The organism is Rhodococcus sp. BUPNP1 (assembly GCF_002215235.1).
Taxonomy (GTDB): domain Bacteria; phylum Actinomycetota; class Actinomycetes; order Mycobacteriales; family Mycobacteriaceae; genus Rhodococcus.
The window spans coordinates 1-57,140 of sequence record NZ_NERM01000022.1; the positions used below are offsets into that span (position 1 = coordinate 1).

Genomic DNA, 57,140 nt, shown 5'->3' on the forward strand with positions numbered 1-57,140 from the left:
GATCGACCCCGCCCCCGATCGACCCCGCGACGGCACCGCCCCATCGGACGGTGCCGTCGCTCGTCGTCGTCCGGCCGTATCGCGTTCCAGTCCCGGTGTCGCCGCGTCTTCGCTTCACGTCCAGGACTCTTCGCATTCGGGGATGGACTCGGCACCACCATTTCTATAACGTGTTCTACATGACGAAGCAGGAGTACGACATCGTTGTCGTCGGCAGCGGTGCCGGCGGAATGACCGCCGCCATCACCGCAGCCCGCAAGGGCGCCGACGTGGTCCTGATCGAGAAGGCGCCGCGCTACGGCGGATCGAGCGCCCGATCGGGCGGCGGTGTGTGGATCCCCAACAACGAGGCACTGAAGGCCGCCGGGGTGGACGACACCCCCGAAGAAGCCCGGAAGTACCTCCACAGCATCATCGGCGACGACGTGCCCGCCGAGAAGATCGACACCTACATCGATCGCGGACCGGAGATGCTCTCCTTCGTCCTGAAGAACAGCGCCCTCGAACTGCAATGGGTGCCGGGCTATTCCGACTACTACCCCGAGGCGCCCGGCGGACGTCCCGGTGGCCGTTCGGTCGAACCGACACCCTTCGACGGCCGCCGTCTCGGTGAGGATCTCGCCCTCCTCGAACCCGATTACGCGCGCGCTCCCAAGAACTTCGTCATCACCCAGGCCGACTACAAGTGGCTGAACCTGCTCATGCGGAACCCGCGCGGGCCGGTTCGCGCCATGCGGGTCGGCGCCCGGTTCGTCTGGGCGAACATCACCAAGAAGCACCTGCTCGTCCGAGGTCAGGCGCTCATGGCCGGGCTGCGGATCGGCCTGCGCGACGCCGGTGTGCCCCTGCTGCTGGAGACGGCGCTCACCGACCTCGTCGTCGAGGACGGCGTCGTGCGCGGCGTCGAGGTGGTCGCGAACGGTGAGAAGCGCGTCATCCGTGCCCGCAAGGGCGTGATCCTCGCGAGCGGCGGTTTCGAGCACAACGCCGAGATGCGGGCGCAGTACCAGCGTCAGCCGATCGGCACCGAGTGGACCGTGGGCGCAAAGGCGAACACCGGCGACGGCATCCGCGCCGGGCAGAAGCTCGGCGCCGCAGTCGATTTCATGGACGACGCCTGGTGGGGCCCGTCCTTCACGCTCACCGGAGGCTCGTGGTTCGCACTGTCGGAGCGCAGCCTCCCCGGGTGCCTCATGGTCAACGCGGCCGGCAAGCGTTTCGTCAACGAGTCGGCGCCCTACGTCGAGGCGACGCACGCGATGTACGGCGGCGAGCACGGACGCGGCGAGGGACCGGGCGAGAACATCCCCAGCTGGCTGATCCTCGACCAGCGTTACCGCGACCGCTACACCTTCGCCGGCATCACCCCCCGCACCCCCTTCCCCCGCCGGTGGCTCGAGGCCGGGGTGCTCGTCAAGGCCGCTTCCGTCGCCGAACTCGCCGAGAAGATCGGGGTACCGGCCGACGCCCTCACCGAGACGGTGCAGCGCTTCAACGGCTTCGCGCGTGCCGGCAAGGACGAGGACTTCGGCCGCGGCGAATCCCACTACGACCACTACTACGGGGATCCGCGCAACAAGCCGAATCCGAGCCTCGGCGTGGTCGACAAGGCCCCGTTCTACGCGTTCAAGGTGGTCCCGGGCGATCTCGGCACCAAGGGCGGGCTCGTCACCGACGTCCACGGCCGAGTGGTGCGCGAGGACGGCAGCGTGATCGACGGCCTGTACGCGGCCGGCAACGCCAGTGCCCCGGTCATGGGACACACCTACGCCGGGCCGGGCGCCACCATCGGGCCGGCGATGACCTTCGGTTATCTCGCGGCCCTCGACATCCTGGACCGCACGCGTGACGAACGCGCCGAGGAGCTGCGAGAATCCGCCGACACCGTGTGACCCGATCGACCCGCGTTCGAGCCGTAGATTCGAGCCGTAGAAAGGAAGCGCCTGTGCCCATCGATCCCTCGGTTGCCGTCGGAGCCGAGCTGCCCGCTCAGGAATTCGAGTGGAGCAGCACCGATGTCCAGCTCTACAACCTCGGCATCGGCGCCGGGTCCCATCCCACCGACGCGGGCGAACTGCGTTACCTGCGGGACAAGGACCCCCAGGTGCTCCCCACCTTCGCGACCGTCGCCGCGACCTTCCACCAGGTCGAGCCGCCGAAGGTCTCGTTCCCCGGGATCGAGATCGATCTCGCCAAGGTCGTCCACGGCAGCCAGGAGGTGACCGTGCACGCGCCCATCCCCGCTTCGGGCAAGGGCCGCACGATCACCCGCATCGCCGAGGTGTGGGACAAGGGCAAGGCCGCGGTCGTCGTGCAGGAATCGGTGACCGAGGATCTCGACGGCAATCCCCTGTGGACCGCACGGTCGTCGATCTTCGCCCGCGGCGAGGGCGGTTTCGGCGGCGAGCGTGGCCCGTCGGAGTCGGTGGAGTATCCCGATCGTGAGCCGGACGCCGAGTTCGATGTGCCGACCCTCCCGCAGCAGGCGCTGCTGTACCGACTGTGCGGCGACCGCAACCCCCTCCACTCCGATCCCGAGTTCGCATCCGCGGCGGGCTTCCCGGCACCGATCCTGCACGGGCTGTGCACCTACGGCATCGTGTGCAAGGCGGTGACCGACGGTCTTCTCGACGCCGACGCATCGCGCGTGAAGGGATTCCGCGCCCGGTTCGCCGGTGTGGTCTTCCCCGGCGAGACCCTCCGGGTGCGTGTGTGGAACGACGACGACCGCAAGCTCGTGACCGCCTCCGTCGTCGAACGCGATCTCGCCCCCGCCCTGGCCGACGTGGTACTCACCGTGGCGTGATCGCCACGCCCTCCCGAAAGAGCGACATTCGAACATGACACTTCGTGATTCGTCGCCGCGCCTGTCGCGGCGCGGCTTCCTCGCGGCCGGCGCCGGTGCGCTGGCGGTCTCCGCCCTCGGTGGATGGACCCCGGTGCACGCCGTCCCCTCCGGGTCCGCGGCCTCGACGCTCCCCACTCCCCCGGCGTTCCCCGGCGGCATCGATCTCTACCAGCAGGCGTACCAGAACTGGTCGAAGGAGATCATGCTGGACGCCATCTGGACCTGCGCGCCTCGCACCCCCGACGACGTGGTGCGCCTGGTGAACTGGGCACACGAGAACGGATACACCATCCGTCCGCGCGGGGCCATGCACGGCTGGACACCGCTGACGATCGTCAACGGTGCACCCGTCGACCGGGTGATCCTCGCCGACACCATGCTCCACCTCAACTGGGTCCAGGTGAACTCCGGCGGCTCCCCCGCGACCGTCACGGCAGGTCCCGGCGCGACGCTCGACGCCATCACCACGGCACTGCAGGACCACGGTCTCGGACTCGCGAATCTTCCTGCGCCCGGCGTCCTGTCGATCGCCGGAGCACTCGCCGTCAACGCGCACGGTGCCGCGCTGCCCGCGAACGGTGAATCCACCCTCCCCGGCCACACCTTCGGGTCGTTGAGCAACCTCGTGACCGAACTGACGGCCGTCGTGTGGGACGGCAGTGCCTACACGCTGCGTACCTTCACCCGCGCCGATCCCGAGATCACCCCGCTGCTCACGCATCTCGGCCGGACGTTCATCACGTCCGTCACGCTGCAGGCCGGACCGAACTACCGCATGCGCTGCCAGTCCTTCACCGATATCACCTGGCAGGAACTGTTCTCGCCCGCCGGCGCGCCGGGACGGACCTTCGAGTCGTTCGTCGATTCGGCGGGGCGGGCCGAGGCGATCTGGTATCCGTTCACGGAACGTCCGTGGATGAAGGTGTGGTCGCTCGCACCGGAGAAGCCGGCCGGCTCACGGGAGGTGACCGGCCCGTACAACTACCCGTTCTCCGACAACGTGCCCGAACCGATCACCGACCTGCTGGGGCAGATCACGGCCGGGAACACATCGATCGCACCGGCTTTCGGACAGACCTACTACGGCGTGACCGTGGCCGGTCTCGCGGCGACGGGAGCGTCCGACATCTGGGGCTGGTCGAAGGACCTGCAGTTCTACATCAAGGCGACCACGCTGCGCCTGACCGAGGGTGGCGGTGCGGTCCTCACGAACCGCGCCAACATCGCCAACGTCATCCACGACTTCGCGCACTGGTTCTCCGAACGCATCGAGCACTACCGCAGCCTGGGACAGTTCCCACTCAACGGTCCGGTCGAAATCCGTTGCTGCGGACTGGATCAGCCAGAGGACGTCCTCGTCCCGTCGGCCGGACCGCCGACGATCGCGTCGACCCGTCCGCGTCCCGACCACCCGGAATGGGACACCGCCATCTGGCTCAACGTTCTCGGTGTCCCGGGAACTCCCGGCATGTTCGCCTTCTACCGGGAGATGGAGCAGTGGATGCGGCAGCGGTACAACGGAAGCGACTCGACCTTCCGGCCGGAATGGTCGAAGGGCTGGGCGTTCGGTCCCGACCTGCCGTACACCGACGAGCAGATCCTGACGCAAGGCCTGCCCGACACCTACCGGGAAGGTGTTCCGTCGGACGAGAACTGGGATTCGGCTCGCGCGGTCTACAACCGTCTCGATCCGCATCGGGTGTTCAGCAACACCTTCATCGACACCCTGCTCCCCTGATCTCCCACGGGCGTCCTCGCTCACCACGGGCACAGCGCAGTCCTTTGCTAGGGTTCGCACCATGCGGAACATGCGAAGGTGGATCGGTGCTGCTGCTGTGCCCGTGCTGGTTCTCGCGGGAGGTGTGACACTCGCGGGAACCGCGGTGGCCCTTCCCGACACGGGTTCGGTCGCCGTGTCGAACGGCACCGACGCCCCGGTGACCTTCGAGGCCGACGGCACCACCTTCCACGGCAGCCTCCGCAACCCGGACGGAGCCGCGGTCGCCGCCGCACTGCTGCTCCCGGGCAGCGGCCCCACCGATCGCAACGGCAACCAGCCCGGCTTCGCGTCCGACACCCTGGTGCGCACCGCGGACGCACTCGCCGCCCACGGCATCGCGAGCCTGCGCTTCGACAAGATCGGGGCCGGTGAGACGGGTCTCGGGTCCTACACGGTCGAGACCATCGGCGAGTACGGCTTCACCGAGCAGGTCGACCACGCCGAGGCGGCGGTGCGTCTGCTCGCCGAACGCACCGGAGTCTCCCCCGAGGAGATCCTCGTCCTCGGACACAGCGAGGGTGCACTGACCGCCCTCGCACTCGCCGATCGCGGTATCGGAAGCGGCTTCGCACTTCTCGCTCCGCTGCCGATGCGCTACCTGGACCTGCTGACCGTCCAGCTGAATGCCGTGGTGGATTCCGGGCAGCTCGGCCCCGACGGCGAGGCGGTCCGGGCCGACCTGTCGCGTGCCGTCGAGTCGCTGCGGACGACCGGGGCCTTCCCCACCGATCTGCACCCGATCCTCGCGCAGTTCGGCATGAACCCCGCGAACGCGAAGTTCCTCTTCGAGTCCGACCAGCTCGACCCGGCCGTGCTTGCCGCGGAGCTGGCAGCCGACACCCCGGTGCTGCTCACCTGCTCCGACAAGGACCTGAACATCAGCTGTGCGCAGGTCGAGCCGCTGCGGGACGCCCTCGCCCACACCGACCTGCAGTTCGAGCACTTCACCACCGCGAACCACAGCTTCGAGGAGGTCGGCCCGTTGCAGCCCGGCCCGGCCGACCAGATGGCGCTGCTGCCCACCTCGTTCGAGTTCTCGGCGGCGATCGACGGCTGGGCGGCCGCACGCGGTCGCTGACTGTCGTGCTGTAGATGACTGTCGTGCTGCAGCTGATTGTCGTGGTGTAACTCGGGTATCCCGGGCGCATGACAGCACTACACGCCGTGGCCCTGAACTGCACGCTCAAGCCGTCCCCCGCCGAGTCCAGCACCGACAAGATGGTGGCGCACGTGTTCGACGCACTGTCGAAGCACGACGTCAGCGTCGAAACCGTCCGAGTCGTCGACTTCGACGTCAAGCCCGGTGTCGAAGCCGACATGGGCGACGGGGATCAGTGGCCGGAGATCGTCGAGCGCATCGTCTCGGCCGACATCCTGCTCGTCGCCACACCGACCTGGGTGGGACACATGTCGAGCGTCGCCCAACGTGTCCTCGAGCGGCTCGATGCCGAACTGTCGAACACCGATGACGAGAACCGTCCACGCATGGTGGGCAAGGTCGGGATCGCCGCAGTCGTCGGCAACGAGGACGGCGCGCACAAGATCGTCGCCGACCTGTTCCAGAGTCTCAACGACATCGGTTTCTCGATCCCCGCGCAGGGCTCGACCTACTGGAACGGCGAGGCGATGTCGGGCACCGACTTCAAGGATCTCGACGAGATCCCCGAAGCGGTGCGCTCGACCACCGAATCCGTCGCCCGCAACGCCGTGCACCTGGCGACACTGTTGCGTCAGCGCCAGTACGCGCCCTACCCGGGATGAACCCGCCCGCCGGCCGGACGCCGACCGTCAGCGGCTGACGGCCTTCTGGTACCTGCGGATCGCGAACGGCACGAACACGATCAGCATCAACGCTGTCCACATCAGCGACGCGAGGACCGGATTCTGCAGGGGCCACACGTCGGGCGGCGGCACCATGGGATTGGTGTTGCCGAACAGTTCGCGGACCGCCTGCGTGACCGCCGAGATGGGATTCCACTCGGCGATGACGCGCAGCACCGTCGGCATCGACGACGGGTCGACGAACGTGTTGGCGATGAACGACAGCGGGAAGATCACCATGAAACTCGCGTTGTTGAAGACCTCCGGTGTGCGGATCCACATGCCGATCACGGCCATCACCCACGACAGAGCGTAGGCGAACAGCAGCAGCAACAGGTAGCCGGCGAGCGCCTCGCCCAGCGAGGTGTTGATCCGCCACCCCACGAGGAGACCGGTCAACGACATCACCACGAGGCTGAGCACGTTGATCAGCACGTCGGTGCTGGTACGGCCGATGAGTACCGCGGACGGGGCCATCGGCAGCGATCGGAACCGGTCGATGATGCCCTTCTGCAGGTCTTCGACCATCCCGAGGCCCGTCCAGGTGGACCCGAAGATGACCGTCTGGGTGAAGATACCTGCGATGAGGAACTCCCGGTACGAGATGCCGGGGACGTCGATCGCACTGCCGAAGACGTAGGCGAACAACAGCACGAACATGATCGGCGACAACGTCGTGAAGACCAACAGATCCGGCACACGCTTGATCTTGATCATGTTGCGCTTGGCGATGGTCAGGCCGTCGGATGCGACCATCTCGAGTGTGTTCACGACACCGCCTCCTCGACCTTCTCGTCCGTCCCGCGACCGGTGAGCGTGAGGAACACGTCGTCGAGGGTCGGTTTCCGCAGAGCAACGTCGGAGACCCGGATGCCCGCGGCCGACAGCTTCCCCAGCGCCGCCACGAGCCCGTCGGTTCCGCCGCCCGAGTCGCCGCTGACCGGCACGGTGATACGACCGGTGCTGCGCTCGACCCTGATCTTCCCAGCCGCCACCGATTCGAGCTCACGGACCGCTCGGTCTCGCTGGTCGGCGTCGGTCACGGCGAGTTCGATACGTTCGCCACCGACGCGGCTCTTGAGCTCGTCGGCCGTGCCGCGGGCGATGACCGCGCCCCGATCGATCACGACGATGTCGTCGGCGAGGCGTTCGGCCTCGTCCATGTACTGCGTCGTCAGCAACAGCGTCGTGCCGCGCTGTACGAGGGTGTCGATGACGTCCCACAACCCGAGGCGCGCCCGCGGATCGAGACCCGTCGTGGGTTCGTCGAGGAACAACACCGGAGGATCGGCGACGAGCGCACCGGCGAGATCGAGGCGGCGTCGCATACCGCCCGAATAACCCTTCACCGGGCGATCACCCGCTTCCTCGAGGTCGAACTGTTCGAGGAGCTCGCGGGCGCGGAGGCGACTCCGTTTGACGCCGAGGTGGTACAGCCGGCCGACCATCTCGAGGTTCTCGAACCCCGTGAGATATTCGTCGACCGCCGCGTACTGCCCCGACGCCCCGATCCGGGAACGAAGCTCCCGCGCCTCGGTGAGGACGTCGTATCCCGCCACTTCGGCGCGACCGGCATCGGGGACGAGCAGTGTCGTCAGCACCCGCACCGTGGTGGTCTTACCGGCGCCGTTGGGACCGAGCAGCGCGGTGACCGTCCCCTCCGGCACCCGCAGATCGACCCCGTCGAGCGCTCTGACCTGCCCGTATGTCTTGATCAGTCCTTCTGCAACTATGGCGTCGGCCATGAGTTTCTCCCTGACTGTGGTGGTGAGCACAGTGTGCACGAAGAGACCGACACGGTTCGACAGGTTTTCTCATCGCTCCGTCAGGCGGATCGCTCAGCCCGTCACCCGGGCGGCGTTGCCGGCATCGATCGGCAACACGGTGCCGGAGATGTGTGCGGACGCCTCGTCGGCGAAGAACAGGACCGCACGGGTGATCTCGGCCGGGTCGAGCCACGGCACCGGTTGTGCGTGCAGGGAGGCGAACACCGGGGCCACATCGTCGGCGGTCGGCTCTTCGAGGTCGGGCCGCAACATCCCGTAGAGCGCGTCGTTGTGGATCATCGGCGTGGAGATGTTGCCCGGGGCGACGGCGTTGACGGTGATGCCGTTCTGCGCGAGGTCCAGGGCCGCGCTCTTCGTCAGGCCGATCACGCCCCATTTCGACGCCGCATATGCGGCCATGTTGGTGTTGCCCGCTCGGCCGAGCATCGACGACACCGTGACGATGCGACCGTAGTCACGCTCGATCATCCCGGGCGCGACCGCGGCGACGGTGTTGAACACCCCGGTGAGATTGGACGAGATCGCTTCGTCCCACATCTGTTGCGGCATCCGGTGCACCGGTGCCGCCACCGACACCCCGGCATTGGCGACCGCGATGTCGATCCGCCCGAGTTCGGCGTGAGCACGGGCAACCAGAGCGTCCATCGCCGGACGGTCGGCGGTGTCGAGTGTCGCCGAGACGACCCGGCGACCGGTCGCCTCGACGAGTCGCACAGTCTCCGCCAGGTCCTCCTCGGTCGCCAGCGGATATCCCACCACCGGTGAGTCGGAGCACCGGTCGCAGACGACCACGTCGGCCCCTGCTTCGGCGAATGCGACGGCGTGCGAGCGTCCTTGGCCTCGCGCCGCTCCCGTCACGAATGCGACCCTGCCCTCGAAACCCATCATGACGTCCTTCCGTCGGCGCGTGATCGCCTCCCTTGTACCGCGCCGGGAGAGAGGACAGGTGAGTAAGTCCCGGACAGCGGACGTGTCCGGGAACCAGACGAAGATCAGAGTCCGGTCCGGGCCTTCACTCGTCCCTGCTCGACGGCCTCGTGCAGCGCCTGCAGGTCGCGTTCGTTGCGGTCGGCGTAGGACACCGCGAACGACGAGAGCGCCTCGTCGAACTCCTCGTCGGTGCCGAGATAGGCAGCCAGCGCGATCCGGTCGCCGGCCCGGGCGTGGGCATAGGCGAGGACCCGGCCGCAGAGTCGGCCGTAGAGTTTCATGCCCTTGGGCACCATCTCCTCGATCACCGCCGAACCCTTGCCGTCGCGGAGTTGGCGTATGTAGAAGTCCCGGTTCACGCCGTCGGCTCCGGCACCCTGCTGCCAGCCGAGGAAGATGTCGCTCGCGGACTGCATCAGCCGCTGACCGTTGACGACGCGTTCGCCCTCGTTCCGGAAGGTCGGACCGTCGACGTAGTACGACAGCACCGACCGCTGGGCCTCCTTCGCCTGGAGGAACAACGGATCGTCGTCGTCCGCACCCCGCAGCAGGAGGATCCACGCCCGCGTGCCGACGCTGCCCACTCCGACGACCTTCCGCGCGGCCTGGACCAGTTCGAACTGTTCGAGGAGGACCCGGCGGTCCCACTGCAGCGTCGCCCGGTACGAGCGGACGCGGTCGTGCAGTTCGTCGTAGATCGCTTCGGCGTCGAGGTCGGCGAAGACCTCTTCGACGGGCACGACGAGCGGCGGGTCGCTGATGATCCGGCGACGGCCGTCGACGACGGTGGTGAGTTTTTCCAGGGCCTGGAGACTGTCGCGCCGTGAGGCCTTCTCGAGCGCTTTGCGGGTGCGCTTCTCCATCCGGCCGCTCAGCTTCTCGCCGAGCTCCGCCATCTCGGCGGTCGGGTCGAGATGCGCATAGCGCACCGCCATGTTCCCGAGTTGTGCCTGCCTGCACATGGTTTCGCGGTACTCCGCCGCACACGCGCGGGTGATCTTCCGGCATTCCTTCGCGGTGAACCCGTTGTCGCGACCGGCGATCTCGAGACTCGCGACCAGACGCTTGACGTCCCATTCGAACGGTCCCGGATAGGTCTCGTCGAAGTCGTTGACGTCGAAGGCCGTTCTGCGTTCGGGGGTCGCGAACAGACCGAAATTGCTCGCGTGGGCGTCGCCGCACAGTTGGGTGTGCAGACCGCTGTTCGGTGTGCGCGACAGATCGTCGGCCATCACCAGCGCGGCGCCGCGGAAGAACGCGAAGGCCGACGTCGCCATGCGGCCGTACCGAACCGGGACGAGCTGCGGAACGCGGGTCTGCGCCTGACTCTCGAGCAGGGCGATCGGATCCCGGGACGACTCCCCGAGCTCGGCCAGCGACTCGACGGGAGAGACCCTCCGAGCGGCGAGACCGTTCTGGACCCGCTGTTCGCGGGTCGGATGCACGACATGTCCGTCCGTGACCGACACGGGCCCTCCCACAGGGATCCCACAGGAATGTGAGCTCTCATCGTAGGCGGGCCCGCGCCGCCGTGGGAGGGAAACGGTGTCAGGACCGCGACAGCACCAGACCCGAGGTCGGAACCCCCGTTCCTGCCGTGACCAGGACGTGGTCGACATCGTCGACCTGGTTGACGGCCGTGCCGCGGATCTGCCGGACACCCTCGGCGATGCCGTTCATGCCGTGGATGTAGGCCTCGCCGAGCTGACCGCCGTGGGTGTTGATCGGCAATCTCCCGCCCACCTGGATGCCGTCGGCGACGAAGTCCTTGGCCTCTCCGCGTCCGCAGAATCCGAGTTCTTCGAGCTGCATGAGCACGTACGGGGTGAAGTGGTCGTAGAGCACGGCCGTGGCGATGTCCTGCGGCCCGATGCCTGCCTGCTCCCACAGTTGGTCGCCGACGATGCCCATCTCCGGCAGGCCTGTGAGCCCGTCCCGGTAGTAGCTGGTCATGATGTACTGGTCAGGTCCGCTCCCCTGCGCGGCGGCCGCGATGACCGCCGGGGTCTGCTTCAGGTCCTTCGCCCGCTCGGCACTGGTGACGACGATCGCGACGCCGCCGTCCGATTCCTGGCAGCAGTCGAGCAGGTGCAGTGGCTCGGCGATCCACCGCGAGTTCTGGTGGTCCTCGAGCGTGATCGGCTTGCCGTGGAAGAACGCCTTCGGGTTGGTCGCGGCGTGGGCCCGATCGGCGACCGCCACGGCGCCGAAGTCGGCGCTCGTCGCACCTGAGACGTGAATGTAACGTTGCGCGACCATCGCGACGAACGAGGCCGGCGTGCTCAGCCCGTGCGGGTAGGAGAACGCATTGTCGGTTCCCGACGAATTCACCTGCGCGGCAAGGGCAGTGTTGACCTGTCCGTACCGCGCGCCGGACCGCTCGTTGAACGCCCGGTACGCGACCACCACGTCGGCCACGCCGGTCGCGACGGCCATCGCCGCCTGCTGCACCGTCGCGCACGCCGCACCGCCGCCGTAGTGGATGCGGGAGAAGAACTTCAGGCGCGGGATGCCCACCGAACGGGCCACGGCCACTTCGGTGTTGGTGTCCATCGTGAACGAGACGAGGCCGTCGACGTCGGCCGGGGTCAGTCCCGCGTCGTCGAGGGCGGCGCGCACCGCTTCGGCCGCGAGGCGGAGTTCGCTGCGGCCGGAGTCCTTCGAGAAGTCGGTCGCGCCGATCCCGACGATCGCCGCTGCACCCGACAGGCCGCTCATGCGGTGCCTCCGATCACGAAAGTGGCTGTGGCCGTGATGTGTTTGCCCAGGCTGTTGGTGCCGGCGATGTCGACGGTGACCAGTCCGTCCTCGACGGACGCAACGGTGCCCGAGAGGGTCAGGGTGTCGTAGGCGTACCAGGGCACACCCAGCCTCAGCGAGATCGACTTCACCACCGCGCGGGGGCCGGCCCAGTCGGTGACGTAGCGCTGCACGAGGCCGGTGTCGGTGAGGATGTTGACGAAGATGTCCTTCGATCCGCGCTGCTGCGCCTTGTCGCGGTCGTGGTGCACGTCCTGGAAGTCGCGTGTGGCCAGGGCCGTCGACACGATGAAGGTGGGATCGGCGTGGATCTCGAGGGAAGGCAGGCTCTCGCCCGTCGTGACGGTCGGGGTGCTCACACGTCCTCCTCGATCGGCTTCCAGGCGTACAGCGTCCACGGCTGCCCGCCGGTCTCGTCGTCGCCGGGGAAATCGAGGAAGGTGACCTCGACCGGCATCCCGATACGTACCTGCCCAGGATCGACGTCGCGGAGTTCACCGAGCATCCGGACACCCTCGTCGAGTTCGACGAGTGCGACGACGAAGGGCACCTGCCGCCCCGGCACCCTGGGCGCGTGGTGGACGACGAAACTGAACACCGTTCCGCGACCGGAGGACACGACGTAGTCGGTGGTCTCCGTCTTGTCGAGCCAGAGCGCCGGGACGGGTGGGTGCTGCAGAGTGCCGTCGGGGCGTCGCTGGATGCGCAGCTCGTGGGCGGCCACGCCGTCCCAGAAGAACTGCGTGTCGTGGGAGACGGACGGGCGCAGCATCCGCGTGGGGTCGAGATCGTCTGGAACCGCGGGTGCGGGCCGGTCCTGCGGTGTCTCCGCGTTCTCGTCCTTCGACGGCGGTGCGAACTTGAGGATGCGGAAGAGCATCTCGGCGACGACCTCGTCGCCGACCTTCCACAGGTTGCGGGTGGTGAAGAACCAGCCTTCCCCGAGTCCGGTCCGCTTCGGGCCGACGACGTCCTCGAGGGTGGACTCGATCGTCACCTGTTCGCCGTGGCGCAGGTAGCGGTGGTAGATCTGGTCGCAGTTGGTGGCGACCACCGAGGTGTAGCCGGCGTCGTCGAGGATCTGCGTCATCCGGCCGAGCGGGTCGTCCTTCTCGCGTTCGGCGCCGAGGCCGCGCATCGTCCACACCTGCGCCATCGCGGGCGGGGCCACGAGACCACCGTGACCGGCGGTGATCGCCGCGGTCTCGTCGGTGTAGATCGGGTTGTCGTCGCCGATCGCCTCGAGCCAGTTGCGGATCATCGGCATGTTCACCGGATCGCGGCCGGGCCGCGGCGCGGACGGGCCGTCGCCGCGGACCTTCTCGGCCGCCTGCAGGATCTCCTCGGGGGTCCTCCCCGGAACGTCTCGTATCACCGAATTCTTCTGTATCACCGAATTCTCCTGTGTCAACGCGGGACCCGCGGCATGCCCAGACCGGCGGTGGCGATCAGTTCGCGCATCACCTCGTTGACGCCACCACCGAAGGTGATGACGACATTGCGTTTGGCCATCATGTCGAGCCAGCGGAGCAGATCGGCGGTGTCGTCGGCGGCCGGATCGCCGAAGGCGCCGACGATCTCCTCGGCGAGGCGACCGACGCGCTGGATCCGTTCGGTGGCGAACACCTTGGTCGCCGAGGCATCTGCGATGTCGACGGCGTCGTTGCTGCTCGCCGCGACCTGCCAGTTGAGCAGTTCGTTGAGCCGCCAGGTCGCGTGGATCTCGCCGAGTGCGCGTCGCACCTCGGGGCGGTCCTGGAGTTCGTGGGCGCGGACCCACTCGACGAGCCGGTCGTAGATGCCGGCGACGCGACCGGCCGGGCCGAGCATGACGCGTTCGTGGTTGAGCTGGGTGGTGATGAGCTTCCAGCCCTTGTTCTCCTCGCCGACGAGCATCTCGACGGGAACGCGCACGTCGCTGTAGTAGGTGGCGTTGACGTGGTGGGCGCCGTCGCACGTGATGATCGGGGTCCAGCTGAAGCCGGGATCCTTGGTGTCGACGATGAGGACGGAGATGCCGCGGTGACGCGAGTCGGCGGGGCCGGTGCGGACGGCGAGCCAGATGTAGTCGGCGTCGTGCCCACCGGTCGTGAAGATCTTCTGCCCGTTGACGATGTAGTGGTCGCCGTCCCGGACCGCGGTGGTGCGCAGGGCCGCGAGGTCGGTACCGGCCTCGGGTTCGGAGTAGCCGATCGCGAAGTGCACCTCGCCGGCGAGGATGGCGGGCAGGAACTTCCGCTTCTGCTCGTCGGTGCCGTAGACCTGCAGGGTCGGGCCGACGGTCTGCAGGGTGACGCTCGGCAGCGGGACGTCGGCGCGGACGGCCTCGTTCGCGAAGATCTGCTGCTCCACGTCGCCGAAGCCGCGGCCGCCGAACTCGACGGGCCAGCCGACGCCGAGCCAGCCGTCCTTGCCCATGCGACGCACGACCTCGCGGTAGGTGGGGCCGTGCCGCTCCGTGCGCATGATCGCGGCCTCCTCGGGTGAGACGAGGCTGCTGAAGTAGCGCCGCAGTTCGGCCTGCAGTGCGCGCTGGTCGTCGGTCAGATCGATGAACACCGGGCCCCCACGAGGTCGAGTCGGTACGAGGCGCCGCCGAGCAACCGGGCGAGGTCCTTGGCGGTCGACGAGTACTTGTGCAGCGGATAGGTCTCGTCCACACCCACGCCGCCGTGCAGGTGGTGCAGCACCCGCATGGCCGGCGGCAGTTCGGCGGCGATCCAGTAGGCGGTGACGTCGAGATCGTCCGCGGCGTCGAGACCTTCGGCCAGACGCCAGACCGACGACAGCGCCGCGACGTGCAGGGTGCGGGCGGTGACGTACACGTCGGCGATCTGCTGTGCGACGGCCTGGAAGGTCGCGAGCGGCTTACCGAACTGGTGTCGTTCGCTGACGTGCTTCGCCGTGAGTTCGGTTGCTCCGGAGAGCAGTCCGTCGGCGAAGGCCGCCACAGCGGCGAGCGCGATCCGGTGGAGCGTCGCCACGGCGTCGGTTCCGGATCCGGCGAGCAGGACTCCTACGGCGCCGTCGGCGCGCACCGAGAACTCGGGAGAGCCGGTCGAGGTGGGACTCGGACGCAGGGTCACACCCGCGGCATCGGGAGCCACCGCGACCACGCCCGCGTCGGTGGGCAGCAGCACGATGCGTGCCCGGTCGGCGTAGGGCACGGCGACGAACGAACCGGTGACCGCGTGGCCCCCGTCGGTGGCGACCGCCGTGGCGGCCGGTTGCTCCGGGAAGGCGCGCCCCGGTTCGCCGAGTGCGGCCGTGAGCACGGCTCCTTCGGCGACACCGGCGAGCAGGTCGTCCTGCTGCTGTTCGGAGGCGAGCGCAAGGATCGGCAGGACGCCCAGGCCGAGGGTGGCCAGCGCCGGGGTCTGCGCGGCTCCGCGTCCGATCTCGGTGAGTACGGTGGCGACTTCGCCGAGTCCGAGGCCCGATCCGCCGAGACGCTCCGGCAGGGCGAGCGAGAGCAGGTCGGCGTCGGCCAGCGCGGCCCACAACGCGTCGTCGGTGAGGCCGCGTTTCAGGAGACCGGCCGCCACACCGGCGATCTCCTCCTGTGTCTCGTCACGTGCGAAGTCCACCGTCACCCACCTTCGAATAGAACGTGTTCTAGTTGTAGCACTCCCGGGCGCCCCGCGGAAGGACCGCTCAGCCGCGCGGCAGGCCCAGGAGCCGCTCGGCCGCCACGGTGAGCAGGATCTGCTCGGTTCCCCCGGCGATCGTCAGGCACCGGGTGTTGAGGAACTCCCGGGTGAGCGGACCTTCCACCCAGCCGGCCTCGCCCGCGAGATCCATGGCGAGCTCGGCGGTGTCCTGCCGCTGCCGCACACCGATGAGCTTGCGAACGCTGGACGCGGCGCCCGGATCCTGACCTTCGAGCTGCGCGAGGGTCGCCCGCAGATCCAGGAGCGAACCGACCGTCGCCTCCCCGATCTGCGTCGCGATGCGGTCCTCGGCGACGGGATCGCCGGGGGTCGACAGTTCGAGCAGTTCCTCGATGCGCGGCCCCAGCGACGACTTGCCGCCCATGGCGACGCGCTCGTTGGCGAGGGTCGTGCGGGCCAGCTTCCAGCCGTCGCCGAGATTGCCGACCACACAGTCGTCCGGCACGAAGACCGAGTCGAGGAAGACCTCGTTGAACAACGCGTCGCCGGTGATCTCGCGCAACGGCGAGATCGTGATGCCCGCCGACTTCATGTCGACGAGGAAATAGGTGATGCCCTTGTGCTTGGGGACGTCGCGGTCGGTGCGGGCCAGGCAGATCGCCCAGTCCGCCTGCTGCGCGAGCGAGGTCCACACCTTCTGTCCGCGCAACACCCATCCGCCGTCGACCTTCTCGGCACTCGTGCGCAGCGCCGCGAGGTCCGAGCCGGCACCTGGTTCGGAGAACAACTGGCACCACACCACGTCGCCGCGCAGGGTGGGCATGACGAAACGCTCGATCTGTTCGGGTGTTCCGTGTTCGAGGACCGTCGGAACCGCCCACCAGCCGATCACGAGGTCGGGACGTTCGATACCGGCGGCGGTGAGCTCCTCCTGGACGACGAGCTGTTCGGCGGCGCCGGCTCCGCGACCGTAGGGCGGCGGCCAGTGCGGCGCGAGCAGACCCGACTCGGCGAGGGCGACACGGCGCTCGGATTCGGGTGCGGCCGTGATCTTCTCGACCTCCGCGCGGATCCGTGCGCGTTCCTCCTCGTGATCGGACAGGTCGATACCGAGGTGACGGCGCGCGCCGTCGCGGACGAGGGTTGTCAGCCGCGATCGCCACGTGGTGGAACCGCCGAGCACCTGGCGGGTCGCGACCGCGCGGCGAAGATAGAAGTGCGCGTCGTGTTCCCACGTGAACCCGATGCCGCCGAGCACCTGGATCGCGTCCTTGGCGGTCTGCACCGCAGCGTCGAGTGCGACCGCCGCGGCGGCAGCCGCCGCGATCGGCAGTTCGTCGGGCTGCGCGTCGACGGTGACCGCGGCGTCCCACGCCACGGCCCGGATCTTCTCGGTGCGGCAGAGCATTTCGGCACAGATGTGCTTGACGGCCTGGAACGAACCGATCGGTTTCCCGAACTGCTCGCGGATCTTCGCGTACTCGACGGCGGTGGTCAGCGCCCAACCGGCGAGACCGGCCAGTTCCGCGGCGGCGAGACCGGCGGTGAGGTCGCGCACGAAGCCGGCCGGGACGGTCGCGATCCGGTCGGCCGGGACCGTCGCGCCGTCGAGGCGGACGCGGGCCACCGCGCGGGAAGCGTCGATGGTCTCGAGCGGCTCGATGTGCAGACCCGGAGCGTCGGGTTCGACGAGCGCCCAGCGCTCCACGGCCGAATCACCTTCGAGACGCACGAGCACGGCGATCCCGGCTTCGGCACCCACGGCAGGTCCGGCCTCACCGCGCAGCACGACGCCGTCGCCCGCCGCCTCCGCGGTCACGGTCGAATCGAGCGCGAGCGCGGTGGGGACCTCCCCCTCGGCGATCCGCTCCGTCGTCTTGGCGACGGTCTCACCGGCACGGCCGAACACGAGGGCCGCCACGGCGGTCGTCAGGACCGGGCCCGGCGCGAGTTCGTGAGCGGCCTGCTCGAGCATCACGGCCAGATCCACAGCGGTCGCGCCGAGGCCACCCGCCTCCTCCGGGACGGCGACGCCGAAGATTCCGAGTTCTGCGAGGGAGGACCAGCCGTCACGCCACGTCGCGTCGCCTGTGCGACGTATCGTCGACATGGGGTCTACGGCACGTGACCAGGCCTGGACAGACGCCTGGACGGCCCGCTGCTCCTCGGTCGTGGCGATACTCACAGCGGTTTCCGCCCTTCCGAATGACATCATTGCTAGAACGTGTTCTAATATGACACCGATTCAGAGTCAAGGCGTGAGGAAACGAATCTATGGCCACCCCGTCCCGCTCCCGTGCCAACGGACACGGAACTCTGACCGCCCTCACCGAGGACGATCTCAGTTCCAATGCCCAGAAGGAACGGCGCAAGCGGATTCTCGACGCCACCCTGGCGCTCGCGTCGAAGGGTGGTTACGAGGCCGTGCAGATGCGGGCGGTGGCAGAACGCGCGGACGTCGCGGTCGGCACCCTCTACCGGTACTTCCCGTCCAAGGTCCACCTGCTGGTCTCCGCCCTCGGCCGTGAATTCGCCCGCATCGAGGGCAAGGGCCGGATCCCCCCGGGCCACAGCCCGCTCGAGCGCATGCACCTCATCCTGAGTCTGATCACCAAGGCCATGCAGCGCGATCCCCTGCTCACCGAGGCCATGACGCGGGCGTTCATGTTCGCCGACGCCTCCGCCGCCGCCGAGGTCGACCAGGTGGGCATCCTCATGGACCGCTTGTTCGCGCGAGCCATGAACGACGGCGAACCCACCGAGGAAGAACTCGCCATCGCACGCGTCATCAGCGACGTATGGCTGTCGAATCTCGTCGCGTGGCTCACGCGACGTTCGTCGGCCACCGATGTCGCCCGCCGGCTCGAACTGACCGTCGATCTGCTGCTCGGCGACGGGTCCCGCGTACCGAAGACGGTCGCCTCGGAAGCATGACGGCGCTCGCGCCTGAAGCATGACGGCGCTCGCGCCGGAAGCCCGACGTCCGATCCGCCGCTTTCTGTAACCGGAAACACGTGGTCGGAATGCGCACCGGGTCGGATTCGTGCCCCACTCTGACCTAACGTGGATGAGGTGAGTGCCCACGATCTTCCGATTGACCTTCGACGTGCTCTGGTGGCTGTCGCGCGGACGCCCCGTCTGCTCGTGGCGACCGACTACGACGGCACCATCTCCCCCATCGTGAGCGACCCCGAGAAGGCCTACCCGCACGACGATGCGGTGCGGGCGCTGCGGGGCCTCGCCGCCCTGCCGTCGACGTCCGCTGCCGTCATCTCGGGACGCGCTCTCAAGGATCTCGCCGCTCTGTCGCGGTTGCCGGTCGAGGTCAAACTCGTCGGCAGCCACGGCTCCGAGTTCGATATCGGATTCGTCCACGAGATCGATCCCGACGCCAGGGACCTCCTCGTCTCGATCGTCGAGGGACTGGACTCGGTGGCATCCCGGTTTGCCGGTGTGCGGGTGGAGACCAAGCCCGCGAGCGCCGCACTGCACGTGCGCAACGCCGCCCCCGCCGATGCCGAGCAGGCCCTCGACCTCGTGCGCAACGACCTCGCGCTCCGTCCCGGTGTGCAGGTCACCGAGGGCAAGGCCGTGATCGAACTGTCCGTGGTGCCCACCGACAAGGGCAAGGCACTCGACGTCATCCGGCACCAGGAGGCCTCCACCGCAGCGGTCTTCTTCGGCGACGACGTGACCGACGAGAAGGCCTTCCGCTCCCTGCAGGGCCCGGATATCGGAGTGAAGATCGGCGACGGCGACACCGCCGCCGAGTACCGCGTCCGCACCAGCGAAGAGGTCATCGCCGCGCTCGCGTTCCTGCTCGAGGAACGCCGCACCTGGCTGTCCGGCGCCCACGTCGCGCCGATCGAACGCCTGACGATGCTCGCGAGCCCCCGTTCGAAGGCACTCGTCACCCCCGACGGCACGATCACCTGGCTGTGCCACCCCGAACCCGATTCGGCGGCGGTGTTCGCCCATCTTCTCGGCGGTGACGCCGCGGGACACTTCACCGTCGGCCCGACCCGTCAGGCACTGCCGCTCAGCCAGCGCTACGTCGACTCGACGATGACGGTGGTGACCCGGTGGGCGTCGCTCGCGGTGATCGACTACCTCCCGCACGACGTCGAGGCCGGTCGCACCGACCTGACCCGCGTGATCACCGGACGCGCGAGCGCGGTGGTGACCTTCGCGCCGCGCCCGGAGTTCGGGCAGGGCCAGGTCACCCTCGAGGTCGAGGACGACGGCATCCGCGTGATGGGCTTCAACGAGCCCTACGTCCTGCGCTCCCCCGGTGTGCGGTGGGACATCACGACCGACGGGGTGCACCAGACGGCCCATGCCGTGGTCGACCCCACCGAGAACGACATCATCCTCGAACTCCGTTGCGGTACCGATGATCTCGACGAGCATCCGGTGCCGGAGGTCGAGCGCCGGGCGCAGTCCGAGGCCTACTGGCACACGTGGGCGTCCCGCCTCGAGCTGCCGCCGCTCAAGCCCGATCTCATGAAGCGTTCGGCGCTCACCCTGCGCGGCCTGGTCCACGGTCCGACGGGATCGATCCTCGCCGCGGCGACCACATCGCTCCCCGAGGAGATCGGCGGTGTCCGCAACTGGGACTACCGCTACTGCTGGTTGCGCGACGCCGCGCTCACGGCGCAGGCGCTCGTGCGGGTCGGCTCGCTCGAGGAGGCCGAGAACTATCTCGACTGGGTCCACCGCGTCCTCGAGACGGTGCCCGGTCCCGAGCGTCTGCACCCGCTGTACACGCTCGCCGGCGGAGCGCTTCCGCCCGAGGCCGTGATCGACTCGCTTCCCGGCTACGCCGGCTCGCGGCCCGTGCGGGTCGGCAACGCGGCGAACCAGCAGGTGCAGCTCGACGTCTTCGGCCCGATCGTCGACCTGATCTCCGATCTCGCGCACAGCCGCGAGGCACGCGGCGTTGCTCACGAGCAAGCTCTCACCGACCGCGACTGGGAGCTCGTCTGCTCGATGGTCACCGCGGTCGAGCGGCGCTGGTTCGAGCCCGACCACGGCATCTGGGAGATCCGCCACGCACCTCGTCACCACGTGTACTCGAAGGTCATGGGGTGGCTGACCGTCGACCGGGCGCTGACGCTCGCCGAGAAGTTCGGCCGGACCGCCGGCGAGGGCTGGGCGGCGCTGCGCGACGAGATCGCCGAGGAGGTCACCGAGAAGGGCTGGAACGACGAGGTCCAGTCGTTCACCTCGGCCTACGACGGCACCGATCTCGACGCGGCCACGCTGTTCATCGGCCTCACCGGACTCGTCGACCCGCAGGACGAGCGGTTCCGGGCGACCGTGCAGGCCACCGAACGGGAGTTGCGCAGCGGCGCGACCGTCTACCGCTATCACAGCGACGACGGCCTGCCGGGCGCCGAAGGCGGCTTCCACCTGTGCGCGGCGTGGCTCGTCGCGGCCTACCTGCTGATCGGGCAGCGCAACGACGCCGAAGCGTTGTTCGCACAGCTGGTCGCGGCGGCCGGGCCGACCGGCCTGCTCAGCGAGGAGTACGACCCCGTCGCGGAGCGTGCGCTGGGCAACCACCCGCAGGCGTACAGCCACATCGGTCTGCTGCGCTGCGCCCAGCTGCTGTCGGGCGCGAAGGCCATGGGCGACCGGAAGCGCTGAGCTACCGCTGCAGCGGGGATCGCTGACCTACAGCGGCAGCCGGGACCGCTCGGTCATTCGGCGTACCACTCGCTCTCGACCCGACCCGAGGTGGCACCGAACCACAGCTGGGTCCCCAGGGTCTCGAGCGCGGGCACACCGGAGTGCGAGGGAGCGGCAAGGAGCAGTTCGCCTGCGCGCCGCCCCTTGTCCTTCTGCGGTTGCCGCACGGTCGTGAGGCCTTCGCGGATCGCTTCGTCGATGCCGTCGAAACCGGTGATCGACAGGTGCCCGGGCACGTCGAGGCCCATCTGGTTGGCCCAGGCGAGGGCGCCGAGTGCGAGCACGTCGGTGGTGCACACGAGCGCGGTGATCCGCGGGTTGACGCGCATGATCTGCGCCGCGGCGGACAGGCCGTCCTCCGCGGTGTGGGTGTAGCGCTCGACGACGGTGAGCGATTCGGGGGCCAGACCTGCAGCGCTCATGGCGTCCTGGACGCCGCGGATGCGTTCGCGCTGCACGTGGAAGGCGCCGGATTCGAGGGTCGACAGGTCGACGACCCCGTCGTGCCGTTCGCGGCCGAGGCGCATCGACAACATGCCGATCTGGCGGTGGCCGAGTTCGATGAGGTGGGCGGCAAGATCGCGCATCGCCCGCCGGTCGTCGATGCCCACCACGGGGGTGTTCTCGAGCCCGCGCGGCTGGTCGCATGCGACGACCGGGAGGTGCCGTTCGAGCACGGCCGCGAGATAGGGGTCCTCGGCGGGGACCGAGTAGACGACGAAGCCGTCGACGGACGAGCGGTGCACGACCTGCGCGGCCTCGTCGTCGGTCCGTCCCGGTCCGGCGGGGATGAGCAGCAGTCCCTGCCCGGCCGCTTCGCAGGCCTCGGACAGTCCCGACAGGAAGCTCATGGCGGCGGGATCCCGGAAGGAGTAGCTCAATGCTTCGGTGAGCAGGACCCCCACGGCTCCGGCCTTGCGGGTGCGCAGCGACCGCGCCATCGGATCCGGGCCGGCATATCCGCGTCGTTTGGCGACTTCGAGGACACGTTCGCGGAGCTCGGCGGACAACTGGTCGGGGCGGTTGTACGCGTTCGAGACCGTGGTGCGGGAGATCTTCAACTCGGCGGCAATCGACGCCAGGGTCGCCTGTCGGCGCGGCTGACGAGACCTGGACATGAGAGGACCGTAGTCCTGTGGCCATGGTCACGACCACCCAGGGATGGTAGGAGGCCTCGGCGTCGTCCGCTAAAGTGGAACGGTAACGGTTACCAATAACGTTTGGGTCGGTCGCTCGGTCGTTCCGGACCCCGTTCGCCGAAGACCGCCGATCCTCAGGAGAAGAACTGTGCGACTGTCCTCCCGCACGGCCCTCGCAGCCGCCGCCGTAGCCTGCGCGACCGCACTCGCCGCGTGCGGCACCGGCACCTCCGGCGCCGACGACGACGAGATCAGCGTCGTCGCCTCCACGAACGTGTGGGGGTCGATCGCGCAGGCCGTCGCCGGAGACCGCGTCGAGGTCCGCTCGCTCATCACCGAACCCAACGCCGACCCGCACTCCTACGAGGCCAGCCCCCTCGACGCCGCGGCGATCTCCGACGCCTCGCTCGTCGTCTACAACGGCGGTGGCTACGACCACTTCGTCGACGACATCCTGGGCGCCACCGGAGACAAGCCTGCGGTCGTGGAGGCCTTCGCCCTGTTCGAATCCGGTGCGTACTCGGATCTGCACGCCGGCCACGATCACGGCGACGAGGACGGCACCGACGCCGCCACCGAGAGCACTTCGGAGACAACCGTTTCCGAGGAACACTCGCACGAGAGCGACGAGGCGTCCGATGCCGACGTCGCCGGCGACGGGCACTCGCACGAGGGTCACGACCACGGCGGCATCAACGAGCACGTCTGGTACGACCTCGCGACCGCCGACGCCGTCGCGCACGCCGTCGCCGAGCAGCTCTCCGAACTCGATCCCGACGGCACTGCCGTCTACGAGGCCAACGCCGCAGCCTTCCACGAGAACCTGCACTACGTCGCGGATGTGGTCGACAAGCTCGCCGACACGCACGGCGGCGCGCCCATCGCCCAGACCGAGACGATCGGCCACTACCTCGTCTCGGCCGCGACGCTCGACGACGTCACTCCCCCGGACTTCACCAATGCCATCGAGAACGGCACCGATCCGTCCCCGGCGGCGATCGCGGCGACACGGCAGTTGTTGGTCGACAAGCAGGTTCGCGCCCTGATCTACAACCCGCAGACCGAGGACCGGATCAGCCGCGAGATGCGCACGGCAGCAGAGTCGTCGGGCGTCCCCGTGGTCGAGGTTTTCGAAACCCTGCCCGACGGCGTCGACTACATTCAGTGGCAGGCCCGGACCGCCGAGACCCTCGCCGCCGCGCTCGAGACCGCCTCCTGACCATCCGATCGAGAACACGGACTCCGGTGACACCTCCTCCATCCGACCGCACACCCACCGTCGAACTCCGCGATGCCCAGCTGGCATTCGGCGATCGCGTCCTCTGGGAGGGGCTCGACCTCGTCGTCGAGCCCGGTGAGTTCCTCGCGGTGCTCGGACCGAACGGCGCCGGTAAGACGTCGCTGCTCAAGGTGCTGCTCGGTCAGCTCCCGCTCACCTCCGGAACCGCGACGATCGCCGGACAACCCGTCCGGACCGGGAACTCGCACGTCGGATACGTGCCGCAGCAGAAGTCCCTCGACGAGGGCGTCCCGCTGCGGGGACGCGATCTCGTCGGCCTGGGCATGGACGGACACCGCTGGGGCACCGGCCTGCGCACCCGCCGGCGGCGCCGCATCGCGGTCGACGGCGCGATCGCCCAGGTCGGCGCGGAGACCTATGCCGGAGCCCCGATCGGCACGCTCTCCGGTGGCGAGCAGCAGCGGCTGCGCATCGCGCAGGCGCTCGTGGGAGATCCGCGCGTGCTCCTGTGCGACGAGCCGTTGCTCAGCCTCGATCTCGCCAACCAGCATCTGGTGTCGGCGCTCATCGACCGGCGCCGGCGTGACCACGACACCTCCGTCCTGTTCGTCACCCACGAGATCAACCCGATCCTGCCGCTGGTCGATCGCGTGCTGTACCTCGTCGACGGCCAGTTCCGCATCGGGACCCCCGCCGAGGTGATGACCTCGCAGGTGCTCTCCGAGCTCTACCGCACCGACGTCGAGGTGCTCGAGATGCGCGGCCGCCTGGTCGTCGTCGGCACCGGCGACGCCATCGACGCACTCGGCAGCGCCGGCGGACTGCGCCCCGGGGAAGGCGTCCACCACGATCACGAGGACCACGAATGAGCAGCAAGTTCACCGACGCCCTCGGGCGGATGTTCGACGTGGAGACCACCGTCGAACTCCTGCAGTACGACTTCGTGCAGCAGGCGCTCGTCGCCGGTGCGATCCTCGGCCTGCTCGCCGGCGTGATCGGCCCGCTGATCATCAGCCGTCAGATGGCGTTCTCCGTCCACGGCACCTCCGAACTGTCGCTCACCGGTGCCGCGGCGGCGCTCATCATCGGGGTCTCCGTCGGGATCGGTGCGGTCGCGGGCGCCGTGATCGCCGCGATCCTCTTCGGGGTCCTGGGGACACGTGCCCGAGAGCGCGACTCCGTCATCGGCGTGGTGATGGCCTTCGGTCTCGGTCTCGCCGTCCTGCTGCTGTGGGCCTACGACGGACGCACCGGTGCCGCCTTCTCGCTGCTCACCGGTCAGATCGTGGCGCCCGGCGGTACCGGCATCGCCCTGCTCGCCGCGTGCGCTGCCGTTGTGATCCTCACGCTGCTGGTGATCTACCGTCCACTACTGTTCGCCAGCACCGACCCGGAGGTCGCGGCTGCACGCGGCGTCCCGGTGCGCGCATTGTCGATCGTGTTCGCGGTGCTCGTCGGTGTCACCGCCGCACTCGGTGTGCAGATCGTCGGCGCGCTGCTGGTGATGGCACTGCTCATCACCCCGGCCGCCGCGGCGGCCCGGGTGGTCAACGGTCCGCTCGCCGCCACGGTGCTGTCTGTGGTCTTCGCGGAGATCTCGGCGGTCGGCGGCATCCTGCTCGCACTGGCGCCGGGCGTGCCGGTCTCGGCGTTCATCACGACGATCGCGTTCGTCATCTACATGATCTGCCGCGTGATCGGCACCGCCCGCAACCGACGTGGTTCCGGGCGGGTCGCCGCAACTGCCTGATTCACGGCCCGTCGGGACGTGATCTTGACGCGCTCCTCGACGTCCGCCCAGTTTCCCGAGGTTGCTCCAGTAACGGGACGTCACAGACATCGGGGGTGGAGAGTGCAGCACGTCACGCGTCGTTCCTTCGCGTCGACAACCCCGACAAGCGGTTCCTGTGGCACCGGTCGAACCCCGAGGTGTTCGGTCGCCACCTCGCCTTCGAGCCCTACACCGGTCTGGTCGAGGCGTGCGTCGGCGAGAACATGACGGCCCTGTGCGCCGCCGGTGTCGGCGGCGGGTCGCTCGTCTACCAGGGCATGACGCTGCAACCCGATGAAGCGGTGTTCAACGCCCACTTCCCGAACGAACTCGACTGGGCGCGCATGGACCGCGTCCACTACCCGCGCGTCGCGCAGATGCTGTGCCTGGCCGTGGCGCCCGACGAACTCGTCGACAGCCCCAACTACGCGACCTCGCGCATCTTCGCCGACCGTGCGCGGAAGGCCGGTTTCCCGATCGACAAGATCCCGATGCCGATCGACTGGGACTACGCGCTCGCCGAACTCCGCGGCGAGATGGCCCCGGCCTACACCGACGGTTCGGGCGCGATGGGCGTCAACAACGGCGGCAAGCACTCCGTCGACGTCACCTACATCGCGGAGGCCGAGGCCACCGGTCTGGTCACCGTCGCGACGCAGCACGAGGTCACCGACATCGAACGTGCCGAGGACGGCCGGTGGACGGTGCACGTGAATCACATCGACACCTCCGGTGCCGTCGTCGAGAACAAGATCCTCACCACCGACGCGCTGGTGCTGTCCGCAGGCACCATGAACACCACCCGGCTGCTGATGAAGGCCGCCGCGAAGGATCTGATCTCCGACCTGCCCGACGGCGTCGGCCAGGGCTGGGGTTCGAACGCCGACCGCATCTACCTCTGGACGAACCTCGAGGAGGAGTTCGGCGCGGTGCAGGGCGGTCCCGTCGTCTACGGCAGCAAGAACTGGGACGACCCGAGCTCCGCGTACACCGTCATCCAGGCCTCCATCCCCGGCTTCTACGGGATCGACATGCGCAGCACCGTACTGGTGGGCTACGGCGTCAGTGAGGGTCGCGGGCACTTCGTCTACGACGCTGCTCGCGACGACGCCGTCCTGCGCTGGCCGCACGAAGGGGACTCGGTGCTGCAGACGGGCCACATCGACCCCACCGTGCGCCGCATCGCGGGCGAACGCAGCATCCTGACCGACACCAACTCGATCGTCCCGTCGACCTGGCATCCACTCGGCGGCGCGAGCATGGGCACGGTGTGCGATCTCGAGGGCCGCGTGCTCGGCCAGCGCGGGCTGTACGTGCTCGACGGCGCCCTCATGCCGGGCAACACCGCCGCGTGCAACCCGTCGATGACGATCGCCGCCGTCGTCGAACGCGCCCTCGACGACATCGTCGTCCGCGACGCCAGAACGGTCTTCTGAGCGGGCATAGACTCGGGTCGTGACCCGCATCGACCTCAACAGCGACCTCGGCGAGAGTTACGGCCAGTGGCGTCTCGGCGACGACGAGACCATGCTCGACATCGTCACCAGCGCCAACGTGGCGTGCGGATTCCACGCCGGCGACCCGGCGACCCTGCTGAGCACCTGCCACGGCGCCGCGAAGCGCGCGGTACGGATCGGCGCCCAGGTCGGCTACAACGACATCGGCGGTTTCGGCCGCCGGTTCATCGAGGTGCCGTCGGCGGATCTCACCGCCGAGATCATCTACCAGATCGGCGCGCTCGACGGTCTCGCCCGGGCGGCCGGTTCGTCGGCGAGCTACGTCAAACCCCACGGCGCGCTGTACAACGCGATCGTCCATCACCGCGAACAGGCCCGTGCGGTCGTGGATGCGGTACGCGCCTACGACGCCTCGCTGCCCGTCCTCGGACTGCCCGGCTCCGTCTTCCTCGAGGAGGCCGAACGGGCCGGACTGAAGGTGGTCGCCGAGGCGTTCGCCGACCGCGCCTACACCCCCGAGGGCACGCTCGTCTCCCGACGCGAACCCGGTGCGGTACTGCACGATCCGGAGGAGGTCGCCGAGCGGGTCCTGCGCATGGTCACCGAGGGGGTGGTCACCGCCATCGACGGCAGCGACATACGCGTGAACGCGCAGTCGGTGTGCATCCACGGCGACTCCCCCGACGCCACGGCGATGGCCGTCGCCGTGCGCCGCCGGCTCGACGCCGAGAAGATCGACATCCGGGCGTTCGTGTGAACGCCCGACATCGCGAGGTCCACCGATGAAAATCCTTCGTGCCGGAGACAGCGCCCTGCTCGCCGAATTCGATTCCCTCGACGAGGTTCTCGCCCACTTCCGGGCACTCGACCGCGAGCGGCCGCGTGGCGTCGTCGATCTCGTGCCGGCGGCGCGGACACTGCTGGTGTGCTTCGATCCGTCGGAGACCGGCGCGCAGGTCGTGCACAAGTGGGTCACCACCACCCCACCGGTGTCCGGGGACGACGTCGACATCGAGGAGGTGACGCTCGAAGTCCGGTACAACGGCGTCGATCTCGAAGAGGTCGGCGAGTTGACCGGCCTCGGCGCGGACGGCGTGATCGCCGCCCACACCGGCGGCCTCTGGACGGTCGCCTTCGGCGGGTTCGCGCCCGGCTTCGCGTATCTCACCGGCGGGGATTCTCGATTGCACGTGCCGCGTCGCAGTTCACCGCGCACCTCCGTCCCGTCCGGCGCCGTGGGACTGGCGGGTGAGTTCTCGGGCGTCTACCCGCGGAAGTCGCCCGGAGGATGGCAACTCATCGGAACCTCCGATGCCCCGCTGTGGCAACCGGACCGGACTCCTGCGGCGCTGCTGCGACCGGGATGTGCGGTGCGCTTCGTCGCGATCTGAACCGTCCCCGGATCCACTGCGCCGCTGCGCTCAGATACCGAGCACGGCCTTCGCGACGAGGAAATAGATCACCAGGCCGGTCGCGTCGACGAAGGTCGTGATGAACGGATTGGAGAAGACCGCGGGGTCGGCGCGGATCGATTTGGCCACCAACGGCATCGCACCACCGACGGTGGCGGCGAGGGTGCAGATGCTCACCAGCGTCAGCCCGATCACCGCGCCCACCGACGAGTCGTAGACCAGGGACGTCAGGACGAACGCGACCGAGCCCAGCAGGACACCGAGGGACAGACCCACCCGGAGCTCGCGGGCGATCACCCCGCCGATGTCGCGTGGCGTCACGTCGTCGAGCGCCAATGCGCGGGTGACCGTGGTGGCGGCCTGGTTTCCGGTGTTGCCCCCGGTGCCGATGATCAGCGGCACGAACAGCGCCAGGGTGACCACCTGATCGAGGGTCGACTCGAATACCTCGAGGACCTGGACCGTGAGGGTCGCGCCGAGTGCCAGGAAGAGTAACCACACCACCCGCGAGCGCACCAACTGCCCGACGGGTGTCGCGAGATAGGGCCGGCGCAGCGGCTCGGTACCGCCGATGCGCGCCTGGTCCTCGCTGTCGGCGGCTTCGAGGATCCGCAGGGCGTCGTCGACGGTCAGGATGCCCACCAACCTGGTCTCGCTGTCGACGACGATCAACGCCAGCAGTTTGAGTTCGGCGCAGCGGCGCGCGGACTCCTCGGCGTCGTCGGTCACGCGCGCCCAGTAGGGCTCGTTCATGATGTCGGCGAGCACCGTTCCCGGCGCCGCAGTCATCAGCTCGCGCAGACCGACCACCCCGACGAGCACACGACCGTCGTCCACCACCGGCAGCGTGTACACCGTCTCCGCGTCGTCGAGCCGACGACGCACGGCGTCCATCGCCTGCTCGACGGTCATGTCCTGCCGCAGCGACACGAAGGCCGGGCTCATCCGCCGGCCGATCGACCGCTGCGGATAGCCGAGGATCGTGGCGGTCACCTCGCGGTCGGCGGGCGGCAGGCCGCGCATGAGGGTCGACGCGACCGTCGCGGGCAGTTCGTCGAGCAGTTCCACCCGGTCGTCGGGTTCGAGGTCGGCGAAGATTGCGGCCACCTGATCGTCGCGCAACCCGCGGAGCAGTTCGCTCTGCATGCTCGGGTCGAGCTGTTCGAAGACGTCGATCGCCCGGTCCTTGGGCAGCAACCGGTAGAGCACTGCTCGATCCGTCCGACCGAGCCGTTCGAGCACGTCGACGACCTGTTCAACGCTCAGTTCCGCGACAGCGTCGTGCGCGGCCTGAAGGTCGTCGGCCTCGACGGCCTTCTCGATCAGTCGCGTCGTCGCCGCCCGGACGTCTGCTTCATCCATGATCGTCACCTCCTTCCTCATGATCTTCAACCTAACGCGATCGTTCGGCCGGAGTGCGGACGTGCGATCGAAGCCGGTGAGTGAGAATGAACATCGTGGCGTGGTTCGAGGTGCTCTCCGGCGGAATGCTCACGACGGTCCAGGATCGCGGACGTCCCGGTTACGGTTCCTCGGGCCTCACCCGGTCCGGTGCCGCCGACCGGCGCGCACACGACGCCGCGAACCGGCTCGTGGGGAACCAGCCGGACGCGGCGACACTCGAGGTGACCGGCGGTGGTCTCGCCGTCCGCAGCGTCGGCGAGACGATCGTGGCCGTGACCGGTGCCCGCGCCGACGTGACCGTGTGCGACCGGCCGGTCGGCGACTGGGCGCGCATCACCCTCCGCAACGACGACGTGCTGCGGATCGGCGTCCCGAACGAAGGCCTGCGGATTTACCTCGCGGTACGCGGCGGCATCGACGTGCGGGAGGTACTCGGCAGTAGATCCACCGACATCCTGTCGCACACCGGACCGGCACCCGTTCGCGCCGGCGACAGTCTGCTCGTCGGGGCGATGTCGGGTCACCTGCCCGACGAGGAGCAGTTCCCACCACCACCGCCGATGGACGACCCCGTAGAGATCCGGGTACGGTCCGGCCCGCGCGACGACTGGTTCACGCCCGGATCACTGCGGGCGCTGTTCCACGAGACGTGGACGGTGACACCGGAACTCGACCGGGTGGGTATCAGGTTCCACGGTCCCGGCCGACTGCACCGGGCACGGCACGAGGAGATGCCCAGCGAGGGCATGGTTCCCGGCTCGCTGCAGATACCGCCGGACGGGCATCCGGTGCTGTTCCTCGTCGACCATCCCGTCACGGGCGGCTATCCGGTGGCCGCGGTGGCGGTCGCCGCCGATCTGCCGGTCGCGGCGCAACTGCGTCCCGGACAGCGGGTGCGGTTCGTGCCGGTACGGTGATCGCTGCTGGGTGACCGTCAGGCGCGTGACGGCACGGAGGTGTCGTCCTCGTCGGTCGGGTCGGTAGCCGTCACCCGACGTACGAAGGTGATCGCCTCGTCGAGTGCGTGTGTCGCGGGCGGAGAGATGCCGGGCAGGCTGAGATAGCCGTGCACGGTGTCGGGATAATCGGTCTCCGCGACGTCGCCGCCCTTGGCCCGCAATGCTGCGGCGTATCGAACGGCGTTGTCGCGCAACGGGTCGTGCCCGGCGATCTGGACGAGGGCCGGTACGGCGGCACCGGCGAGCGTGCCGCGCAGGGGAGCCGCGGTCGGCGCATACGGATCGGCTCCGGCCAGATACAGGCGCACGAACGCCCGCATACCGCGGGAGGTGAGCACGGGAGCGTTCGCGAACTGCCGCTCCGACGGGAACTCCTCCTCCATCTCCGTCGCCGGATAGATCAGCACCTGACCGGCCGGCAGCGGACCACCCGAGCGGCCGGCCACGTCGGCGACGACCGCGGCGAGGTTGCCTCCGGCACTGTCACCGGCGACCACGACGCGGGACGGATCACCGTCGAGTTCCGCAGCGTGTGCGACGACCCACCGGAACGCCGCCCAGCAGTCCAGCACCGCTGCGGGATAGGGATGTTCGGGGGCGAGCCGGTAGTCCACCGACACCACGACGCTCGGGGTCCGCGCGGCGGTGTGGCTCGCCCACCACTCGTTCTGCTCCGGATTGCCGAGCACCCACCCGCCGCCGTGGAACAGCAGCACGACCGGCAGCGGACCGCTCGTTCGCGCCGAGGGCCGATAGATCCGCAGACGGGTCCGGACCGGGGAGTCCTCGGGGGCGAGATCGTCGATCACCTCGTGCTCGAGATCGACCCATCGGTCCTCGATCCGCACGCCGGGATGCGTCCGGCCCGAGATCAGCCGTCCGACCGGGGACGACAGGAGCTTCGTGCGCGCAGCACGACGTGCCGGGATCTCGTCGACGGACGCGTCGGCAATGGACTTGTCGGCGAAGCGTTCGAGGAAGGCGAACACCTTCGTACGGAACGGCAGGGATGCGACCACGAGGACAGACTAGGCCCTCGCGACCGCAGCTCGGGCAGACTCGATCAGACCCGACGCTGCCGCGCGATGTCCGCGAGCACCACGCCCGCCGCGACGGAGGCGTTGAGCGACTCGACGTCTCCGGCCATCGGGATGGAGAGAACGGCGTCGCAGGTCTCCCGCACCAGGCGCGAGAGTCCCTTGCCCTCCGACCCCACGACCACGACGACGGGATCGGTGCCGTCGAAATCGTCGAGGTTGGTGTCGCCACCGGCATCGAGACCGACGACGCGGACACCGCGGGACTGCCAGTCCTTGAGCGTGCGCGTGAGGTTGGTGGCACGCGCGACGGGCAGTCGCGCTGCGGCACCGGCGCTCGTGCGCCATGCCACGGCCGTCACCGACGCCGAACGGCGCTGCGGGATGACCACACCGTGGCCGCCGAAGGCCGCGACCGAACGGATCACCGCGCCGAGATTGCGCGGATCGGAGATGTTGTCGAGGGCCACGAGCAGCGGACGCTCGTGGTTCTCCGCGGCGCGGGCCAGCAGGTCGTCGGGGTGCGCGTAGCGGTACGGCGGCACCTGCAGGCCGATGCCCTGGTGCATCCCGTTCGACGACAGACGGTCGAGTTCGGAACGCGAGACCTCGAGGATCGAGATGCCCATCTCGGCCGAGCGCTGCACGGCTTCCTTGAGCCGCTCGTCGGCCTCGGCGCCGAGGGCGACGTACAGAGCGGTCGCGGGCACACCGGCACGTAGGCACTCGACGACCGGGTTGCGGCCGAGCACCATCTCCGGCCCGTCTTCGGCCTTGCGACCGGCGGCGGGGCGACGACCGCCGCCGCGCGTGTCGGCGGCCTTGGCCGCGGCCCGGGCACGCCGTGCGGCGGGGTGGTAGGGCCGGTCCTCGGCCTTGGGGGTGGCGCCACGCGCTTCGAGGCCGCGTCGCCGCTGTCCGCCGGACCCGACGACCTGACCCTTCTTCGTGCCGCCCTTACGAATAGCGCCGCGACGCTGGGAATTGCCTGCCATCACTGTCCTGCTTTCAGAGACCACTCGGGTCCGTTGGGCGTATCGGTCACTTCGACCCCCGCGGCTGCGAGGCGGTCCCGCACCTCGTCGGCCACCGCCCAGTTCTTCTCGGCCCGGGCGGTCGTGCGGCGTTCGAGATCCGCGCCGACCAGCACGTCGAGTGCCGCGAGTGCGGCCGATCCGGAATCGTCGGTGGAGCACCAGTGCTCGTCGAGCGGGTCGACACCGAGGATGCCGAGCATGCTCCGGACCTGCGCGGCGATCTGCACGGCCGTGTCGAGATCACCGTTGTCGAGCGCCTTGTTGCCCTCGCTGCGCTTGCGGTGGATCTCCGCGAGCGCCTTGGGGACACCGAGATCGTCGTCGAGTGCTTCGGCGAAGCCTTCGGTCCACTCGCCCACGGGCACCTCGCCCGCGCGGTCGCGGGTCTTGAGCACGAACGACTCGAGTCCCCGGTACGCAGCGGCCGCTTCGGCGAGCGCGTCGTCGGAGTATTCGAGCATCGAACGATAGTGGGCGCTGCCGAGGTAGTAGCGCAGTTCCTGCGGACGGACGCGGGCGAGCACGTTGGGGATCGACAGCACGTTGCCGAGCGACTTCGACATCTTCTCGCCGCCCATCGTCACCCAGCCGTTGTGCAGCCAGTAGCGGGCGAAGCCGTCGCCGGCGGCGCGGGACTGGGCCATCTCGTTCTCGTGGTGCGGGAAGACGAGGTCCATGCCTCCGCAGTGGATGTCGAAGGTGCCCCCCAGATAGAAGCCCGCCATCGCGGAGCACTCGAGATGCCAGCCGGGGCGACCGCGTCCCCACGGGGTCGGCCACGACGGCTCGCCGGGCTTCTCGGCCTTCCACAGCGTGAAGTCGCGGGGGTCGCGCTTGCCGAGTCCGGCGCTCTCGCCCTGGTGGACGTCCTCGATGCGGTGTCCGGAGAGGGCGCCGTATTCCGGGTAGCTCAACACGTCGAAGTAGACGTCGCCGTCGGCCGCGTAGGCGTGCCCGGCGTCGATGAGGCGCTGGATGAGTTCGACCATCTGCGTGATGTGGCCGGTCGCGCGGGGTTCCACCGAGGGGGGAAGCACACCGAGCGCGTCGTAGGCGCGGTTGAAGGCCCGTTCGTAGGTCGCGGCCCACTCCCACCACGGACGGCCTGCCTCTGCGGCCTTGCGGAGGATCTTGTCCTCGATGTCTGTGACATTTCTCACAAACAAGACATCGAGACCCTTGGTAGAGAGCCACCGACGGAGCACGTCGAACGCAACGCCGCTGCGTACGTGCCCGATATGGGGTTCGCCTTGGACGGTGGCCCCACACAGGTACACCGAGGCCTGGCCGGGGACCAGCGGTTCGAAATCCCGCACGGCCCGCGATTCGGTGTCGTATAAGCGCAAGGTCACGACCGTCGATCCTACCGCTCGTCCTGCTGCGCCAGGACCAGTGCGGTCGCAACCGCGGCCACACCTTCTCCCCGACCGGTGAGCCCGAGACCGTCCGTGGTGGTCGCCGACACGGAGACCGGACCGCCGAGCGCCTCGGACAGCACCGCCTGTGCCTCCTCGCGCCGCGGCCCGATCTTCGGGCGGTTCCCGATCACCTGCACGGCGGCGTTACCCACCACCCAGCCGGCGTCGGCGAGCAGGCGACGTACCTCGCCGAGCATGGCGACACCGGAGGCGCCGGCCATCTCGGGGCGTCCCGTGCCGAAGACCGATCCGAGATCACCGAGACCGGCGGCCGAGAGCACCGCATCGCACAGCGCGTGCGCAGCGACGTCCCCGTCCGAGTGACCCGCGCACCCGTCGGCGTCCTCGAACAGCAGACCGGCCATCCAGCACGGCCGTCCGGCCTCCACGGGATGTACGTCGGTTCCGATGCCGACACGCACGATGCTCACATCTCCTTCTCGGTGCGGACGCCGGACGCGAGCACGGTCCGTGCCAGCACCAGGTCCAGCGGGGTGGTGATCTTGAAAGCGAGCGGGTCGCCCGCGACGGTGGTGATCCGCTCCCCCAACCGCTCGACGAGTCCCGCGTCGTCGGTCGCGTCGGCCGCGTCCCGGTTGGCTCGCTCGAGCAATTCGACGTCGAATCCCTGCGGGGTCTGCACCGCGCGGAGGGTCGACCGGTCGGGAGTCCCGGTGACGACTCCGTCCTTGTCGACACTCTTGATGGTGTCGACGACGGGCAGGACGGGGATCACCGCGTCGCTGCCGGCCCGCAACGCGTCGACGACCCGGACGAACAGCTCGGCCGGGGTGAGCGCACGCGCGGCGTCGTGGACGAGCACGAACCGCGCGCCCGATGCCGCCGCAAGACCGGCGCGCACCGAGTCGGCGCGTTCGGCGCCACCCGCGACGACGGTGACCCGGTCGGCGAACGACTCGCCGACGAGCCGGTCCGCGGGCGTCGCAGCCAGTTCGGGCGGCGCGACGATCACCACTCGATCGATGACCGCTGAAGCGAGCATCGCCTCGACCGAGCGGTCGAGCATCGTGCGGCCGTCCAGTTCCACGAACGCCTTGGGCAGTGGTTCTCCCAGGCGAACACCGCGGCCGGCCGCCGGAAGGATTCCGACGACCGGCCCGTTGCGATCGCTCATGTGCAGTTTGCCGATGTCTCGCGCGTCAGGAAGCGGCGGCGAGAACCTCGTCGAGCATGGTCTCCGCCTTGACGTCGTCGGTGCCCTCGGCGAGCGCGAGCTCACCGACGAGGATCTGACGTGCCTTGGCGAGCATCCGCTTCTCACCTGCGGACAGGCCGCGGTCCTGCTCCCGGCGCCACAGGTCGCGCACAACTTCTGCGACCTTGTTGACATCGCCGGAGGCCAGCTTCTCGAGGTTGGCCTTGTACCGCCGTGACCAGTTGGTGGGTTCTTCCGTGTGGGGTGCGCGCAGCACCTGGAAAACCTTGTCGAGGCCTTCCTGCCCGACGACGTCGCGCACTCCGACGTACTCCGCGTTCTCTGCAGGTACCCGGACCGTCAGGTCGCCCTGCGCGACTTTCAGAACCAGATATTCCTTCTGCTCACCCTTGATGGTGCGTGTTTCGATTGCTTCGATCAGCGCCGCACCGTGATGGGGGTATACGACGGTGTCTCCGACCTTGAAAATCATGTGTCCCGTGCCCCTTTCGATTCTCCCAGTTTAACACGTGACCACATCGCCCTCCCGTCAACGGTGCAGGTCAGGGGCACCGAGCGCTGAGCGTAGGGCTTGACAGGCAGTCGCTTCCGTGTATCGGGTGACCTCCGACACACCCGCCCGTCGGTGCCTGTCGATCTTGTCTTCCGCGCGCGAATCCGCACGAGATCCGGCCCCGACGTACACAGCACACACGGGAACTACTACTCTGCCTAGTGGATTGCGAGCCTTACTCGAGTGGAGGAACCCGTGACTGCTCTCAAAGCGCCGACTCGCCGAGTCGTGACCGCTCTCGCCCTTGCCGCGGGAGCGGCGCTCACGATGTCCGCGTGCAGCGCCGGTCAGATCACCCAGACCTCGACCCAGGTCGCGGCCATCAACGGTTCCAACGTGGACGCCGGCAGCCTCGCGCTGCGCAACGTGCACGTGATCTACCCGGACTCCGAGGAGTACAGCATCGAGCCCGGCGGCACCGCCCAGCTCGGCTTCACGATCGTCAACCTCGACCCGTACGTCGGCGATCAGCTCACCGGTATCTCCACCGATTTCGCAGCCTCCGTCACGGGTGCCCGCCTCGAGGTTCCGCCGCAGTCCTCCGTGGTCGCCGGTGTCTCCGAGGAGAACGCCGCCCTCGTCGAGGAGGTCGACGAGTCGCCGCGTCCGAACAGCACCGAGGAGACCCCCTCCCCCGCGCCGGCCGGCGTCGTCAACAACGTCGAGCTCGTGAACCTCTCCGAAGGTGTCCGCCCGGGTCTGACCATCCCCGTGACCTTCACGTTCGCCGAGGCCGGCGACGTGACCCTGTCCGTGCCGATCGACGCCGGCCCGGAGCTCCCCCGCGACGAGTCGGAGCTCTCGCCGATCGTGGGCGAAGCACACTAGGACTTTCCTGCAGAAGGGCCCGGCCGAGCACAGCTCGGCCGGGCCCTTTCGCATCCGCTCCGATGTCGGTGCGACCGTCTATCCTCCGGCCGTGGCAAAGACCAAGACCCTCTACCGCTGTTCCGACTGCTCGCACACCGTCGCGAAGTGGGTCGGGCGCTGTCCCGAATGCGGAACGTGGGGGTCGATGGACGAAGCACCCGTCCAGCCGGTCGCGGTCGCCTCGCGCTCCGGTACCTCGCTCGCCCGCACCGGTGCCGCCGCCGTGCTGCCGAGCACCCCGGCCACCCCGCTGTCGCAGATCGACGGCAAGGCCACCCACGCGAAGCCCACGGGCATCCCCGAGCTCGACCGCGTCCTCGGTGGCGGTGTCGTTCCCGGTTCGGTCGTCCTGCTCGCCGGCGAACCCGGTGTCGGCAAGTCCACGCTGCTCCTCGAGGTGGTGCACCGCTGGGCGCTGCGCGGCGAAGCCGATCGCGCGCTCTACGTCACCGGCGAGGAATCGGCCGGTCAGGTGCGTTTGCGCGCCGACCGCACCGGCGCCGTGCACGACCGGGTCTATCTCGCCGCCGAGAACGACCTCGCGACGATCTTCGGGCACGTCGAGCAGGTCGAGCCCACGCTGCTGGTCGTCGACTCCGTCCAGACGATGCTCGCCGCCGACGTCGACGGCGTCACCGGTGGTGTCACGCAGGTCCGCGCGGTCACCAGCGCCCTGACCTCCCTCGCGAAGTCCAGCGGCATCCCGGTGCTGCTCATCGGCCACGTCACCAAGGACGGCGCGGTCGCCGGTCCGCGTTCCCTCGAGCACCTCGTCGACGTGGTGCTGCACTTCGAGGGCGACAAGCACTCCACGCTGCGCATGGTGCGCGGGGTGAAGAACCGGTTCGGGGCCGCCGACGAGGTGGGCTGCTTCGAACTCGCCGAGGACGGGATCGTCGGCGTCAGCGACCCGTCGGGGTTGTTCCTGCAGCACCGTGACGAGGCCGTACCCGGCACCGCCGTCACGGTCACGATGGACGGCAAACGCCCGCTCCTCGGCGAGGTCCAGGCGCTCGTGGTGCCCACCCACAATCCGTCACCGCGACGCGCCGTGAGCGGCCTCGACTCCGCGCGGGTGGCGATGGTGCTCGCCGTGCTCGAGCGTCGCTGCGGCCTCGGCCGGCTCGGCAACTGCGACGTCTACGCCTCCACCGTCGGCGGTATGCGGATCACCGATCCGTCCGCCGACCTCGCGCTCGCACTCGCCGTCGCCTCGGCCGTGCGCGACCAGCCCGTCCCGGCCGGCACCGTGCTGCTCGGCGAGGTCGGTCTCGCCGGGGAGGTCCGTCGTGTCGTCGGCGCGGGTCGCCGACTCGCGGAGGCGAACCGACTCGGGTTCGACCGCGGGGTGGTTCCGCGCGATGTCGAGGGTGCCCCGAAGGGCATGAAGAAGTTCGAGGTGTCCAACGTGGCGCAGGCACTGTCGACGCTCACGCGCTGACCTGCGGACATGTCGGCAGCGCCGATCTGCCGAGATGTCGGCGGTCGGTGCGAACATGTGTTCGTGTCCGATGCGACGGTGCTGCACGCCGATCTCGACGCGTTCTACGCGTCGGTGGAGCAGCGCGACGATCCGTGGCTGCGCGGCAAACCCATCGTCGTGGGTGGGGGTGTCGTGCTCGCGGCGAGTTACGAGGCCAAGGCCCACGGCATCGTCACTGCGATGTCGGGCCGGGCCGCCCGCGCACTGTGCCCGGGACTGATCACGGTGCCTCCCCGCATGGAGGCCTATGCGCAGGCCTCGCGCGATGTGTTCGCGATCTTCGACCGCACCACACCGATCGTGGAGGGGATCTCCATCGACGAGGCGTTCCTCGACGTCTCCGGTCTCGGGCGCATCGCCGGCAGACCCGTCGACATCGCCGCACGTCTGCGCCGCACGGTCGCCGAGGAGGTGGGGCTGCCGATCACCGTCGGTGTCGCGCGCACCAAGTTCCTCGCCAAGGTCGCGAGCGGGGTGGCCAAGCCCGACGGCCTGCTCCTCGTCCCTCCGCACGCCGAACTCGAGTTCCTCCATCCGTTGCCGGTGGAGCGATTGTGGGGCGTCGGCAAGGTGACGGCGGCGAAGTTGCACGCGCACGGTCTGCGGACCGTGGCCGACGTCGCCGCCCACTCCGAATCCGATCTCGTCTCGCTGCTCGGACGCGCGGCGGGACGCCACCTGCACGCCCTGGCGATCGGCCACGATCCGCGTCCGGTCCGTCATCGGCGGCGCAGTTCGATGGGCGCGCAGCACGCCCTCGGCCGCGGACCGCACAGCATCGAGTCGGTCGGCGAGACGCTGCAGTTGCTCGTCGACCGTGTGTGCCGGCGGATGCGCCGGGCCGAGCGTCTCGGTCGCACGGTGGTCCTGCGGATGCGCTTCGCCGACTACACCCGCGCGACCCGCTCCCACACGTTGCCCGGTGCCACCGCACGCACCGACCTGTTGTCGGCGGCGGCGCGCGACCTGCTCGAACAGACCCGGCCGCTCATCGCCGAGCGCGGCCTCACCCTCATCGGGATCGCGGTGACGAATCTCGTCGGCGAAGGCGTCGAACAACTCGAGCTGCCGTTCGACGAACCGGTCGACGCTGCCGCGGACCGTGGCGGCGACACGCGAACTCACCGCGCGGTCGACCGGCATGCGCTCGATGCGGTCCTGGACGATCTGCATTCCCGCTACGGCGCGGGCGCGGTCACCTCGGCCGCGTTGCTCGGACGCGACCACCGGCCGGGGGTTCCGCTGCTCCCCGACGGGCCGGAAACCTGAACGAGACAGGCCCGATCCGCAGAAATGTCAGACAGCGGAGATGTCGTGTTCGCTCTGCGGGAGGCCGTCGGCATAGTCGCGGCCCTTCGCGAAGTGCTCGTGTCCGACGACGACGAACAGCCCGACCGACGACGCCACGACGACGTCCGGGTCGGCCAGGGGACCGTCGACGATGCGCGCCTCCGCGCTGGTGTAGACCTTGCGCCGCACCGTGCCGTCGACGCGGGCGCGGAACTCGAGCACCGAGCCCAGCGGGATGGGACGGGCGAAATCCGTCTCGAAGTGCCCGGTGACGACGGCGGTCCGCAGGGCGGCGTTGCACGCCATTCCCTGCACTTCGTCGAAGGCCGTCATGAGGATGCCGCCGTGGATGAATCCCGGTCCGCCCTGGTAGCGGGTGGCGACGTCGAGACGGCCGAGCACCTCGAGACCCTGGCCGATCGTGAATTCCATCGCGAGGCCGTGGGGCTGGTCGTCACCACAACCGAAGCATTTGTTCCAGTGCTGCGGTACCGGTGCACCCGGGCCGGGATGATCTTCCGGCAGTTGGGGAACGACGAGGTCGTCGGGCAGAGTCCAGGTGCTGCGCATAAGCAAGTAATGTAGTTGCGCGGTCGGGGGCGCCGATCCGGGAGTCCGCGCATTGTGACGACGACCGCAGACCGCACAGGGGAAGGAAGTCCAGATGACCGAGTCGGCGCCGGCATCGACGCTGAGCGACACCATCGCTCGTCTGGCGCCCGGCACCGCGCTACGCGACGGTCTCGAACGCATCCTCCGCGGCCGGACGGGCGGCCTGATCGTCCTCGGTTTCGACGACAAGGTCGCCGAGCTGTGCGACGGCGGTTTCGAACTCGACGTCGAGTTCGCCCCCACCCGGCTCCGGGAGCTGTCGAAGATGGACGGCGCCGTGGTCGTGTCCACCGACGGTTCGCGCATCGTGCGCGCCAACGTGCAGCTCGTGCCCGATCCGAGCATTCCCACCGTGGAGTCCGGCACCCGGCACCGCGCCGCGGAACGCACCGCGATCCAGACCGGCTATCCGGTGGTCTCGGTCAGCCAGTCGATGAGCATCGTCAGCGTGTACGTCGACGGTCGCCGCCACGTCATCAACGACTCCGCGACCATCCTGTCCCGGGCCAACCAGGCCGTCGCGACACTCGAGCGCTACAAGGCCCGCCTCGACGAGGTGACCCGGCAGTTGTCCGTGGTCGAGATCGAGGACATCGTCACCCTGCGCGATGCGCTCACCGTGGCGCAGCGACTCGAGATGATGCACCGCCTGTCCGTGGAGATCGAGCAGGACGTGCTCGAACTCGGCACCGACGGTCGCCAGCTGGCCCTCCAGCTCGAGGAACTCGTCGGCGACAACCAGCTCGCCCGGCAGCTCATCGTGCGCGACTATCTCGCTGGCGAGCACGTTCCCACCCAGCAGGAGGTCGAGCAGGCTCTCGAGCGTCTCGCGCACCTGACCGACGTCGATCTGCTCGATCTGACGAGCCTGGCCCGCTCCTTCGGTTATTCGGGCACCATCGAGGCCCTCGACACCTCGATGAGTCCCCGCGGTTATCGCGTGCTCCATCGGGTGCCACGCCTGCAGACCCGGCAGATCAACCGGCTCGTGGGTGCGTTCGGCACGCTGCAGGGTCTGCTCGCCGCCACCGCGGCCGATCTCCAGGCGGTCGACGGGGTCGGCGCCCTGTGGGCCCGATACATCCGCGAGGGACTGTCACGCCTCGCCGAGGCCGCCATCAACCATTACGACTGAACCGCGACCCGCCGAGCAGCAGGGTCAGGGCGTGATGTTGAACGGCTCGGGCACGCTGCGCAGGCCGCCGAGCTGCCCGACCACCGTGTACGCGCCGGGACCGACCGGTTCGCGCGGCGCCTGACAGCCGGGCTCGGAGGTCGTCGCCGACCACTTGACGGAATAGGCCGCCTGGTCGCCCGGATCGAGCGACCGGATGTCGGCGGTCGATTCGGGGAAGCAGTCGGTGTTCGCCCAGAGCCGCTCGTTGCCGTCGAGGCTGTAGACGAGGACCTGCTGCAGGCCCGCACCGAGGTCTCGTTCGCACGGCGACGTGCCGATGTTGGTGATGACGATCGTGAAATCGGGTTCGGAACCGACCCGGTAGTTCGGTTCGTCCGACGTCACCCGCACGGCGAGCGACTGATCGGAGCACTGCCCCGGGGGAACCGGAGCAGCGGAGGTGGTGGTCGTGGACGAGTCGTCGTCCGCGTCCTCCGCGGCCGAAGCCCCGGCACCACGCGACCCGGACGAAGCCGAGGCCTCCCCGCTCCGAGTGGTGCTCGCGGACGCCGCGTCGGCGGACGCATCGGCCGCCGTCGTGGTGGCGGAGGTCGACACTTCCGCTGCTGCGGGTTCGGGATTCTGGTCGGGGTCGTCGCCGCCGGTCAGTGCCACTACGAGCCAGATGACCAGAGCCAGCACGACCACCGAGACTCCGATCGCGAGAACGCGTCGTCGCCAGTAGATCTCGGGGGGCAGAGGACCGGTCGGTTCAAGCACGCCCCCCACGGTATGTGCCGCGGGCTGCGCACGGCTACATCGCCGTCGGCGTGTCGCTGTGACCTGCGGTCACATCGTTGTGACCGGCAGGTGCACTCGTCTTCAGTTGTCGGAGACCTCGCCGATGTCGCCGAAGTGGCCGCGCAGGCTCACCTTGCCGTCGTCGAGCTTGTAGGTGACGCCCACGATGGCGCAGCGGCCGTCGGCGATGCGGTCGGCGATGATCCGCGAACGATCCGTGAGCAGCTTGCCCGTCTCGACGACGTGCCGACCCTCGAGTTCGTCGACGGTGGACAGGCCCTCGGCCCGGCCCATGAGGATCGACGGAGCGACACGCTCGACGAGGCTGCGGATGTGCCCACCCGGCACCGTGCCCTTGTCGAGGGCGTCGATGGTCGCCGCAACGGCACCACAGCTGTCGTGGCCGAGGATGACGATGAGCGGGACGTTGAGGATCTCGACGGCGTACTCGATGGAACCGAGGACGGAGCTGTCGATGACGTGGCCCGCGGTGCGGACCACGAACATGTCGCCGAGCCCCTGGTCGAAGATGATCTCTGCGGCGACGCGGGAGTCTCCGCAACCGAACAGCACAGCGGTGGGATGCTGACCGTTGACGAGTTCGGCGCGACGGTCGATTCCCTGGCTCGGGTGCAGCGGGGTGTCGCTGACGAAACGATGATTACCCTCGGTCAGGGCTTTCCAGGCGGAGATGGGATTGGAGTTCGGCATGCGTACATTATTCACCTGCGCGCATGTCCGATTTCGTTCGACATCTCCTCAGCGGATCCCGACACCCGACCCTGTGACCGGAGGAGACCCGAGATGTCCGTGGACGCACCGTCGTTGCTGCGCTGGTATGCCGCCGAGGCGCGGGACCTGCCGTGGCGCCGCGACGGGGTGACGGGCTGGCAGATCCTCATGTCCGAGGTCATGTTGCAGCAGACGCCGGTCGCCCGGGTCGCCCCGATCTGGGAGGAGTGGGTGCGGCGCTGGCCCGTGCCGTCCGCGATGGCCGCGTCGAGTCAGGCCGAGGTGTTGCGGGCGTGGGGCAAGCTCGGTTATCCGCGCCGCGCGCTGCGCCTGCACGAGTGCGCCGGCGTACTCGCCGCCGAGCACGACGATCGGGTTCCCGAGGACGTCGACGTCCTGCTGACCCTGCCCGGCGTCGGCGCGTACACCGCGCGAGCGGTGGCGTGCTTCGCGTACGGACAGCGTGTGCCGGTGGTGGACACGAACGTACGGCGGGTCGTCGCCCGCGCCGTCCACGGCCGGGCGGAGCCGGGAAACCCCTCGACCACACGGGATCTCGCCGATGTCGAGGCGATCCTTCCGCGTCAGCGTGCTCGTGCGGCGACCTTCTCCGCGGCACTGATGGAACTCGGCGCGACCGTGTGCACCGCCCGCACACCCGATTGCGGGCGCTGCCCGCTGCCCGAGTGCGCATGGGTGCAGGCCGGGCGACCCGCCCACGACGGACCGCCCCGGAAGGTGCAGAAGTTCGCCGGCACCGACCGGCAGGTGCGCGGCCGGCTGATGGCGGTGCTGCGCGAGAGCAGCGTCCCGGTGGAGCGTCCCGTCCTCGACAGCGTGTGGACCACCGATCCCGGCCAGCGCGACCGCGCCCTGCATTCGCTTCTCGTGGACGGTCTCGTCGAGCAGACCGACGACGGCCGGTTCGCGCTCGCCGGTGAGGGATCGACCTCCTAGATCCGGCTCGCCGACAGCTCGTGCGTGGTCAGGAAGTGTTCCACGGCGGTGCGGAACTCGTCGGGCCGGTCGTCGTGCACGAGATGTCCGGCGCCGTCGACGAGGACGTGGTCGGTGCCCGGTCGCGTCGCCATCCGCCGCATCTGCCCCTCGGGGGTGATGGTGAACTCGCCTTCGAGCAGCAACGCGGGCACGCGGATCGAGTTCCACTCGTCCCAGAAGTGCCGCGATCCCCACTCCTCCGAGATGTCGCGGAAGGTCTCGACGTCGCCGTGCAGATACCAGCCGTCGTCGCGGCGGACGAACGAGTCGAGGAAGTAGCGACCCGCGACGGCGCCGAAGAAGTCGAACACCGCGTCCTCCGTGGGGAACGGCTGCGGCCACTGCGCGATCATCGCCGCCCAGTTCGCGGCCGTGCGCCCCCGGAAGTCGGGCGCCATGTCCTCGAGCACCAGCGCGGTGACCCGCTCGGGATGGGCGGCCGCGAAGCACCACGCGTGCAGGGCGCCCATCGAATGGCCGATCACGACGAGCGGTTCGGTGATCCCGGTGAGGTGGGCCGTGAGGTCGGCGACGAACGCTTCGGTGGTGAGTTCGTCGGGGGCGGGACGGCCGTGACCGGCGGCGTCGAAGGTGTACACGTGCCCGTGTTCGCGCAGCCACGGCACGTGACGACGCCACGTCCGGGCGCTGCCCATGAGGCCGTGCAACAGCAGGATGGGTCGTCCGGTTCCGCCCTCGTCGTGCAACACAATCGACCAAGTTAGCGGAGTAGGCTCTCGCGCATGGCAGTCGTGAAGATCAACGCAATCGAAGTTCCCGAAGGCGCCGGCCCCGAGCTGGAGAAGCGATTCGCCAATCGGGCTCACACCGTCGACAATTCCCCCGGCTTCCTGGGTTTCCAGCTGCTCCGCCCCACCGCCGGCGAGAACCGGTACTTCGTGGTGACGCAGTGGGAGTCCGAGGAGGACTTCGCCGCGTGGCGCGACGGCGACGCACGTGCCGCTCATGCGGGTGAGGCGAAGAAGCCCGTCGCGTCCGGCGCATCGCTGCTCGAGTTCGAGGTCGTCCTCGACGTCAAGAAGTCCTGAGATGTCCGCGTCCGGTGGGTCCGGGCGTGAGTTCACCTATCCGGAGGTGGGAGCGAGCCTGCGTGCCTTCCGGGGCGAGGCGCCCCTCCCCTCCGGTTATCGGCACCTGAGGGTCGAGAGCGAACTGGGCAGCGGCGACACCGTGTTCGAGGTCGCCGCTGCCCGGCTGTTCTCGTGGGACATGCATCGCGGCGCGGGCATGCGGATCCCGGCCGGAACGCCCCTCGCGGTACCCGGCGTCGAGGTGGACCTCGGCTTCGGTCTCGGACCGGTGCGCGCCTCGGCGCGGTGCCGCGTGGTCGAGATCGTCGACACCGCCGACCTCCGCGGATTCTGCTACGGCACGCTCACGGGTCATCCGGAGAACGGCGAGGAGACCTTCGTCGTCGAGCGGACCCCGGACGGACGGGTGCGGGGAACGGTGCTCGCGTTCTCCCGCCCCGCCCGCTGGTACACGAAGCTGGCCGGTCCCGCCGGGCACCTGCTCCAGCAGCAGATCGCGCGACGTTATCTCGCGGCACTCACAGCGTGACCGTCACGTCGTCGACGGCCTTGCGCAGGAACTGACGGAAGACGTCCACCGGCTGCGCACCCGACACCGCGACGGCGCGGTTGGCCACGAAGAACGGCACCCCCTGCACGCCGATCCGTCGCGCGTCGAAGAGATCGGCGGTCACGGCGTCGGCCGCGGCCTCACCGGCGGGATCGTCGCCGTCGAGGGCCGCGCGCGTCGACTCCGGATCGAGCCCGACTTCGGTGGCGACCTTCACGAGGACATCCACATCGTCGACCACCTCGCCGTCGACGAAATGCGCACGGAACAACGCCTCGAGGACCTCGTCGCGCTTGTCGCCGGCCAGATGCGCGAGCCGGTGCGCATCGAAGGTGTTGGCGGCGACGACGTTGTCGAAGTCGATCTCGAGTCCCACGTCGGCAGCGGTGTCCGAGACCTGGGCGAACATCTGCCTGACCTGCTCGGCCGGCATCCCCTTCATCGCGACGAGCGCCTCGACCTCGGGGACGCGTCGCCCGACCGGTGTGTCGGGCGAGAGCTGGTACGACCTCCAGGTGACCTCGACCCGGTCGCGGTCGTCGAAGGACTCGAGGGCCTCCGCGAAGCGCCGCTTGCCGATGTAGCACCAGGGGCAGGCGATGTCGGACCAGATCTCGATGTGGGCTGTGGGGAGAAGTACGTCGGGCATGCTCATATTCGGGTACAACCCGGCCCTGACGTGCTCTGTTCCCCCGCCGGCCGGTCCACGAGCCCGGTCAGCTCTCGAGCGCGGCGTCCAAGGAGATCTCGACGCCGGTCAGTGCCTTGCTCACGGGACACCCCGCCTTCGCGTCCTCCGCAGCCTTGACGAAGCCGTCGGCGTCGAGGCCGTCGACCTCGCCCCGCACCTTCAGCTCGATTCCGGTCAGCCGGAATCCACCCGCCGGGTCGGGCCCCAGCGAGACGTCGGCGGTGACCTCGAGGCTCTGTGGTGTGCCGCCCGCCTCCGCGATCAGCGCGGACAACTGCATCGCGTAGCACGACGAGTGCGCGGCGGCGATGAGCTCCTCGGGGCTGGTGGTGCCGTCCGCGTTCTCCGCCGAGCGCTTCGGGAACGACACGTCGAACGTGCCACGGCCCGAGCTGGTGAGCTCCACCTGACCGGAGCCCTTCTGCAGATCCCCGTTCCATGCGGTCCGTGCGGTACGAGTGGGCATGACCTCTCCTTCTCTGCGTACGACGGCTGTGCGTGCGACAGCGCTTCACGAACCACACTTGCAGAGTCACCGTGGTGGCGAGGGCCGTTCGCGGCAGAGCGTTCCCGATGTCCGGATCAGGCCGATCGCGCCCGGAGTTCGCGGTCGCGTTCGCGGATCGACTGCACGGCTCCGTCCCGTTCGTAGGGCCGCACCTCGAGTCGCCGCTTCACCTCGGCGATCTCCCACATGCGCTCGGCGTGACCCCGCCGGGCGGCGCGCCCGGCGCCTCCGGGCACCAGGACACTGAGGCGGTCGCGTACGAGATTGCGCGCGAACCACACCGGATACAGCGCCGCCATCGGACTCAGTCGCGGAACTCCCACGGCGTCGGCGTATCCGGAGCCGAGCGACAGGCGGGCCAGGTCGGCGTGGAAGTGGTAGTGCGCCCAGCTCCTGATGCGGTTCGCCATGCCGGGGCCGTCGACCCCGTAGATGCGGGGGACGGCCTTCAGCGCGGCCTCGGTGAGAGCCGCGGACGAGTCGTCGGGGTCGACCTCCGACCAGACCGCCAGCCAGATCAGACGCAGGAGCTCGTCGAGGGAGGTGACCTGCAGTTCCGCCGTCACGCCCATGGTGTGGGCGACATAGCGGTAGAGGTGGACGATCGCGTCGCGCTCACGTCGCGAGTACCAGTGCCCGGCCGCCATGACGGCGAGGGCCACCCCGGCGATCGGGATCATCGTCACGCAGTAGTGCAGCTGGTTCACGGGCCGGCCGTGCGTGTCGGTGTTCCAGTCGTCGACCCGCTCGATCCCGGCACGGATGTAGGCGTGCACGACGCGGACGCGGGCGGTGTTCTTCGTCCCCGCTCCGAAGCGCTCCATTCCACCGGGCGCCGTGCAGTCCATCGACCACGAGACCGTCTCGACGATCCGACCCGCGGCGCGCTTCGCGAGGTCGCCGCCGCGCAGCAGCACGTCGTTGACGCGCGGGGAGACGTAGCTGGCCGGGAAGGCGATGGCGGTGGTGAACGCCATGAGGGTGCTCATCGGCATCCGCGCGATCGCTCGTGCGGCGAGATCGAGCTTGTCGTAGTCGACCCAGAACGGCACGTCGTCGAGGGTGGCGATGAACGCTGCCACCTCGCGTGCGGGATCGTCCACGGTCTCGATGCCGTGTTCGAGTGCCTGCTCGAACTGCGTGCGGATGCGGAGCCGGTCGCGGCGCATCGCGGCGACGAGATCGTCGGCCACGGGATCGCAGGTGTGCGCGAACTTGGCGAACGCCCGGGCCTGGGCCCGGGTGGGTCGCACCGAGTCGCCGGCGAGCAACGACATCGCCAGACGCGGGCCGCCCTCTCGCAGGATCGGCTTCGGTGCGAGTCGATCGGTTCGGTCGTGCAGGTGGGCAGTCGACGGGGCATCGATCGTCACGTTTCCTCCTCGTCCGGATGTCGGGGACCGACTATGACAAGGATTCCGCAATTAGTAAACACTTGATTCCGGAATCAGTCGATTCCGGAAGGTCGGTCGTGTTGTGCCACACTCGACGATGTGTCCGAGCCCGAAGCCAACCGCGCGTATCGCGGCGTCGCACCGGCCGATCGGCGCGCCGAACGTCGCACGCGTCTCCAGAACGCGGTGATCGATGTCGTCGCCGACGAGGGCTGGTCGGCGGCGACGGTACGGAAGGTCGCGGCCACCGCGGGAGTCGGTCCGCGCTTCTTCTACGAGAGCTTCACCGACATGACCGACCTCGTCACCACCGCCTACGACGAGCTCGGCGCGACCCTGCTCGAACGCGCCGTCGACGCGATCGCGTCGGCCCCCGACGAGCTGCACGCCAAGGCGCGCGCCGCGGTGGGAGCGATCGTCGGCGCCGTCGAACGCAACCCCCAGCAGGGCCGCTTCCTCATCTCCGACGCGCCCCCGCTCGCCGAGCGGAAGAGCGCATTCATCCGGTCCGCCGCCGACGAACTCGCCAAGCAGAGCGACGCGGTGGGCTCCCGCCTCGACTCCCGGCAGGCCGAACTGTGCGCGGTGGTCGTCATGGCCGGTGCCGTCGAGCTCGTCCGCGGCTGGCTCGACGGCACGCTCGACATCCGCCCCGACGAACTCACCGAGATCGTCGCCAGCACCCTGTCGACACTCACCGCGCACATGCCGACCATCGGCAGATGATCCGGCAGCAAGCTCGGCCGCGACCCGCGGCAGGGCGGACGGTCCGGAAGAGGATCTCCGCTCAGCCCTGCACGACGGCCGACAACCCGGTCAGCGCCCGGTCGATGTGGGCGGCCCATTCCCGGGGGTCGATCCGGTGCACGCCCGACTCCCCCGCGAACGCACTCGAGATCACCACATCGGGTTCCGTCGTCGCGAGCAGGCGCAGACTGTCGGCGAGCGCGCGGGCGTCGCTCATCCCGTCGATGTAGCCGGCCCGCCACTTCCCCGAAGCACCGCGGTAGAGCGTGTCGCCGGTGAACAGGTAGCGGGTTCCGTCCGCGCCGGGCACCAGATAGCAGATGCTCCCCGCCGTGTGCCCGGGCGTCGGAACGATCTCCACTCCGTTGTCGTCCACGTGACGTTCCGTGAGCGGGACGTCGATGCGGGCGTGCCGGCCGACCACCTCGGTCTCCGCCGCTGCCGCGTGGAGTCTCGGCCCGAAGCGCTCGGCGATCCTGCCGAGCATCGGGCCGGCCTCGTCCTGGTGGGACAGGTACTGGTCGGTGATCCCCCCGAGGCGGTCCAGTTCGCCGAAATCGGCCTCGCCGGCGACCGAGTAGAAGAGCACGTTGTTCCTCCCGGTCCACAGATAGGCGTGCGTTTTCAGCCCTGGGAACGGGTTGTCCTCCTGCGTCTCCCACAGATCGGGCAGTACTTGCCGCATCGCGATACCTCCTGGTCGTCGTCCGGTCACCACCACCGTGCAACCTCGAGTCGACTGGAGGTCAAGTGCGGAAGGACGAGTCCGGAAATCCTCGGGTGGAGCGGCAGGCACAGGCGCAGCATGGAGCGGTGACCACGATGCAGCAGGATCCCCGCCCACTCGTCCGCGCGGCCCTGGACCGCGCACGCCGGATCGTCGGTGGTGTCTCGATCGAGCACCTCGCCGCTCCCACTCCGTGTCCCGAGTTCGACGTCCGCACACTGATAGGCCACCTCTCTGCGACCCTCGAACGGAGCGCGGCCATCGGTTCCGGGCGCGATCCGCGCACCGTCCCGGAATTCCTCACCTCCGAGAACGACGACTGGCCGGCCGTGCTCGATGCCGCGGCCGACCGCTTCTGGCAGGTGTGGGACGACGACGCCCTCCTGGACAAGCCCGTCACCGCCCCCTGGGGTACCTTTCCCGGCCGGGTCGCGATGTTCATGGAACTCGACGAACTGCTCGTGCACGGCTGGGACATCGCCGTCGCCACCGGACAGGATGCGGAGGCCGACCCGGCACTCGCGGAGGCAGCCCTCGAGATCATGAAGATCACCCTGCCCGAATCACCTCGCGAGGGATTTCCCTTCGGTCCACCGGTCACGCCCGCGCCGGACGCCGGCCCGACCGAGCGTCTCGTGAACTGGGTGGGGCGTGCCGGCGCCCCCTGGTCCGGTCGACGAGGCTGAACGTACAGCGAGAGGGGCGACACCCTTTTCGGGTGCCGCCCCTCTCGGTACAGCAGGTGCCTGCTCTCACAGGCAGCAACACGTGCCTGCTCTCAGGCAGCGGACGCTTATCCGGCTTCGGACTCGCCCTCGCTGGACTTGGCCAGCGCGACCGCCGGGGTGTCCGGAACCTCGGCCGGCTTCTCGCTCGGCGTGAACGTGAACTTCGCGTTCTCGCCGGCGCCCTCGCCGTCCCAGCCCTCGACGTCGACCAGGACGATCTGGCCTGCGCCGATCTCGCCGAACAGGATCTTCTCGGAGAGCTGATCCTCGATCTCGCGCTGGATCGTGCGACGCAGCGGACGTGCGCCGAGCACCGGGTCGAAGCCGCGCTTGGCGAGCAGCGACTTCGCCTTCTCGGTGAGCTCGATACCCATGTCCTTGTTCTTCAGCTGCGTCTCCACACGTCCGACCATGAGGTCGACCATCTGGATGATCTGCTCCTGCGTGAGCTGGTGGAAGACGATGATGTCGTCGATACGGTTGAGGAACTCGGGCCGGAAATGCTTCTTCAGCTCGTCGTGGACCTTGTTCTTCATCCGCTCGTAGTTCGACTGCTCGCCCGTTCCGGCCGAGAAGCCGAGCCCGACGGCCTTCGAGATGTCGGCGGTGCCCAGGTTCGACGTGAAGATCAGCACGGTGTTCTTGAAGTCGACCGTGCGTCCCTGACCGTCGGTGAGGCGACCGTCCTCGAGGACCTGCAGGAGGGTGTTGTAGATCTCCTGGTGGGCCTTCTCGATCTCGTCGAACAGAACCACGGAGAACGGCTTGCGGCGCACCTTCTCGGTGAGCTGGCCGCCCTCTTCGTATCCGACGTAGCCGGGAGGTGCACCGAACAGGCGCGACGCGGTGAAGCGGTCGTGGAACTCGCCCATGTCGATCTGGATGAGCGCGTCGTCCTCGCCGAACAGGAAGTTCGCGAGGGCCTTGGACAGCTCCGTCTTACCCACACCGGACGGACCGGCGAAGATGAACGAACCGGACGGACGCTTCGGGTCCTTCAGGCCGGCACGCGTACGACGGATCGCCTTGGCGACGGCCTTGACGGCGTCCTCCTGGCCGATGATCCGCTTGTGCAGCTCCTCCTCCATGCGGAGCAGACGCGTGGTCTCCTCCTCGGTGAGCTTGAACACCGGGATACCGGTCCAGTTGGCGAGGACCTCGGCGATCTGCTCCTCGTCGACCTCGGCGATGACGTCGAGATCGCCCGCACGCCACTGCTTCTCGCGCTCGGCACGCTGCGCGACGAGCTGCTTCTCCTTGTCGCGCAGGCTCGCGGCCTTCTCGAAGTCCTGCGCGTCGATCGCCGACTCCTTCTCGCGACGGGCATCGGCGATCTTGTCGTCGAACTCGCGCAGGTCCGGCGGCGCGGTCATGCGACGGATGCGCATGCGGGCGCCGGCCTCGTCGATGAGGTCGATCGCCTTGTCCGGCAGGAAGCGGTCGTTGATGTAGCGGTCGGCGAGAGTTGCCGACGCGACGAGCGCCTTGTCGGTGATCGAGACGCGGTGGTGCGCCTCGTAGCGGTCGCGCAGACCCTTGAGGATCTCGATGGTGTGCTCCACCGTCGGCTCCCCGACCTGCACCGGCTGGAAGCGGCGCTCGAGAGCGGCGTCCTTCTCGATGTACTTGCGGTACTCGTCGAGGGTCGTCGCACCGATGGTCTGCAGCTCACCGCGGGCGAGCTTGGGCTTGAGGATCGACGCGGCGTCGATCGCGCCCTCGGCAGCACCGGCACCGACGAGCGTGTGCAGCTCGTCGATGAACAGGATGATGTCACCGCGGCTGTTGATCTCCTTGAGGACCTTCTTCAGGCGTTCCTCGAAATCACCGCGGTAACGGCTACCGGCGACGAGCGAGCCCAGGTCGAGCGTGTAGAGCTGCTTGTCCTTGAGGGTCTCGGGGACCTCACCGTTGACGATGGCCTGCGCGAGGCCCTCGACGACGGCGGTCTTACCGACACCCGGCTCGCCGATGAGCACCGGGTTGTTCTTCGTACGACGCGACAGCACCTGCATGACGCGCTCGATCTCCTTGGCCCGGCCGATGACCGGGTCGAGCTTGCCCTCGAGAGCTGCCTGCGTGAGGTTACGGCCGAACTGGTCCAGGACGAGCGACGTGGACGGAGTGCCGGTCTCGCCACGGCTCGTGCCGGATTCTGCGGGCTCCTTGCCCTGGTAACCGGACAGCAGCTGGATGACCTGCTGACGCACCCGGTTGAGGTCGGCGCCGAGCTTGACGAGCACCTGCGCCGCCACGCCCTCACCCTCGCGGATGAGACCGAGCAGGATGTGTTCGGTACCGATGTAGTTGTGTCCGAGCTGGAGCGCTTCGCGAAGGCTCAGCTCGAGGACCTTCTTGGCACGAGGAGTGAAGGGAATGTGCCCCGAGGGCGCCTGCTGACCCTGGCCGATGATCTCTTCGACCTGGCTGCGCACACCTTCGAGGGAGATACCCAACGACTCGAGCGACTTCGCCGCCACACCCTCACCCTCGTGGATGAGGCCGAGGAGGATGTGCTCCGTGCCGATGTAGTTGTGGTTGAGCATCCTGGCCTCTTCTTGAGCCAGGACAACGACGCGCCGCGCGCGATCGGTGAACCTTTCGAACATCGCACTCCCTCACACTCTCCGGCCGCCGGTCCGGTACGCCGATCGTCCCGCACCCTGCTGCCGCTCTTAAGCTCCGGCACTCGAGTCGTTCGTCGGAACCTTTCAGAGGTTCCAAGCTCCCACTCCACACTCTAGTGGTCGTGGTATCGACTCGCTTTCCCTCTACCCTTCGGAAGGCGGCGAGAAAACCCGGTTTCAGAAGTTAACGCTGCACGTGGCGGATACGTTTCCGCAAGCTGTACGCCACAAGCGAACAGCGGCAGTGGGAGATCAACGGGCGAAGAATCGCTCGATCCTGCGTCCGAAACTCCGCGAGGCGCGTTCGGGGTCGGCCAGAGCACTTTCTGCGAGGACACTGTCCTCGTCCGACACCGTACCCGGTTCGAACGGCCGCAGCGAACGTCCCGGACCGCGCAGCCGCTCGATGGTGGAGATGAGCGAACCGCCGTCCTTCGTGGCCTCGGCGATCACCTCGGGGTCGACGTCGAGATGTTCCGCCACCAGGATGTTGCGCAGCTCGACGGCGGCGCGGCCGACCGCGTCGCCGGGCTCGGCGGACTCGATGGCCAGATCGCATTCGGTGTCGAAGCCCATCGAACGGTTGTTCAGGTTCGACGACCCGATCCGCAGCAGCGTCTCGTCCATGACGACGACCTTCGCGTGCACGTAGATCGGCTCGCCGCCGGCGGTGACGGGATAGTAGGCCGCGAATCGGCCGTGCACGTCGGCCTCCCACAGCATGTGCAGCAGGGCCCGGCGGGCACCGTCCATCGCCTTGCGTTCGAGCCAGCCCTCGGCGTTGCGCGGGATCACCACGACGATCTCGGGACCGTCCGGTTCCTGCAGTCGTTCGGCGAGCGCGTCCGCGATCCTGCGCGAGGCCAGGTACTGACTCTCGAGGTAGAGGGTGTGCCGCGCCTTCTCGATCACCGACAGGTACAGCGCCTCGATCTCGTGGACACCGTCCTTCCCGTCGTAGGCGGGCAGCGTGCGAGCGATACCGACGTCCACACCGTGGAGGGTCGGTTCGAGATCGTCGGGCCAGATCGGTTCCGGCTCCGGCACGGGATCGAGCTCCTCCCCCGTGGCCGCCTTCCACCGGGCGCGAGCCTGGTCGCCGAGGGTCCGCGCGGCATCACCGTCGACGGCGGTCGTCACGTCGTGCCACGGCCCGTAGCGTTTACCGCTCGGCTCCCGGCGGTATTTGCTCCGGTCCGGATGATCCGGGGTGTCCCAGCGATCGACGGTCATATCGATACCGCCGCAGAAAGCGATGCTGTCGTCGACGACGAGAATTTTCTGATGATGCGCCGCGCCCACAGGATGCGCCCCGTCGATTTCGAAGTGCAGGCGTGGGTCGGTGAGCCAATCGAGCACGAACACCGGCGTCATTCCGCGCGCGAGGGCACTGAACGCACCGATGTTCCACTTGAGCAGATAAATATCGAGATCGGGGCGTCGCTCGGGAAGCCATTCGAGGAATTCACCGAGTTTGTTCGGCCCCTCGAGAGTCGCGCCGTCGGGTTCGAACTTGATCCGGGTGTCGAAATCCCACCCGATCAACATGATGCGCTTTTCCGCGCGGAGCATCGCCGACTTGGCGTGACGGAAATAGTCGGCCGCGTCGACTATGCAGGTCAACCTCTCCGCTCGCGCGATTCGCCAGCAGGTGGAACCAGGTTCGAGCACGGTCTCGGCCATGAGCGGATGCTACTCCCCCACCGCATCGTGCCGGTTCGTCCGCACAACCGGATGGTGTGACGAGCACCACTGTGCCGCAACCGAACCCGCCCATCGACGACTGTGGGGCGCCGTCCACGGATGGACGACGCCCCACGGACGAGGATTTCGTCAGTGCGCCTTGTTGTACGCCTCGACGATCTCCGCAGAGATTCGGCCACGCGCCGAAACCGGCAGATCGTTGTTCCGCGCCCATTCACGGATAGCGGCCGTCTGCTCGCGACCCGCACTTCCGGATCCGCTCTTGCGCGCAGCCGGCGCAGTTCCGGCCGCGGTCTTGCTCCGCTTACGGCCGCCGACCTTGCGAGCGTGTTCGATCCAGAATTCCAACTGCTCGCGCAGCCGTGCCGCATTGTCCTCGGAAAGGTCGATCTCGTACGTCACTCCGTCGAGACCGAACTCCACCGATTCGTCCGCCGCCGATTCCTGATCCACATCGTCGATCAGGGTGACAGTGACTTTCTTCGCCATGTGGTGTAAATCCTCTCGCATGCGCTTCCCCCCGCGGGACGGGCACCACACTACCCGCCGATTAACGCATCGCAATATGGAGCGGCGAAATCCGATTAACGGGTGTTCGGTCGGACAATCGGGAACAGGATTGTTTCGCGGATTCCCAGACCGGTAAGTGCCATCAGCAGACGGTCGATTCCCATTCCGGTACCGGTGGTCGGCGGCATTCCCTGTTCCATCGCGGCGAGGAAATCCTCATCCAGGGCCATCGCCTCGTCGTCACCTTCCGAGGCCAGTCGCGCTTGGTCGACGAAACGCTCGCGCTGGATCACCGGATCGACGAGTTCCGAGTAACCCGTGGCGAGTTCGAAACCGCGGACGTACAGATCCCATTTCTCGGTGACCCCGCGCACGGTGCGGTGATCGCGTGTCAGCGGCGACGTCTCGACGGGAAAATCGCGCACGAAGGTCGGCTCGTGCAACTGGTCGCCGCACATGTGCTCCCAGAGTTCCTCGACGAGCTTGCCGTGGCCCCAGCCCTTGCCCTCGGGAATCTCCAGACCGACGCGATCCGCGAGAGCGGTCAATTCCTCGAGCGTGGTGTCGGGGGTCACGTCCGTGCCGATCGCCTCGGACAGCGAGGGATACATTTCGAGAGTTTTCCATTCACCCCCGAGGTCGTATTCCGTACCGTCGGCGAGCGTCACCACGTGGCTGCCGAAGACCGCGAACGCGACCTCCTGGATGATCTCGCGGATCATCCGGGCCGAATCGTCGTAGGTGCCGTACGCCTCGTACGTTTCGAGCATCGAGAATTCCGGCGAGTGCGTCGAGTCGGCACCCTCGTTACGGAAATTGCGGTTGATCTCGAAGACCTTCTCGATACCGCCGACCACGCAGCGCTTGAGGAACAGTTCCGGCGCGATACGCAGGTACAGGTCGATGTCGAGCGCGTTCGAGTGCGTCACGAACGGGCGGGCCGCCGCACCGCCGTGCAGGGTCTGCAGCATGGGCGTCTCGACCTCGAGGAAGCCGCGACGCTCGAGCGCGTTGCGCAGCTCGCGCACCACCGCGACACGCATGCGTGCGTTGCGACGTGCTTCGGGACGCACGATGAGGTCGACGTAGCGCTGACGCACCCGCGCCTCTTCGTTCATCTCCTTGTGCGCGACGGGCAGCGGACGCAGCGCCTTCGATGCCATGGTCCACGAGTCGGCCATGACGCTGAGCTCACCGCGACGGGAGCTGATGACCTCGCCGTGCACGAACACGATGTCGCCGAGGTCGACCTCGGACTTCCAGGCGGCGAGCGCCTCCTCGCCGACGCCGGCGAGGCTGAGCATGACCTGCAGCTGGGTGCCGTCGCCCTCCTGCAGCGTCGCGAAGCACAGCTTGCCGGTGTTACGCGAGAACATCACGCGGCCGGCGACGCCCACGACGGTGCCGGTGGCGGTGTCGGGTTCGAGGTCGGGATACTCGGCGCGGATCTCCGCAAGCGTATGGGTGCGCGGGATCTCGACGGGATAGGCGTCCGAACCCTGTGCCAGGAGCCGTTCGCGCTTCTCGCGGCGGACCCGCATCTGCTCGGGGGTGTCGTCGGGCTGCTGAACGGTGGCATCACTCACGGGTAACCAGACTATCGGACACCCGGGGTCGTCAATCCTGCAGATGCGCGCTTTCAGTGAGCGGTGACCCGCGCCACGTCCTGCGCGACGTGCTGGGCCTCGGCGACTGCGCCGACCAGGCGGGCCGCGCGGATGGCGTCGTAGCCTCCGGCGAGGTGGGTGACCCGGCGCAGACCCTGCGTGTGCAGTTCGGTGACCACACCGTGCGAGCTCGCGCCGTCGGACGAGACGAGGATCCATTCGACGTCGCGGTCGACGGCGAGGGCGAGACGGCCCGGGCCGCTCGGATCGAGCCGCTCGGCGACGAGATCGGCGGAGATGGCCAGCGCGCCGGGAAGTGTTCCCTGAGCGGCACGTTCGGCGTTCGAGCGGATGTCGACGACGACGGCGCCGCGGGCGACCGCTGCGGCCAGTTCGGTGGGATACGTGCGCTCGACGGCGAGCCGGTGGAAGGCGACCGGAGCAGTAGTGGCAACCGTGGAAGCGGCAACCGGAGCAGCGGTGGAAACAGAAGTGGTGGAAAGAAGCGCAGCGCGCATGAGAGAACTCCCAGGAAAGTGTTATCGGTCGAGGCGGCGGT

At 68.7% G+C, this 57,140-nt stretch carries 54 protein-coding genes; 23 read left to right on the forward strand and 31 right to left on the reverse strand.

Features of this window, described 5'->3' with window-relative positions; translation table 11 throughout:
* Positions 1-179 precede the first annotated feature (179 nt).
* The 5 genes from kstD to B9C99_RS19585 all read left to right on the forward strand — a co-directional run bounded on the left by kstD (position 180) and on the right by B9C99_RS19585 (position 6,389).
* The gene (kstD, locus tag B9C99_RS19565; RefSeq protein WP_172415015.1) at positions 180-1,892 is read left to right on the forward strand and encodes a 3-oxosteroid 1-dehydrogenase; all 1,713 of its coding nucleotides are present in this window, start codon (positions 180-182) and stop codon (positions 1,890-1,892) included.
* A 53-nt stretch (positions 1,893-1,945) separates the two neighbouring features.
* The gene (locus B9C99_RS19570) at positions 1,946-2,806 is read left to right on the forward strand and encodes a MaoC/PaaZ C-terminal domain-containing protein (protein ID WP_088899028.1); all 861 of its coding nucleotides are present in this window, start codon (positions 1,946-1,948) and stop codon (positions 2,804-2,806) included.
* A gap of 34 nt (positions 2,807-2,840) precedes the next feature.
* Positions 2,841-4,586, forward strand: a complete 1,746-nt coding sequence (locus B9C99_RS19575) for a cholesterol oxidase substrate-binding domain-containing protein (protein ID WP_088899029.1) — start codon at positions 2,841-2,843, stop codon at positions 4,584-4,586.
* Positions 4,587-4,656: 70 nt separating this feature from the next.
* A complete protein-coding gene (locus B9C99_RS19580; RefSeq protein WP_253250141.1) occupies positions 4,657-5,706 on the forward strand; it encodes a S9 family peptidase in 1,050 nt (349 codons plus the stop codon).
* Between the two features lie 68 nt (positions 5,707-5,774).
* Positions 5,775-6,389 (forward strand): flavodoxin family protein, encoded by a 615-nt coding sequence (locus B9C99_RS19585; protein ID WP_019290163.1) that lies wholly within the window; start codon positions 5,775-5,777, stop codon positions 6,387-6,389.
* A 27-nt stretch (positions 6,390-6,416) separates the two neighbouring features.
* Here the strand turns inward: B9C99_RS19585 and B9C99_RS19590 are convergent, their stop codons facing one another.
* From B9C99_RS19590 to B9C99_RS19635, 10 genes are all read right to left on the reverse strand, one after another.
* The gene (locus tag B9C99_RS19590; protein WP_172415019.1) at positions 6,417-7,205 is read right to left on the reverse strand and encodes an ABC transporter permease; all 789 of its coding nucleotides are present in this window, start codon (positions 7,203-7,205) and stop codon (positions 6,417-6,419) included.
* A gap of 11 nt (positions 7,206-7,216) precedes the next feature.
* Entirely contained in the window at positions 7,217-8,194 is a 978-nt protein-coding gene (locus tag B9C99_RS19595) for an ATP-binding cassette domain-containing protein (RefSeq protein ID WP_088899072.1), read from the reverse strand.
* A gap of 93 nt (positions 8,195-8,287) precedes the next feature.
* Complete coding sequence (locus B9C99_RS19600) at positions 8,288-9,124, reverse strand: mycofactocin-coupled SDR family oxidoreductase (RefSeq protein ID WP_172415016.1); 837 nt, start codon at positions 9,122-9,124, stop codon at positions 8,288-8,290.
* 104 nt (positions 9,125-9,228) lie between these two features.
* Positions 9,229-10,635: a DUF2252 domain-containing protein gene (locus B9C99_RS19605; protein WP_088899073.1), complete on the reverse strand. Its 1,407-nt coding sequence runs from the start codon at positions 10,633-10,635 to the stop codon at positions 9,229-9,231.
* A gap of 79 nt (positions 10,636-10,714) precedes the next feature.
* Positions 10,715-11,884, reverse strand: coding sequence for a lipid-transfer protein (locus B9C99_RS19610; RefSeq protein WP_088899033.1), 1,170 nt, complete (start codon positions 11,882-11,884; stop codon positions 10,715-10,717).
* A complete protein-coding gene (locus B9C99_RS19615; protein ID WP_016693321.1) occupies positions 11,881-12,285 on the reverse strand; it encodes a MaoC family dehydratase in 405 nt (134 codons plus the stop codon). Before B9C99_RS19615 ends, B9C99_RS19610 begins: the two co-directional genes overlap by 4 nt.
* A complete protein-coding gene (locus B9C99_RS19620; protein WP_088899074.1) occupies positions 12,282-13,301 on the reverse strand; it encodes a bifunctional MaoC family dehydratase N-terminal/OB-fold nucleic acid binding domain-containing protein in 1,020 nt (339 codons plus the stop codon). The genes B9C99_RS19615 and B9C99_RS19620 overlap by 4 nt, the downstream gene beginning before the upstream one ends.
* Positions 13,302-13,333: 32 nt before the next feature.
* Positions 13,334-14,485, reverse strand: coding sequence for an acyl-CoA dehydrogenase family protein (locus B9C99_RS19625; protein ID WP_088899034.1), 1,152 nt, complete (start codon positions 14,483-14,485; stop codon positions 13,334-13,336).
* Positions 14,470-15,513, reverse strand: coding sequence for an acyl-CoA dehydrogenase family protein (locus tag B9C99_RS19630; protein WP_016693324.1), 1,044 nt, complete (start codon positions 15,511-15,513; stop codon positions 14,470-14,472). The genes B9C99_RS19625 and B9C99_RS19630 overlap by 16 nt, the downstream gene beginning before the upstream one ends.
* Positions 15,514-15,580: 67 nt before the next feature.
* Positions 15,581-17,722: an acyl-CoA dehydrogenase gene (locus B9C99_RS19635; protein WP_016693325.1), complete on the reverse strand. Its 2,142-nt coding sequence runs from the start codon at positions 17,720-17,722 to the stop codon at positions 15,581-15,583.
* 89 nt (positions 17,723-17,811) lie between these two features.
* On the opposite strand from B9C99_RS19635, the gene kstR reads away from it, so the two are divergent.
* Together kstR and otsB are read left to right on the forward strand one after the other, a co-directional pair.
* On the forward strand, positions 17,812-18,471 hold the full coding sequence (gene kstR, locus B9C99_RS19640) for a cholesterol catabolism transcriptional regulator KstR (RefSeq protein WP_016693326.1): 660 nt from the start codon (positions 17,812-17,814) through the stop codon (positions 18,469-18,471).
* A gap of 138 nt (positions 18,472-18,609) precedes the next feature.
* Positions 18,610-21,186: a trehalose-phosphatase gene (gene otsB / locus B9C99_RS19645; RefSeq protein ID WP_026061381.1), complete on the forward strand. Its 2,577-nt coding sequence runs from the start codon at positions 18,610-18,612 to the stop codon at positions 21,184-21,186.
* A gap of 53 nt (positions 21,187-21,239) precedes the next feature.
* On the opposite strand, the gene B9C99_RS19650 is transcribed toward otsB, so the two are convergent.
* Entirely contained in the window at positions 21,240-22,346 is a 1,107-nt protein-coding gene (locus B9C99_RS19650) for a LacI family DNA-binding transcriptional regulator (RefSeq protein WP_026061382.1), read from the reverse strand.
* Between the two features lie 169 nt (positions 22,347-22,515).
* On the opposite strand from B9C99_RS19650, the gene B9C99_RS19655 reads away from it, so the two are divergent.
* From B9C99_RS19655 to B9C99_RS19680, 6 genes are all read left to right on the forward strand, one after another.
* Positions 22,516-23,586: a zinc ABC transporter substrate-binding protein gene (locus tag B9C99_RS19655; RefSeq protein WP_016693329.1), complete on the forward strand. Its 1,071-nt coding sequence runs from the start codon at positions 22,516-22,518 to the stop codon at positions 23,584-23,586.
* Positions 23,587-23,612: 26 nt separating this feature from the next.
* Positions 23,613-24,476: a metal ABC transporter ATP-binding protein gene (locus B9C99_RS19660; RefSeq protein WP_088899035.1), complete on the forward strand. Its 864-nt coding sequence runs from the start codon at positions 23,613-23,615 to the stop codon at positions 24,474-24,476.
* Complete coding sequence (locus B9C99_RS19665) at positions 24,473-25,357, forward strand: metal ABC transporter permease (protein WP_088899036.1); 885 nt, start codon at positions 24,473-24,475, stop codon at positions 25,355-25,357. The genes B9C99_RS19660 and B9C99_RS19665 overlap by 4 nt, the downstream gene beginning before the upstream one ends.
* A gap of 95 nt (positions 25,358-25,452) precedes the next feature.
* The gene (locus B9C99_RS19670; protein ID WP_253250142.1) at positions 25,453-26,814 is read left to right on the forward strand and encodes a GMC oxidoreductase; all 1,362 of its coding nucleotides are present in this window, start codon (positions 25,453-25,455) and stop codon (positions 26,812-26,814) included.
* 19 nt (positions 26,815-26,833) lie between these two features.
* Positions 26,834-27,592, forward strand: a complete 759-nt coding sequence (locus B9C99_RS19675; RefSeq protein WP_088899037.1) for a LamB/YcsF family protein — start codon at positions 26,834-26,836, stop codon at positions 27,590-27,592.
* Positions 27,593-27,617: 25 nt separating this feature from the next.
* Positions 27,618-28,226, forward strand: coding sequence for an allophanate hydrolase subunit 1 (locus tag B9C99_RS19680; protein ID WP_064061070.1), 609 nt, complete (start codon positions 27,618-27,620; stop codon positions 28,224-28,226).
* Between the two features lie 30 nt (positions 28,227-28,256).
* Here the strand turns inward: B9C99_RS19680 and mgtE are convergent, their stop codons facing one another.
* A complete protein-coding gene (mgtE, locus tag B9C99_RS19685) occupies positions 28,257-29,609 on the reverse strand; it encodes a magnesium transporter (RefSeq protein WP_024102862.1) in 1,353 nt (450 codons plus the stop codon).
* A gap of 86 nt (positions 29,610-29,695) precedes the next feature.
* Between mgtE and B9C99_RS19690 the strand changes: the two genes are divergently transcribed.
* Entirely contained in the window at positions 29,696-30,568 is an 873-nt protein-coding gene (locus B9C99_RS19690; RefSeq protein ID WP_064061071.1) for a biotin-dependent carboxyltransferase family protein, read from the forward strand.
* A 17-nt stretch (positions 30,569-30,585) separates the two neighbouring features.
* Here the strand turns inward: B9C99_RS19690 and B9C99_RS19695 are convergent, their stop codons facing one another.
* Genes B9C99_RS19695 through carD form a run of 6 tightly spaced genes read right to left on the reverse strand, consistent with a single transcriptional unit; the run spans position 30,586 to position 35,751 of the window.
* A complete protein-coding gene (locus B9C99_RS19695) occupies positions 30,586-31,629 on the reverse strand; it encodes an alpha/beta hydrolase (protein ID WP_088899038.1) in 1,044 nt (347 codons plus the stop codon).
* A gap of 44 nt (positions 31,630-31,673) precedes the next feature.
* Positions 31,674-32,642 (reverse strand): 23S rRNA (guanosine(2251)-2'-O)-methyltransferase RlmB, encoded by a 969-nt coding sequence (rlmB, locus tag B9C99_RS19700; RefSeq protein ID WP_088899039.1) that lies wholly within the window; start codon positions 32,640-32,642, stop codon positions 31,674-31,676.
* Positions 32,642-34,036, reverse strand: coding sequence for a cysteine--tRNA ligase (gene cysS, locus B9C99_RS19705; RefSeq protein WP_088899040.1), 1,395 nt, complete (start codon positions 34,034-34,036; stop codon positions 32,642-32,644). The genes rlmB and cysS overlap by 1 nt, the downstream gene beginning before the upstream one ends.
* A gap of 11 nt (positions 34,037-34,047) precedes the next feature.
* Positions 34,048-34,524: a 2-C-methyl-D-erythritol 2,4-cyclodiphosphate synthase gene (gene ispF, locus B9C99_RS19710; protein ID WP_026061385.1), complete on the reverse strand. Its 477-nt coding sequence runs from the start codon at positions 34,522-34,524 to the stop codon at positions 34,048-34,050.
* Positions 34,525-34,529: 5 nt separating this feature from the next.
* Positions 34,530-35,237, reverse strand: a complete 708-nt coding sequence (gene ispD / locus B9C99_RS19715) for a 2-C-methyl-D-erythritol 4-phosphate cytidylyltransferase (protein ID WP_088899041.1) — start codon at positions 35,235-35,237, stop codon at positions 34,530-34,532.
* A 25-nt stretch (positions 35,238-35,262) separates the two neighbouring features.
* Complete coding sequence (carD, locus tag B9C99_RS19720; protein ID WP_006550486.1) at positions 35,263-35,751, reverse strand: RNA polymerase-binding transcription factor CarD; 489 nt, start codon at positions 35,749-35,751, stop codon at positions 35,263-35,265.
* Positions 35,752-36,027: 276 nt separating this feature from the next.
* Here carD and B9C99_RS19725 point away from each other — a divergent pair, with 276 nt between their 5' ends.
* From B9C99_RS19725 to dinB, 3 genes are all read left to right on the forward strand, one after another.
* Positions 36,028-36,660 (forward strand): hypothetical protein, encoded by a 633-nt coding sequence (locus B9C99_RS19725; protein ID WP_172415017.1) that lies wholly within the window; start codon positions 36,028-36,030, stop codon positions 36,658-36,660.
* 91 nt (positions 36,661-36,751) lie between these two features.
* The gene (gene radA / locus B9C99_RS19730) at positions 36,752-38,143 is read left to right on the forward strand and encodes a DNA repair protein RadA (protein WP_088899043.1); all 1,392 of its coding nucleotides are present in this window, start codon (positions 36,752-36,754) and stop codon (positions 38,141-38,143) included.
* Between the two features lie 57 nt (positions 38,144-38,200).
* Positions 38,201-39,454: a DNA polymerase IV gene (dinB, locus tag B9C99_RS19735; RefSeq protein ID WP_088899044.1), complete on the forward strand. Its 1,254-nt coding sequence runs from the start codon at positions 38,201-38,203 to the stop codon at positions 39,452-39,454.
* 27 nt (positions 39,455-39,481) lie between these two features.
* Here the strand turns inward: dinB and B9C99_RS19740 are convergent, their stop codons facing one another.
* Positions 39,482-40,045 carry a PaaI family thioesterase gene (locus tag B9C99_RS19740; protein ID WP_088899045.1) on the reverse strand — a complete coding sequence of 188 codons (564 nt, stop codon included), beginning with the start codon at positions 40,043-40,045 and terminating at the stop codon, positions 39,482-39,484.
* A gap of 94 nt (positions 40,046-40,139) precedes the next feature.
* Here B9C99_RS19740 and disA point away from each other — a divergent pair, with 94 nt between their 5' ends.
* On the forward strand, positions 40,140-41,222 hold the full coding sequence (gene disA, locus B9C99_RS19745) for a DNA integrity scanning diadenylate cyclase DisA (RefSeq protein WP_088899046.1): 1,083 nt from the start codon (positions 40,140-40,142) through the stop codon (positions 41,220-41,222).
* Positions 41,223-41,246: 24 nt separating this feature from the next.
* Here disA and B9C99_RS19750 read toward each other — a convergent pair whose 3' ends face one another.
* Both B9C99_RS19750 and B9C99_RS19755 read right to left on the reverse strand, forming a co-directional pair.
* Positions 41,247-41,984 carry a hypothetical protein gene (locus B9C99_RS19750; protein WP_088899047.1) on the reverse strand — a complete coding sequence of 246 codons (738 nt, stop codon included), beginning with the start codon at positions 41,982-41,984 and terminating at the stop codon, positions 41,247-41,249.
* A gap of 102 nt (positions 41,985-42,086) precedes the next feature.
* Positions 42,087-42,716 carry a carbonic anhydrase gene (locus tag B9C99_RS19755; RefSeq protein ID WP_016693347.1) on the reverse strand — a complete coding sequence of 210 codons (630 nt, stop codon included), beginning with the start codon at positions 42,714-42,716 and terminating at the stop codon, positions 42,087-42,089.
* A gap of 93 nt (positions 42,717-42,809) precedes the next feature.
* On the opposite strand from B9C99_RS19755, the gene B9C99_RS19760 reads away from it, so the two are divergent.
* A complete protein-coding gene (locus tag B9C99_RS19760) occupies positions 42,810-43,694 on the forward strand; it encodes an A/G-specific adenine glycosylase (protein ID WP_016693348.1) in 885 nt (294 codons plus the stop codon).
* Here the strand turns inward: B9C99_RS19760 and B9C99_RS19765 are convergent.
* The gene (locus B9C99_RS19765; protein WP_088899048.1) at positions 43,691-44,446 is read right to left on the reverse strand and encodes an alpha/beta hydrolase; all 756 of its coding nucleotides are present in this window, start codon (positions 44,444-44,446) and stop codon (positions 43,691-43,693) included. The genes B9C99_RS19760 and B9C99_RS19765 overlap by 4 nt on opposite strands.
* A gap of 33 nt (positions 44,447-44,479) precedes the next feature.
* On the opposite strand from B9C99_RS19765, the gene B9C99_RS19770 reads away from it, so the two are divergent.
* Positions 44,480-44,785 carry an antibiotic biosynthesis monooxygenase gene (locus B9C99_RS19770; protein WP_016695729.1) on the forward strand — a complete coding sequence of 102 codons (306 nt, stop codon included), beginning with the start codon at positions 44,480-44,482 and terminating at the stop codon, positions 44,783-44,785.
* A 1-nt stretch (position 44,786) separates the two neighbouring features.
* Positions 44,787-45,317 carry a DUF1990 family protein gene (locus B9C99_RS19775; protein ID WP_088899049.1) on the forward strand — a complete coding sequence of 177 codons (531 nt, stop codon included), beginning with the start codon at positions 44,787-44,789 and terminating at the stop codon, positions 45,315-45,317.
* Here B9C99_RS19775 and B9C99_RS19780 read toward each other — a convergent pair.
* From B9C99_RS19780 to B9C99_RS19790, 3 genes are all read right to left on the reverse strand, one after another.
* Positions 45,307-45,993 (reverse strand): DsbA family oxidoreductase, encoded by a 687-nt coding sequence (locus B9C99_RS19780; protein WP_088899050.1) that lies wholly within the window; start codon positions 45,991-45,993, stop codon positions 45,307-45,309. The two genes, B9C99_RS19775 and B9C99_RS19780, sit on opposite strands and share 11 nt — an antisense overlap.
* Before the next feature lie 61 nt (positions 45,994-46,054).
* The gene (locus B9C99_RS19785) at positions 46,055-46,495 is read right to left on the reverse strand and encodes an OsmC family protein (RefSeq protein WP_088899051.1); all 441 of its coding nucleotides are present in this window, start codon (positions 46,493-46,495) and stop codon (positions 46,055-46,057) included.
* Between the two features lie 116 nt (positions 46,496-46,611).
* Positions 46,612-47,910, reverse strand: coding sequence for an oxygenase MpaB family protein (locus B9C99_RS19790; RefSeq protein ID WP_088899052.1), 1,299 nt, complete (start codon positions 47,908-47,910; stop codon positions 46,612-46,614).
* A gap of 120 nt (positions 47,911-48,030) precedes the next feature.
* On the opposite strand from B9C99_RS19790, the gene B9C99_RS19795 reads away from it, so the two are divergent.
* Positions 48,031-48,657 carry a TetR/AcrR family transcriptional regulator gene (locus tag B9C99_RS19795; RefSeq protein WP_088899053.1) on the forward strand — a complete coding sequence of 209 codons (627 nt, stop codon included), beginning with the start codon at positions 48,031-48,033 and terminating at the stop codon, positions 48,655-48,657.
* A 61-nt stretch (positions 48,658-48,718) separates the two neighbouring features.
* Here the strand turns inward: B9C99_RS19795 and B9C99_RS19800 are convergent, their stop codons facing one another.
* Positions 48,719-49,363 (reverse strand): MBL fold metallo-hydrolase, encoded by a 645-nt coding sequence (locus B9C99_RS19800; RefSeq protein WP_088899054.1) that lies wholly within the window; start codon positions 49,361-49,363, stop codon positions 48,719-48,721.
* Between the two features lie 137 nt (positions 49,364-49,500).
* Between B9C99_RS19800 and B9C99_RS19805 the strand changes: the two genes are divergently transcribed.
* Positions 49,501-50,091, forward strand: a complete 591-nt coding sequence (locus tag B9C99_RS19805; RefSeq protein WP_253250143.1) for a TIGR03086 family metal-binding protein — start codon at positions 49,501-49,503, stop codon at positions 50,089-50,091.
* Between the two features lie 107 nt (positions 50,092-50,198).
* Here B9C99_RS19805 and B9C99_RS19810 read toward each other — a convergent pair whose 3' ends face one another.
* The 5 genes from B9C99_RS19810 to B9C99_RS19830 all read right to left on the reverse strand — a co-directional run bounded on the left by B9C99_RS19810 (position 50,199) and on the right by B9C99_RS19830 (position 57,099).
* On the reverse strand, positions 50,199-52,742 hold the full coding sequence (locus B9C99_RS19810) for an ATP-dependent Clp protease ATP-binding subunit (RefSeq protein ID WP_026061301.1): 2,544 nt from the start codon (positions 52,740-52,742) through the stop codon (positions 50,199-50,201).
* 270 nt (positions 52,743-53,012) lie between these two features.
* Positions 53,013-54,443, reverse strand: a complete 1,431-nt coding sequence (locus B9C99_RS19815) for a phospholipase D-like domain-containing protein (RefSeq protein WP_088899056.1) — start codon at positions 54,441-54,443, stop codon at positions 53,013-53,015.
* A gap of 150 nt (positions 54,444-54,593) precedes the next feature.
* Positions 54,594-54,953 carry an Lsr2 family protein gene (locus tag B9C99_RS19820; RefSeq protein ID WP_006550504.1) on the reverse strand — a complete coding sequence of 120 codons (360 nt, stop codon included), beginning with the start codon at positions 54,951-54,953 and terminating at the stop codon, positions 54,594-54,596.
* Between the two features lie 95 nt (positions 54,954-55,048).
* Complete coding sequence (lysS, locus tag B9C99_RS19825; protein ID WP_088899057.1) at positions 55,049-56,560, reverse strand: lysine--tRNA ligase; 1,512 nt, start codon at positions 56,558-56,560, stop codon at positions 55,049-55,051.
* Positions 56,561-56,613: 53 nt separating this feature from the next.
* Positions 56,614-57,099 carry a rhodanese-like domain-containing protein gene (locus B9C99_RS19830; RefSeq protein WP_088899058.1) on the reverse strand — a complete coding sequence of 162 codons (486 nt, stop codon included), beginning with the start codon at positions 57,097-57,099 and terminating at the stop codon, positions 56,614-56,616.
* Positions 57,100-57,140: the final 41 nt, after the last annotated feature.

Excerpts from the sequence above, each read along its gene's own strand:
- kstD (WP_172415015.1), top strand. The coding sequence starts at position 180 with ATGACGAAGCAGGAGTACGACATCGTTGTCGTCGGCAGCGGTGCCGGC.
- B9C99_RS19575 (WP_088899029.1), top strand. The coding sequence starts at position 2,841 with ATGACACTTCGTGATTCGTCGCCGCGCCTGTCGCGGCGCGGCTTCCTC.
- B9C99_RS19580 (WP_253250141.1), top strand. The coding sequence starts at position 4,657 with ATGCGAAGGTGGATCGGTGCTGCTGCTGTGCCCGTGCTGGTTCTCGCG.
- B9C99_RS19585 (WP_019290163.1), top strand. The coding sequence starts at position 5,775 with ATGACAGCACTACACGCCGTGGCCCTGAACTGCACGCTCAAGCCGTCC.
- B9C99_RS19590 (WP_172415019.1), bottom strand. The coding sequence starts at position 7,205 with ATGGTCGCATCCGACGGCCTGACCATCGCCAAGCGCAACATGATCAAG.
- B9C99_RS19595 (WP_088899072.1), bottom strand. The coding sequence starts at position 8,194 with ATGGCCGACGCCATAGTTGCAGAAGGACTGATCAAGACATACGGGCAG.
- B9C99_RS19600 (WP_172415016.1), bottom strand. The coding sequence starts at position 9,124 with ATGATGGGTTTCGAGGGCAGGGTCGCATTCGTGACGGGAGCGGCGCGA.
- B9C99_RS19610 (WP_088899033.1), bottom strand. The coding sequence starts at position 11,884 with ATGAGCGGCCTGTCGGGTGCAGCGGCGATCGTCGGGATCGGCGCGACC.
- kstR (WP_016693326.1), top strand. The coding sequence starts at position 17,812 with ATGGCCACCCCGTCCCGCTCCCGTGCCAACGGACACGGAACTCTGACC.
- B9C99_RS19650 (WP_026061382.1), bottom strand. The coding sequence starts at position 22,346 with ATGTCCAGGTCTCGTCAGCCGCGCCGACAGGCGACCCTGGCGTCGATT.
- B9C99_RS19665 (WP_088899036.1), top strand. The coding sequence starts at position 24,473 with ATGAGCAGCAAGTTCACCGACGCCCTCGGGCGGATGTTCGACGTGGAG.
- B9C99_RS19680 (WP_064061070.1), top strand. The coding sequence starts at position 27,618 with ATGAAAATCCTTCGTGCCGGAGACAGCGCCCTGCTCGCCGAATTCGAT.
- mgtE (WP_024102862.1), bottom strand. The coding sequence starts at position 29,609 with ATGGATGAAGCAGACGTCCGGGCGGCGACGACGCGACTGATCGAGAAG.
- B9C99_RS19690 (WP_064061071.1), top strand. The coding sequence starts at position 29,696 with ATGAACATCGTGGCGTGGTTCGAGGTGCTCTCCGGCGGAATGCTCACG.
- rlmB (WP_088899039.1), bottom strand. The coding sequence starts at position 32,642 with ATGGCAGGCAATTCCCAGCGTCGCGGCGCTATTCGTAAGGGCGGCACG.
- ispD (WP_088899041.1), bottom strand. The coding sequence starts at position 35,237 with ATGAGCGATCGCAACGGGCCGGTCGTCGGAATCCTTCCGGCGGCCGGC.
- carD (WP_006550486.1), bottom strand. The coding sequence starts at position 35,751 with ATGATTTTCAAGGTCGGAGACACCGTCGTATACCCCCATCACGGTGCG.
- B9C99_RS19740 (WP_088899045.1), bottom strand. The coding sequence starts at position 40,045 with ATGCGCAGCACCTGGACTCTGCCCGACGACCTCGTCGTTCCCCAACTG.
- disA (WP_088899046.1), top strand. The coding sequence starts at position 40,140 with ATGACCGAGTCGGCGCCGGCATCGACGCTGAGCGACACCATCGCTCGT.
- B9C99_RS19755 (WP_016693347.1), bottom strand. The coding sequence starts at position 42,716 with ATGCCGAACTCCAATCCCATCTCCGCCTGGAAAGCCCTGACCGAGGGT.
- B9C99_RS19760 (WP_016693348.1), top strand. The coding sequence starts at position 42,810 with ATGTCCGTGGACGCACCGTCGTTGCTGCGCTGGTATGCCGCCGAGGCG.
- B9C99_RS19770 (WP_016695729.1), top strand. The coding sequence starts at position 44,480 with ATGGCAGTCGTGAAGATCAACGCAATCGAAGTTCCCGAAGGCGCCGGC.
- B9C99_RS19775 (WP_088899049.1), top strand. The coding sequence starts at position 44,787 with ATGTCCGCGTCCGGTGGGTCCGGGCGTGAGTTCACCTATCCGGAGGTG.
- B9C99_RS19780 (WP_088899050.1), bottom strand. The coding sequence starts at position 45,993 with ATGAGCATGCCCGACGTACTTCTCCCCACAGCCCACATCGAGATCTGG.
- B9C99_RS19785 (WP_088899051.1), bottom strand. The coding sequence starts at position 46,495 with ATGCCCACTCGTACCGCACGGACCGCATGGAACGGGGATCTGCAGAAG.
- B9C99_RS19800 (WP_088899054.1), bottom strand. The coding sequence starts at position 49,363 with ATGCGGCAAGTACTGCCCGATCTGTGGGAGACGCAGGAGGACAACCCG.
- B9C99_RS19805 (WP_253250143.1), top strand. The coding sequence starts at position 49,501 with ATGCAGCAGGATCCCCGCCCACTCGTCCGCGCGGCCCTGGACCGCGCA.
- B9C99_RS19810 (WP_026061301.1), bottom strand. The coding sequence starts at position 52,742 with ATGTTCGAAAGGTTCACCGATCGCGCGCGGCGCGTCGTTGTCCTGGCT.
- B9C99_RS19815 (WP_088899056.1), bottom strand. The coding sequence starts at position 54,443 with ATGGCCGAGACCGTGCTCGAACCTGGTTCCACCTGCTGGCGAATCGCG.
- B9C99_RS19820 (WP_006550504.1), bottom strand. The coding sequence starts at position 54,953 with ATGGCGAAGAAAGTCACTGTCACCCTGATCGACGATGTGGATCAGGAA.
- B9C99_RS19830 (WP_088899058.1), bottom strand. The coding sequence starts at position 57,099 with ATGCGCGCTGCGCTTCTTTCCACCACTTCTGTTTCCACCGCTGCTCCG.